A 57,671-nucleotide genomic window follows, 5' to 3' on the forward strand; every position below is an offset into this window, starting at 1 on the left:
GACGCAGCAACACCCCACCGATCAGCAGGCGTAGCAGAAACCGCATCCAACCCATCACGCAACAAAACCCAGAACGCTGCCGGACCAGCCGCGCGTGGCAAACGACACGCCACACCAACAACAGCAATCGCACCATCCTGACCCCGAAAGGCCTCAGACATCGCCGAAAATCTCAGACATCGCCATCCTCAAGCATTCTCATCCACACTGCGGAAACACGAACCAGCGGTCCGGAAATGAGCCAGGCCGGTGACGCCCCGGCTGCGCTCACACAGACATGTAATTTTCGACCAGCGCCACTCGGCTGCGCCTAGCAGCCAGTGGAGCGAAAACCTGGTGCGCGATGCCCTGATCGTGGTAGATCCCGTCGCCATTGCCGCGATCGGATTCGGACGCATTCGGCAGGCGACAGAGCCGCCGCAGTGCTCGCGCTATTGGGACGGAATTGATTAGCGGCGTGAACCGGAGACGTCGAGGCGGTTGCCGACGGTCAGGCTGACAGCGAGCGGGACACTCGCGCCTTCGGTGGTGACATGAGGTTGGCAGCCGGCTTGGGCGCTGCCGGCCTCTCCTGGATCGCCCTGATCCAGCACGGACGAATTGTCGAACAACGCCTACAGCCAGCCGAGTATGTCCGCAGCGTGCGGATCGGCCGGCGGTACCTCGTGCAGGCCCAGCCGGGCTCCCGCATCGCGCCACTCGGCCTCGTGTCACCATTTTGATCCCAGCGGGCGGTGCCACTGCGCGTGCCGGGCGACAGCGGCCCGATCCAGTCCCAGAACCTGTCCAGAATCGTCCATAGCTACTGGTGGCCCTTTCACATGGAAAATCCACTATGGGCCGCCGTCTACGCAAGACTGGTGATCCCAGATTGTCTTGTGAGCGATCCATGAGGTGCGGCGGACCCGCCGATTGCCTGGGCCAGTCGTTCACACGAACCGCTTACCTCCCCAGGAAGCGTCCGCCTAGGGCCCGGCCTGCCTTGGCGCAGCCGACTGTCCGACCTGGGCGGAATACGGTGAAACTGATGCTTCGCCACGAGGGCAATCACGATTTTGTGCGAGTCATGACCGAGCTAAGTCGCTGGGCCTGGGAGCCGATGCCCGAGCGACGGCGATCGAGGCAGCGTGACGAGCCGCCCGGCGATCAACGCCGACCCGACGACCGAACGGACAAACGTGGACGAGGCATCAATGATCCTTCCCCCGTAGAAGTTTTCTTCGACGGAACGACTTGTCCATACACGATTCTCAATATCTGCGCACCCTGTCAAGCGTCCGGCGCAACGACCGCAATCACGAAGAAGGAGCGTCTCGCACGGACCGGACCGACAACACTGCGACCGCCCCCGACCAACCCGGTCTGGGATCCAGGTCAACGATCTGCGCGTCTCGACGAGGCGCGGCGGTCGACGAAGCCGTCGGCCGGGCCGGGCCTGCGACGTCCACACTGACCGGTTCGACGTCGGGATCCGCAGCCCGTCGCCGGTCGTCTTCAGCACCGACTCCTTTGCGGCCAACAGGGGAGGAGCGCCCGGGGCCGGGCCGACCGTGAACAGCCGGAGAGCGTCGCTGAGCACCGGCCCCAGCATGCTGTCGACGCCGGCGCTCACCTGCTCGACGTCTACTCCGGCGGCCTCGTCCGCGCCCAGCCGACCGCCATCCGGTCGCCGGCATGCGTGCGAGAGACGTTGGGCGTGCTTCCGACGGCCTCAGGACGACCCGTGCGGCCCTCGGCAGTCCGGGCACCCGCGGCGTAGCTTGCCCTTCCGCGGGTCGTCACCGGCCGGCTCGGTAACCGCGGCCGTGAGGAGCGCGGTTGCCGGCGTGCGTCGCCGTCGCGCCGCGACCCGGCGGAGGGAACACCGGGCGCGGACCCACTTCGATCCGCTGAGCAGGTCCTCGCACCAGTCGGGGTGTCCGCCGGGTCGATGCACCACACCTGGCAGTCGGTCGGGGCGACTGCCACGCCGGCGAGGTGGGCCATCAGGCGGCACCGAGGAACTGGCCGTTGAGGAACGCCGGCACGCGGGCCGATCAGTACCCCCACTACCGGGGCCGACGGGCCGCGTTCAATCGGGTGCAGGACCGCCGGTGGCGAGCGTCGTCCCCGTGCGGGAACGCCTGGAACTGATTCGTACGGTGCTCGGCCTCGAAGCCGGCGTCAGCAAAGGACATGCGTAGTCACGTTCTGCCCACAGCGGCCTGAACCGTGTCCGGGAGGCGCGCGACATGGCCTGGCTCACGCGTGCCGCCCGCGCGTCCGTCCCTGGCGCCATGGGTCCGGCGCCTTACCGGTTCGTCGCAGCTCCTTGATCCAGCCGTTGGCGATCTGCCGGGGAACCGAGTAGTGCTCGGCGACCCTCGCCGCACTCCCCATCTTCCAGTACCTGACGGGGAAGTCGGGCGGCATGTCGCTGACGTGCTTACCGACGCGTCCGGGTGGCACCTTGTCCGCAGGCGCCGACGTCCGCCCTCCGTCGATTCGCTGCGCGGGTTCGTCTCGGTCCATGTCGTCTCGGTCAACGATGTCCGGCACCGAGCCAGGGGCTTCCGCCTCTCCGGACAGCCGAGACGCAATCTCGACAATCTGTCGGAAGTCCAGCGCAGCCAGCTTCTGCGGCACGGTGGAGCCACCGTCGTCAGGGCGTACCGAAATCTCCCGGACGGTGGGGCCGGCGGAGGCCAGGTCCACAACGGCCTTTATCTGGCCGCTGCCGCCAACCTGCTCAACTGTGATGAGGTACTCGCTCATCAAAGCTCTCCTCTATCCGGTGGGCCCGACCATGGGCGGCAGACTGTTACGATGATTCACCGTTCAGCTTCCGCAGGCGGCCTATCCAACCCTTCGCGGTGTGCCGCGGGACCCCGTAGTGTTCGGCGACGCCGGTGACCGTACCAATGGCCTCGTACACGGCTCTGACCTCTTCCGCGTCAGGCATGCGCCGGTAGGCGCGGCCCGACCCCGCCCCCTGATGGCGCGCCGCCTCTGCGGGTTGCACTGCGGCAAGTCGGCCATGATCCGCCGAATCGTCTACCGACTGCTGAGTGTCAGACCGCCCGCGAGTCGAGACCCGACCACCAGCGGGCGCGCTGGAATCGACGACTCCAGTCGCCGCGCCGGTCCCCACCGCCGAACTACCGGCGCGCGAGGCTCCCGCACCCGCAATGAGTGCCTGTCCGATCGCCTCAAGATCTATCTCAGGCAGCGAGCTGACGGTCAGACCGGCCGGACCATTGCTGCGCATCGTTATCTCAGCGATCCGGTGCACGTCGCCGCTGGCTTCGACCCTGATCAGGAGTTGAATCGCACCAGCAGTTTCATCGTCATCCGTTGATATAGCGACACGAAAAGCAGTCATCCCGACATGCTAGTCCTTCGCCTTACGGGTGCCGGCGGTGACGTCCGCCCTGGTCATGGCGGGTTTGCCGGCAAGGAGGGGAATATGTGCTCCTCGACCTGTCCAGGCTGCTCGTACCGGTGGCCACCACTGGGGCGTGGATGCCTGGTTGGGCTCCTGCGCTTGGCGTACCTCGGCATGACCGACGCCGTGGCGATGCTGCGGCTGCTGCACCGACTCCCCCGCGACGTGCTGCGCCCGCTCCGGCTTGTCGGTGCGTCCCGGGATCGTGCTTCGCTGGCACCGTGACCCGATCGCTGCCCGGGTCACCCCAGCGGTCCGCAACCTCGGCATGGACCTCCACGACGCGCCGCCGGCGTCCGAGTCGGGCACCGCGACGGCGCGGCCGCCGCGATGGCCGCCGCAATCCGGCAGACGGACGTCACCGCGCTGGCGACGCGCACCGACGTGGCGGCGTGAAGTACGAGGTCGTGGCGCTGATCGACGCCATCCAGCGGCAGCCGGGCCGACCGGGCCGTTCTGCGCCCACGCGGGTGTCGCGTCCGGCACGGGCTGGACCGCCCCGACCCGGGCTGCGGCCCTCACCGGGCAGGTGAACGTCCTGGCCCACGTCCAGCCCGCACGTGCCCGGTGCCCTGATGTCGGCCCGCGGGGGCGGTTACCTGCCGCTCGGCGGCCGGTCTGCTGGCGCCCCGGGCGACGCGCCGTGCACCGCGACGACGCACGCCGCGGTGACGCACGCCGCGACGACGCACGCCGCGGTGACGTACGCCGCGGTGACGTACGCCGAATGGCTGGCGATGGCCCACGGCGGTGGCGGCCCTGCGGGTCAGCGCCAGGTGCCCGCAGGGCGTGCGTACGCCCTCGTTGGTGGCCGGCTTCGGGGCCGGGCCGGCCGCGGCGAAGGCCGTCACCGCGGCCGGGCCGGGCCGGGCCGGCCGCGGCGAAGGCCGTCACCGCGGCCGGCGAGCCGCTTGGGCCGGACGCCGTCGCGGCGTGGTGGCCGAGGTTCGGCGGCCGAACGGTTCCTCGTCGTGCCGCGCCCCGGGGTGTCCCGGTACGTGCGGCACAAGGCCGCCGACCGGGACCCGCTGGATCGCCGGCGCCCGCCGCCGGACGGGCTGAACCGCCGGACGGGCTGAACCGCCGGACGGACGGCCGGAGGGTGGGCGGCCGGAGGGTGGGCGGCCGGGTCAGGGGCGGGCGGTCAGCTTGACCCGCAGCGTGTTCAGGTGATGCTGGAACGGCGAGTCGGCATGCCAGTCCGGTGTCGCGTCGACCGGGCGGACGTCCGGGAAACGATCAAGCAGGATGCGGAAACACTCGTCCGTTTCCATCCGGGCCAGCGCGGCACCCAGGCAGTAGGACGCGCCCATGCCGAACGCGGTGTGTCGGTTGGGGGTACGGGTGATGTCGAAGCGGTCGGGTTCGTCGAACACCTCGGGGTCACGGTTGCCGGCCACCATGGCGAGGTAGATGGTCTGGTGCGCCGCAATGGGCACGTCGCCGATCACCACCGGTTCGGTGGTCATCCGCACGACGCCGCCGCCCGGGCCGTCGCAGCGCAGCATCTCTTCCACGGCTGACGGGGTCAGCTCTGGCTTCTCCTTGAGCAGGTCGAGCTGCTCGGGATTCTGGAACAGCAGGAACAACCCGTTCGCGATGAGGTGGGCCGTCGTCTCGTGGCCGGCGAACAGCAGCAGCACGCAGTTGGCGACGATCTCGTCCTCGGTGACCAGGCCGTCCTTCTCGGCGGTCGCGAACGTGCTCAGCACGTCCTCGCGCGGCCGTTGCCGGCGCTCCGCGAGCAGTGGCCGCAGGTAGTCCTGCATCTCCAGGATGCTGCGCTGGCACCGGCGCAACTGGGGCAGGTTGGCGATCTTGAATACCGTGAGGATGTCCCGCGACCAGGCCTGGAGCAGCTCGCGGTCGCGGCTCGGCATGCCGAGCATCTCGGCGATGACGTTCGCCGGCAGCGGGAACGCCAGGTCCTTGACCACGTCCATCCGGCCCTGCGGCGCCACGGCGTCGAGCAGCTCGTGGGTCAACTCCCGTACCCGCGGGCGCAGCGCGTCCACTGTGGGGCGTGTGAAGTATCGCTTCAGCAGCTGCTGGAAGCGGACGTGGTCAGCGGTGTTGGTGTGCCCCATCCACATGTCGATCGAGGCGCGCAGCGGCAGCAGTTCGTCCTGCTCGGCGGGACTCAACCGCCGGAGCCCCTGGGACATGTTCGCGTTGGCCAGGCGGCGGTCCTTCAGCCCGGCGACGATGTCCGCGTGCCGGGTGACGAGGTACGCGTTGAGTTCCGGAACCCAGGTCACCGGGGTTTCCGCCCGAATTCGGTGGAACAGGCGGGTCGGATTTTCCAGCGCCTTGAGGGTGAACAATCTGTCCTGCCGAATCGGCCCGTTCATGTCCTCCATCCGGTGATTATGACGTGGGACGTACGCCGGCGCCATGCCCGCCAGCCACGGACGCCTATCGCTCGACCGGCTGGAAAAGTTCCCAGCGAAGCGCGAGAAATGTGGCGGGAACCAGGCCGGGCGGGTTTCGACCAGGGACCCGTTCCTCGATCATGGAGTCGAGCCGCGCCCATCCTTCTGCAACGTAAAGTAACCGGATCGTCTTGTCGTTACCTGCCTGAGATGGTCATTGAACTGCAATTGAGCCGCTCAGCCGCGTCATCGAAGCCCGTCACTCTTCGCAAAGATTTGGTTCGGGTTTTGCGGGCCGCCGGGACCCGGGTCGGCCATCCGCCGTGCCTGGCCGTGGTGTTCAACAAGATCGGCCAGGCGGCGGCGTAGACCGTGGGCGTCGGCACGGTCGAGGGCGGTGGGGATCCACCGGGCGGTGACCGCCGCCGAACCGACCGGCCACCCCGTACCGCACCGCTCTCAGTCCGGCCCGCGCGAGCGTCACCCCGGCGGCCGGTCCGTCGGGGCCGGCGCCGACGATGACGACCTCAACCTGGCCACCGGCCGACGGGTCGAGCTTCCGCGCCGTCCTCATCCGGAGGCCGGACCGGTGGCGGGCACGGCCAGCGTGTCGAGTATCCATGCGGTGATGAACGCCTCCGCTCGCCACGACCGCTCCCGTCCGCTCGGTCCGCTGTGCCCGCCGTGCATCTCGGTGCGCAGCAGCACCGCCGTGGCCGGTGACAACGACCGGATGCGGGCCACCCACTTCGCCGGTTCGTGACACGCAACCCGAGTGTCGTGCAGGCCGGCCGTCGCGAGGATCGGGGGGTACCGGTGCTCGCCGACGTTGTCGTAAGGCGCGTACGACTTGAGGTACGCATAGACGTCCGGGTCGGCGATCGGGTCGCCCCACTCCTCCCGGTCCGGCACGGTCAGCGGCCGGCGCGGGTCCAACATCGTGGTGAGCGGATCCACGAACGGCACCTCCGCCACGATCCCGGCGAACCGGTCCGGCGCGAGGTTGGCGACCGCGCCGACGAGCAGTCCGCCGGCCGACGCACCCCGCGCCACGAGCCGGCCGGGGGCGACCCACCCCGCCTCCGTCAGGTGCTCGGCTGCCGCCAGGAAATCGGTGAAGGTGTTCTTCTTCGCCAGCAGTCGGCCGCCGTCCCACCAGGAACGGCCGAGTTCCCCGCCGCCACGCGGATGGGCGACGGCGAACACCACCCCCCGGTCCACCAGGGACAGTAGTGTCGGCGAGAACCACGGGTCGGCCGGCGCCTGGTAGGCGCCGTAGGCGTAGAGGACGCCGCTGATACGGGGTGTGTCACGCCGGGCCAGGATGGACACCGGCACCCGGACGCCGTCGGGAGCCGTTGCCCACTCCCGGTGCTGCTCGTAGTGTTCGGGCCGGAATCCGCCCCCCACCCTGGTCCGCCGGCGCAGCAGCAGCTCGCCCGAGCCGAGGTCGCAGTCGTAGACCGATTCGGGCGTGACGAGCGACGCGTATCGCAGTCGGAACAGCGTGGTGCGGTACTCCAGGTTCCGATCGGGCCGGACGGTGTGGATCGGCTCGGGGAACACGACGTCACGGCTCCCGGTGCCGTCCGGGGACAGGACGCGCAGCCCGGTCAGGCCGTTGCGGCGCAGCGCCAGCACCGTGTGCCGGGCGAACGCGTACACCTGGGTGAGTCGGACCCCGGGGACGTGCTCCACCAGCGGATGCCAGTCGCCCGGAGCGGCGGCCGGGGTCCAGGCGAGCGCGAAGTCGGGGGCGTCCGCGTTGTGCAGGACCAAAAACCGGTCTCCTTGGTGGTCGACCGTGTAGTCGACGCCGGGACGTCGGGGCGCGACGACGACCGGTGGGCCGTCGGCTCGGTCCGCGGCGATCACGTGCACCTCGCTGGTGGTTCGGCTGCGCGCGGTGATCACGATGAATCCGCGGGAGCGGCTGAGGGCGACCCCGAGCCGGAACTGGCGGTCGGGCTCCTCGTGGACCAGCCGGTCGCCGACCGAGGAGCCGATCGTGTGCCGCCAGACCCGATACGGGCGGCCGGTGTCGTCGGCGGTGACGTAGAACAGCCTGGTTCCGTCGGCGGACCAGGCCGATCCGTAGCTGACGTCGGGCATCCGGTCGGGCAGCAGGGTGCCGCTGCGCAGATCCTTGATCCGCAGGGCGAACCGCTCATCGCCGGTGTGGTCGACACCGTGCGCCAGCATTCGACCGTCCGGGCTGACGTCGAAGATGCCGAGATTGAAGTACGGCGAGTCAGCCGCGAGGATGTTGCGGTCCAGCAGCAGTTCCTCACCGGGCAAGGGGCCGCCGGCCCCCGCCGCGCCGCCGACCTCGGGCGGGACTGTCACCCCCGCCGACGCCGGTACGCGGCAGTGCAGGATGTAGGGCCGACCCGCCTCGGTGCGGTTGTAGTACCAGTAGCCGTCCTTGAGCACCGGCACGGTCAGCTCCGCCGGCGGTGTCCGGGACCGGAACTCGTCCAGCAGCAGGTCCCGCAGACCGGCCAGGTGCGCCGTCGCCGTCGCCGCGTGGTCGGCCTCCGCGCGGAGATAGGCGATCGTGTCGGGGTTGTCACGCTGCTGTAGCCATGCATACTCGTCGATGACCGTGTCGCCGTGGTAGGTGCGCTGGGTCGCGATCTGCTTGGCTCGTGGGGGCACCGGACGCGTCATGCGACCCACGCTAGGGCGGCGCCGGTCGAGGACGATAAGAATGTCTGGGCACGCCGAGCCTTTTATAGTACGGTTGCCGCATCGGGTTGACGTGGTCCCCGACATTCGTCCAGGTGGGCTCCCATCTTGAGGGCTGATTCTTTCGCACCGCAATCCATTGCGTGACCAGGTCTATTGGCGCATCGGTGGCATTGATTGGAGTGGAGATGGACCAGCCACGCTGGAACGAGGTCTATCTGATCGCGAGCGCGCGTGGGATCTCGGTGTGCGGTGACCTGCTCGCCGCGACGGCGCTGGCCATCGTGCTCCAGGAGCAGGGCGCCGGCGGCTACACCGTAGCCGCGTTGCTGCTCAGTGCGGCCCTTCCGCCGGTGCTACTGGCCCGGTTGACCGGCCGTATCGCCGACCGGCTCGACAGCCGCCGGATCATCATGGCGGTCGCGCCGGTGCAGGCGTTGTGCTGCCTGGCGATGCTCACCACGTCGGTCCCGGGGATACTCATCGCCCTCAACGCGCTGCTGGCATGCGGGGTCGCCGTCACCCAACCGGTGTTCGCCGCGCTCGCGCCCGCGATGGTGGGCGTGGACAACGTCCCCCGGGCAAGCGCGATCACCCAGACGTTCACGTCCGCGGGGATGTTCGCCGGGCCGGTGCTCGCCGGCGTCCTCGTCTCGATCGACGGGCCGAGGTTGCCGCTGGTGCTCGACGCGACCAGCTTCCTGGCCATCGCGCTGGTGGGTCTGGTGATCCGCACCAGCCGTGCCCGCCGGCAGCCGGCGCCGTCGGCGCCGCACAGCCCGCCGGTCGTGGTCTACCGGGTGCGCGACGACCGCGTGCTGCTCGTCGCGCTGGTCATGGTGGCAGCGGTCGTCGCGGCGGCGAACCTGATGGATGTCGCGGTCGTCTTCTTCGTCCGCGGCACGTTGCATGCCTCCGCATCGATGTACGGCATCGTCATGGGTAGCTGGATGCTCGGTCTGGTGTTCGGGGCATGGGCGGCGGCGCGCGGCCGGACCGACGACCATGGCTACCTGATCAGGCTGGTCACCGGTCTTGCGCTGGTCAGCGCCGGCATCCTGGCCGGCGGCACCGTCAGCGAGGCGGGCTGGGTGATACCGGCGTTCGTGATCGGCGGGATCGGCAACGGCATGCTGGGCTCCGCGGCCGGAACGCTCGTCGCGCGCCGTACGCCGGAGGAGGCGCGGGGGATGGGGTTCGCCACCCTCGGCGCGGTGATCAATGGAGCGATGGTGGCCGGATTCCTGATCGCCGGTGGACTCTTGGAGGTCGTCTCGCCGCGTCTGGTGCTCATCTGGTCCGGTGCGACCGCACTGGCCCTGGTGCTCGCGAGTGCGGTGCCGGTCCTGATGATGAGTCGCCGGCAACGGCACGCGGCGGACGATTCCCTCACGCTGGTTGGTGCAGCAGGCCGGAACGGATGATGACGGCGACCAGCGTCGCCCGATCGACCCCCTTGGGAAGGCCGAGTTTTTCGGCGACATACTTGATGTGGGCGTCCACCGCTCCCGCACTGATCGGGTGCCCCCTGCTGGACAGCCGGCGGGCCATCTCGGCCGACGTGGGCAGCACCGCGTCCATCTCGCCACGCAGCCGTTCCACGCACAGTTCCCCGAGCACCGCGAAGTACGTGGACCGTTGGTCGAGCAGCGGCCTACGGGCCGCCACCTGCTGACAAACGGAGCACGGCCGGGGCGACGCGCGAATGTATCGCGGTTCGTGGCCGAACACGGAGACCTTCGGTCCGGAGGACGAAGCGGTCAGGTCGATATGTGCGAGCTCAAACGGCACCGGCACGTCGAGCCGTCCCGGGTCGACGATGACGTACTGGTACCAGTCGTCCATGTTCTGCACGGTGACCGGATGCCGATCGGACAGGTTGCTGAGCAGCCAGAAGCTCTCCCCGGCGGTGATCCGCCAGCTCAGCGGTGGTGCACCCGCAGCCAGCACCCGCAGATCGAAGGGGCATTGACTGCATTGACAGACGCCAATAGTTGCGCTTTGCCCTGAGGTCAAGGTGACCTGACTTGGCTGGACCCCTGGGTACGTGGGGCCCTGAATAATGATCTTTTTCATTGTCCCCGTTCCACTGGCTAGACTCACAGTTCACAGTGATATGTCTCACGAGCTGCCATGGAGTGCGGCCCGAGCGCGGGCCAGCTTCGCCGAACTTACCCCGACCCCGAGTGCACAACAAGGACCCGAGTTCCATAAACACGCATCGTAAACGTCCATGATTTGCGACAAGGACATTGACCAGGAGCATTGCCATTCTGGTCGCCATGCGGCATGACGCTCGGTGAGCCGCAGGCGGCTCTCATATCAGAGACCCCGCCCACTGGCAACTGCTGCCCATCTCGGCTTTCCGCGATATCCGGCACTCTTCTCCTGTGCCAGGCTTGCTCTCGGTTGGCCACTGATGCATTTGGTCAGCCAGCTCGTCGATATCGCGAGGCAAATGTTCCGTCGATCACTGATTGGAGGTGTGGAAAATGGACCTCGAATTCATCGAGACCTCCGCCGACCTGCGGGCCCTCTCGTACTTCAACGCGATCGCGTGATCGAACAGTGGTGCTGGAGAATGGATGAAGATGCGTACTCCGACATTCGAGGAACTCGCCGGCGACGAGGCTGAGTTCTTCGCGAATCACTTCAACCAGACCCCACTGCTGCGGCGGGCCGCGCTGTCCGGAGACTCCCGCGACGTCCTGTCCGTCGCGGACCTCGACGAACTCCTGCATCTGGAGGCCATCCGCCCGCCGTACCTCGCCATCACCAAGGACGGCGACGGTGTCCCGGAACGGGCATACACCACCCTGACCCGCGTCCAGGGCACCACGGTCACCGACACGGTCGTGGCGGAGCGCGTCTACGAGCTTTTCCGCACCGGGGCCACCCTCACCTGGAGTTCCCTCAACCACGTGCTGCCCTCGGTGCGGGCGCTGACCCGGATGCTCGCCACCAAGTTCGCGGCCCGCAGCGACGTGGTGGCCTTCCTGACGCCGGCGGGCCGGCAGGGCTTCTCACCACACCACGACCCGGTCGACCTGTTCATCATCCAGCTCGAAGGCACCAAGCACTGGAAGCTGTGGGAGCCGCCGACGACGCGCCGCGGCGACATCGGACACTACAAGCTCGAAGAGCTCGGCACCCCGGTGATCGAGACGACGCTGCGGGCCGGCGACGTGCTCTACCTGCCCTACAACACGCCGCACGTGGCGGCGGCCGAGGACCAGGTCTCGCTGCACCTGTCGGTGATGGTGCGGCCGAGGATGTGGCGCGACCTGCTCGGGCTGGCCGTCGAACGGCTGCTGGACACCGAGGCGTTCTGGCAGTTCCCGTACCTGCACGAAAGCACCGTCACCGACCTCGTCCCGGACTTCACCGACCACGCGGCGTTGCTGGCCGAGCGGCTACGGGAGATCGACGTCGAGGCCGAGCTGCGCCGGTTGATGACGCTCGGACAACACTCCGAGGGCACCGCCCAGGGCAACGAGTTCCAGACCATCGCGGCACTGGACGCCATCGGCGGAAGCACGCTGCTGCGCCGTACCGACCTCGCCGTGACGTTCCAGGAGAGCCAGGACGGCCGGACCAGGACCAGGGTCAACGGCCACACCATCGCGATTCCCAGCGCGGTCGCGGCGACCCTCGAACGGATGAGCAGCGGCGAGCCGGTCCCGGCCCGGGAGATCAATCCCGACGTCGAGACCGAACGGTCGGTCGGCATCGCCCAGGCGCTCGCGCGACTCGGCGTCCTCACCGTCGCACGCTGATCGGGCGGACTCCGATGTACACCCCGACGTTCGCCGAACTCGCGGGCGACGAGACACAGTTCTTCGCACACCACTTCAACCAGGCACCGCTGCTGCGCCGCGAAGCGCTGTCCGACGATCCCCGGTCCGTCCTCTCGATCGCCGACCTGGACGGCCTGCTGCACCTCGAAGCGCTCCGGCCGCCCTATCTCGGCGTGACCGTCGACGGTCAGGCGACGCCACTGGCGGCGTACACCGCGCCGGTCCGCGTGCAGGGCGCCACGATGACCGACGTCGTCGTGCCGGAGCGGGTGTACGAACTGTTCCGCACCGGCGCGACGGTGACCTGGAGCTCGGCCGAGCAGCTCAACCCGTCGCTCCGGGCGCTCACGACGGTGCTCGCCGAGAGGTTCTCGGCCCGCAGCAGCGTGACCGCCTTCCTCACCCCGGCCGGGCGGCAGGGCTTCTCTCCGCACCACGACCCGATCGACGTGTTCGTCATCCAGGTCGAAGGCACCAAGCACTGGAAGCTGTGGGAGACGCTGGCGCCGCGCAAGGAGACCTTCGGTCACTACCGGACCGAGGAACTGGGCGAGCCGGCGTTCGAGGCGGTGCTGGAGCCGGGCGACGTGTTGTACATGCCGTACAACACGCCCCACGTGGCGATGGCCGAGGACCGGGTGTCGCTGCACCTGTCGGTGAGCGTGCAACCACGGTTGTGGCGCGACGTCCTGGCGGTGAGCGTACGACGGCTCCTCGACAACGGGGAGTACGGCGACGCCGCTCGTCCCGACGAAGCGGCACTGGCCCGCTTCGCTGCCCGGTTGGAGAAGCTCGACGCGGCTGCGGAACTGCGCCGCCTGATCGACCGCAGGGAGCTCCCGTGATCCGCAAGGTCCTGATCGGCGCGCTGGGCGCGCTGGTCGCCGCATGGCTGACCGCCTTCGCGGTACCCGCCCATCCCACGCCGACCATCACGGTGCCCGCCCCCGCCGACGTGCTCGACAGCCGAAACGGCGTGATCTTCGAGTCGCACGACTCGGACGGGGCCAACACCATGCTGCCCGCCGACCAGGCCATCGAGAGTGCGATCGGACAGGTCAATCCACGACGGCAACCCGATTCGGCCAACTCCGACCGCCAGTTCAACTGAAGGGAGCACACGCATGCCGCGGTTGGTGATCCGACCCCCCGGCTGGACGCAGTCCGGACCGGCCCGCGTCGCGCAACGGGCCGCCCGTATCCTGCCCCTGCTCGTCGTCACGGCGTACGCGGTGTCCGTCATCGGGTACAACCTGCCGCCGTCACCGCTGAAGGTGCGGTTGCAGTCGACCCTCGACGCCGTCGTCGACCCCTACCTGACGCAGCGGTGGCGACTCTTCGCGCCCAACCCGCCCAACGGCAACTACGACGGCTGGCTCCAGGTCGAGTACCGCACCGGCGGCACCACGACGACCAGCCCGGTGCTGTCGCTCACGCAGCCGCTGATCGCCGAGGCCAAGGCGCACCGGCTCTTCCCGCCCCGGGTCGACCGCACCGTGCTGAACCTCGGCTATTCGCTCTCCGACATCGCGACCTCGGAGACCAAACTCGAACGGCTCATCGCGAGTCGGCAGAACGGGCAGCCGCTGACCGACCCCGCCGACCCCAGCCACCCGATCAGCGTGCAGGAGGCCAGCATCCTGCCGGCCGGCTGGCAGGAGTTGGAGGGCGCCGGGCAGATGAGTGACGCCGAGTACCTCGCCGCGGCCCGGGAGAGCCTGGCCGGCGCCCGCAAGCAGGTGAGCGGGCAGATCGGCCGGCTCGCCTCGATGATGGTGCCCGGCGTCGAACTCGACGGCGATCCGGTGCGGGTGCGGGTCTTCTACACCTGGACCGCGATCCTGCGCTTCTCCGAGCGGCACGAGGCGGACCCCGAACAGGACCCGCCCATCCGCATCGCCGACACCGGCTGGATGTCCTACCAACCCCCGGAGCGGTGAATGTCCACCTTCCTCGACCGTTTCGCCACCGGCCGCCGGCGACTGATCGGCCTGTCCCTGCTCAGAATCGGGCTCGGCGCCACCACCGCCCTCATCTATCTGGCCAACTTCCCGTACCGCGACGCCCTCTACGGGCCGAACGGGACCACCAGCTTCGCCAGCTTCAGCGCCTCGCAACACTCCTCCGGGAGCGTGTTCTCCCTCTATCGCCTCAGCGACGGTGACACATGGTTCAACCTGGTCTATTTTTCCGGTCTGGTGGCTGCCTTGGTCTGGACCGTCCTGGGCGGAAGGGCACTGACCCTGGTGAACGCGATTTTCATCTGGTCACTTGACCAGCGCAATCCCAACGTGCTTGACGGCGGCGACAACCTGGCCCGGATCCTGCTGCTGCTGCTGGTGTTCGCCACCACCAACGCGTACCTCAGCCCGCTCGCCGCGCGAACCCGCGCCCGGCTGACCGCGACAGGCGACAAGCCGACGCTGCTCAACAGTGTGCACAACGCCGCCGCGATGCTTGTCGTCTTCCAGATCTGCGTCGTCTACGCCATGTCCAGTTTCTGGAAGATCGTCGACACCCGCTGGCGGGAGGGCAACGCGCTCTACTACATCAGCCAACTGCACCAGTTCCAGTACAGCGACACCGCCACCGCGCTCATGCACAACGCGGCAGTGGTGACGCTCGCCTGCTACCTGACCATCACCGTGCAGCTGGCGGTGGTGTTGCTGGTGCCCGGCCGCAACCGGCGGCTCCGTGAGATCGCGCTGCTGCTGGTGATCGGCATGCACCTCGGCATCGGGGTCACCATGGGCCTCGTCAGCTTCGCGCTCTACATGATCGCCGCTGACTGTGCGCTGCTGTCCGACGACGACTACCGCGCGACCCGCGACTGGCTCAGGCGGCGCTTCGCGTCGGTGTACCGCCGCAACGCTCCGGTCTCGCCGGCGGTACCGACACCCGAGCCCGACCTGGTCGGTGGTGCACGATGAGTGACTGGTCGTCCTCCGCGCAGTACCTGCGCAACGAGGCCGGGCACTACGACGACGAGATCGGCGCCGGCTGGCCCACCGGGCCGGCGGTCCGATTCCTCAAGGACGTCGCCGGCGCCGGCACCCGGGTCCTGGAGTTCGGTGTCGGCACCGGCCGTATCGCCCTGCCGCTCGGTTCCGACTCGGGCCTGAAGGTCACCGGTGTGGACAACTCCACGGACATGCTCGCCGTGCTGGGCACCAAGGACCCGGCCGGCGTGATCCAGACGCGCCACGCGGACATGGTCGACGTCCGGCTCGACGAACGCTTCGATCTCGTGTACTGCGTGTTCAACACCATCTACGCGCTGCCCGACCAGGACACGCAGGTCGCCTTCCTGCGCAACGCCGCACGCCATCTCGCCGACGACGGCCGCCTGGTGCTGGAGACCCAGATGATCGGGCTGTCCGACTTCGTCAACAACAAGATCATCGCACCCACGCAGATCCGGCCCGACCGCACCGAGCTTGTCATGATCCTGCACGATCCGGCGGAGCAGACCCTGGTGCGGCAGACGGTGAACTTCCGTGCCGACGGCGTGCACCTCGCGCCGTTGCGGATGCGCTACGTCTGGCCCGCCGAGCTGGACCTGATGGCGCGCCTGGCCGGACTGCGCCGCACCGGCCGATTCGGCGGCTGGTCACGGGAGCCCTTCACCGGAACCGGCGTCTGCATCTCGATCTACCAGCACGGGAGTGATCTACAGTGACGTTCGCCGACATCTTCGGGTCGCCGACCGAGTTCGCCGCCGTGCTGGCCCGCGAGGCCGTCGTGCGCAGGCAGGCCCTGCGGTGCCCACCGGGTGACCTGCTCACCGTGCGCGACCTGGATCGCCTGCTGCGGTCCCGCACCATCCGCGCGGCGGACATCCGGATCGCCGCCGAGAACACCATCATCGTCCCGGTCGAGTACACCGCGGTGGCCGAGTCCTCGGGCGGTGTGCACGCCGAATACGCGGTGGCCGAGCGGGTGTACCGCTACTTCGAGGCCGGCGCCACGTTGATCTGGCCGCACCTACAGCGCTTCGTGCCGGCTCTGTTCGACCTGGCTCGCGACGTGGCGGCGGCCGTGGGAACCCCGACCTGGGTCGACGGCTGCCTCACCCCCGCAGGACGAATGGATCTGGTCGTCCACGACCGGCCGGTGGAGATCGCCATCGTCCAGCTCACCGGTACCCGCCGGTGGCGGGTCTGGCCGACGAAGCCCCAGCACGCCGACACCAGCCGTGTCGGCGCATCGGGTGAGCCGGCCGTGGACGCCACGCTGGAACCCGGCGACGTCCTCTACGTGCCCTCCCACTCGCCGTACGTGGGTGACTACGGCGGCAACCTGTCGCTGCACGTGAGCGTGACGTTCCGCCAGCCCACCTGGCGGAACCTGATGACGGACCTGGTGGCCGACCTGCTCCTGGACGACGCCTTCCTGGAGCGGCCGCTGCCGGTCGAGGCGACCGGGCCGGGCCTGCCGGCCCGGCGCGACGCACTACTGCGCCGACTGTCGGCGCTCGAACTCGACGACCTCGCCGCACGACTGCGCACCGCCCCGGACGCCGCCCCGTCGCTGGGCGTCCCTCCCGACGCGGGACCGTCGGGCGAGCCGGGCCGGTTCGCGCAGTTGGCCGACGCCGACCGGATCGGAATGGACGACGACATCGAGATCGGCCCGTCCTGCACCGTTGCCGACGGCGCGGTGACCGTCGGCGCGACCACGTATCGCCTGGACGCAAAGCTGGTCGACACCCTGCGCCAACTGCGCGACACCGGGGGCCGGTGGCCGGCCGGAAAGGTGGCGGCCGTCGTCTCCGCCGATCCGCACCGCGTGATTCGCGCGCTGGTACGGGCCGGCGTCCTCCGCCAGGCCGCGTGAGTCCGACAAGCTCTTCCCACCCGCAGACCGCCACCCGGGGCGGTGAATGGGGACCGTCGGCTCGGCCGGCTCCACGAGGAGTCCCGACATGCGAGCAGTCGGGGCCGTGACCATGTTCCGCTGGTCACGGCCTCGATTGTCGTGGTGGGGTTGACGTGGCTTTCGACGAGCCGCAGCCCCGCAACCACCGTGCCGCGTTCCTGATGCACCGAATGAGGACGGCCGGGCCCGATGCCGGATACCCGACGAATCAGTCGGACGACGGTCGACGCCTCTTCACCTTTCGCGCCACCTCTGCCACCCTGCATTCGCGACATAACCCAGTGGATGGGCGGGTCGAGGGCGATGACAAAGCGGTGGCTGGTCACGGGATGTTCGAGCGGACTCGGTCAGGCTCTCGCGGCCCGGCTCGCCGCCGAGGGCGACCAGGTGGTGGCGACCGCCCGGCAGCCGGAGACCCTGGACGGGTTGGTCGCCCGGCATCCGGACAACGTGGTGGCCACCGCCCTGGACGTACGGGATCCGGAGCAGTGCGAAGCAGCGGTCGCGCGTGCGGTGGACGCCTTCGGCGGCGTCGACGTGCTGGTCAACAACGCGGCCTACGGCCAGTTCGGCACCTTCGAGGAGATCTCCGACGCGGAACTCGCCGCGCAGTTCGCCACGAACGTCTTCGGGCCGTGGCGGCTCACCCGCGCCGTGCTGCCACTGTGGCGGGCGCAGCGCCGCGGGCACGCCGTCTTCGTCAGCTCGGTCTCCAACGTGGTGCCCATCCCAGGGCTCGCCGCGTACAACGCGAGCAAGCACGCGCTGGAGGGAGCGGCCGAGTCGCTCGCCGCCGAGGCCGGGCACCTCGGGGTCAAGGTGACCATCCTGCAGCCGGGCGGCTTCGCCACCGGTTACAGCGCCAACCTGCGGAGACCGGAGCACGGTATCGCGGACTACACGCCGGTCAGCGAGGGCATGTTCCGCGCGCTGCACGAGATGAACACCTATGCGGAGATCAACTCCCCCGAGCTCTTCGCCGACGTGGTCTGGCGGCTCGGTCAGATGGACTCGCCGCCGCTTCGACTGCCGGTGGGATCCGACGCGGAGGCAGTCCTGACGCGCGCCTACGACGCCCGGCGCCGAGAGTACGACCAGGTGGTCAAGGCGGGCCATCACATCGCCCCGTGAGTAGGCGCGCGAGGTGGCCTTCGCCGGCCCGGTGGTGGCTCCGCCGCGGTCCGGCTGAGCGCCCTCAGCGGGTGACGCCTCCTGTGCTGGAGGAGTCGGAGCAAATCCCAGGCTCTACCGCGACGCCCAGGATCTCGTGACCAGAGATAGGTGGAGCCGAACAAGAGTGTCGGCGCCACCAGGAAGACGCCGGCAAGAGCCAGAAAGTACACCGCCCCACCCCATTTTGTTGATCCGTCATTCCCACCATGGGGTGGGCCAGCCCGTGAAGCCAGCCTTCTGACAGACCCTGACGTACGCGGCCAACTCTTTCCACGTGCCGAGCGCAGGACGCGTCGGGATCGTGGCATGCTGGGTCGCCATGACGACGGATGCGGCGTCGGAGGCCCTTGACCAATTGAGGGCGCGCCTGAACCAGTTGCACCGGGAGAGCGGGGAGCCGAGCAGTCGGGAGGTCTCGCAGCGCACCCGGAGGGCGATCAGTCACACCACCGTGAACCAGGTCCTCCGATGCGCCAAAGCGCCGCGGTGGAACAACCTCGAAGTCGTGGTGGAGGCGCTCGGTGGCAGCATCACGGAGTTTCGCGCCCTGTGGGTCGCCGTCCGCAACGGCGAAAGTCCGGGCCCCGCATCGGTCAGCCGGCAGCAGGAGATATTTGCGAGCATGGCTCGACGCGGCCAGACGTTGATCGACCAGTTCGCCGAGCAACTCTCGTACATGCAACGCGGCGAACTGGATCCCGGCCTGCATGCGGACGCGTTGGCGCTGGAAAGGATCGCGAACAGAATGCGGCGCCACAATGAGAACCTGCTGCTTCTTGCCAACGTCGACCTCGGTGGCGCCCCGAAGGACCCGGTGCCACTGATCGATGTCATACGAGCGGCGCAGACCGAACTCGGAGAGCACCGACGAGTCGAGGTCAACGCGGGCCATCGAGAGGCGGGCGTCACCCCTTCGACAGCCCGGCCCGTCGTTCGTATCGTCGCGGAACTGCTGGACAATGCGTTTGCGTTCTCCGCTCCCGACGGTCCGCCGGTCACGATAGATGTGACGCCCGCCGGTCCGGGAGTCGTGGTTCGTATCGAGGATCACGGGATCGGGATTCCCGCCGCCACGATCGCCGACTTCGAGCGGTGGCTCCGGAAGCCGGGCAGCGTCGGGACCGTGCCATCCCGGACGATAGGCCTGGTCATCGTCGCTCGGCTCGCCGTGCGTCATGCGATCGATGTCAGGTTGCACCGCAAGCCGTCGCGCGGATCCCTGGCCGTGGTCACCATTCCCGGCTCGGCCGTGGCACGGATCCTGCAACCATCGGCGAGACCGCCCGCGCCCTTCCCCGATCGGGGTCACCGGGCCGTGTTCGCGGCAATGCCGAGGAGCGATCGAGCCAAGATCGTCGACCTTCTTCCGCATGAGCAGGTCCGCCTGGTGCTGGCCGGGATCGCAGCGGACCAGGCGCGGTCCGCGCTGGACCGGACACGGTCACCGGACTGGCCGGCCGCGAAGGAGCCCCCTCTTCGTCGCGACCGGCCCGGGCTGCGCCCAGGTTGACGGGGCCACCTCGGTCGCGGCCAATCCTGGGAACCTCAGGCTCATCGACGAACATCGCTCAATAGAGCGTCGGCGGTCGGAACTCCGTCTGTCAATACCGGGGTGCACGGCGCCGCCACGAGGACTCCGTCGGCCGGCCGGCCGGCTCGCTCACGAGCGGGTAGGGCCTTGTCCGGCAGGTTCGCCCGCGACGAGGGCCACGGCCTGGGCGGCGGGCTGCGGACGGTGGGCGGTGGTCAGTCGGGCGGGGCCATCCGGCGACGCAGTTCCCGCTTGAGCACCTTGTGGCTCGGCCCGAGCGGCAGGTCGTCGACGTACCGGACCTGCCGCGGGTACTTGTGCCGGCCCAGATGCTCCCTCGACCAGTCGATCATCTCCTGCTGGTCCGGCAGGCCCGGGCCGGCCGGGTCCGCCACGACCACCGCGCAGACCTCCTCGCCGTGGCGCGGGTCGGGCACGCCGATCACGGCCACCTGGCCGACCGCCGGGTGCCGGGCAAGGACCTCCTCCACCTCGCGCGGGTAGACGTTGAAGCCACCCCGGATGATCATGTCCTTCTTCCGGTCGACGATGGTGATGAACCCGTCGGCGTCCTTGCGGCCCAGGTCGCCGCTGCGGAACCAGCCGTCCACCATTGCCTCCGCGGTCGCCTCGGGCCGCCCCAGGTAACCGGCGAAGACGTTGTGCCCGCGGATGACGATCTCGCCGAGCTCTCCGGTCGGCAGCAGCTCGATCCGCTCGTCCACCTCCGCGCGGGCGATCTCCACCTCCACACCCCAGACCGGGTGCCCGATGGTCCCGGCGCGGGTGCCGAAGTGCGGCTGGTTGGTGGTGGCGGTGGGTGAGGTCTCGGAGAGCCCGTACCCTTCGAAGACCGTCGTCCGGAAGGCGGCGTGGAACCGTTCCAGCACGGCCACCGGCAGCGACGCCCCGCCGGAGACGCAGAGCCGCAGCCGGGGCAGGTCGTCCCGGTCCCGGGCGGCGTCGAGCAGCGCCACGTACATGGTGGGCACGCCGTGGAAGACGTCCACCCCCTCGCGCAGCATCAGGTCGATGGCGGCCGGCCCGGTGAACCGGCTCAGCAGGACCAGCGTCGCGCCGATCCGGAAGGTGCCGTTCATCGCCACCGTCTGGCCGAAGCTGTGGAACAGCGGCAGGCAGCCGAGCACGACGTCCGTGCTGCGCGCGTCGTTGGCGTCGAAGACGTTCACGGTGGCGTTCAGGACCAGGTTGAGGTGGGTGAGCAGGGCGCCCTTGGGCGTCCCGGTGGTGCCGCTGGTGTAGAGCACCACCGCCGGGTCCTCCGCCGACCGGGTGACGTACGACGGCAGCGGTGGCAGCGGGTGGCTCAGTTCCTCCAGGCGGGGCGCGACCGCGCCGGCGACCGCCGGCCCGACGGTCACCAACGGCACGCCGGCCGCCGCCGCGGCGGCGGCGCCCAGGGCGAGCTGGGAGCTGTGGCACACCAGCAGCTTCGTGCCGCTGTCGGTCAGCACGTGCGCCGCCTCGTCCACGGTCAGCAACAGGTGGACCGGGACGAGCACCGCGCCGGCGGCGAGGGCCCCGTAGTAGACGCGGGGGAAGTCCACCACGTTCGGGGCCAGCAGGGCCACCTTGTAGCCGGGGCCGACCCCCAGTTCCCGCAGCCCGGCGGCGTAGCTGCGCGCCTCCAGCCACAGCTCGGCGTACGTCACCCGGGTGTCGCCGTCGACCACGGCGACGGTGTCGGCGTGCCGGCGGGCGGACTCGGCCAGCACCATGGCCAGCGACAGCGCGGTCATCGGGCCACGCCCGGCACCAGGCGGCTGACCGTCTCGGCGACGCAGACCGGCTTGCCGCCGGCGTCGCTCTCCACGGTGACCGCGGTGACCACCTGCACGCCGCCGTCCACCGGTGACACCTCGGCCAGGGTCGCGGTGGCACGGACCGCGCCGCCGACCCGGAGCGGGGCCGGGAAGCGCACCCGGTTGAGGCCGTAGTTGACCCCCATGGCCACCCCCTCGACCCGGTAGAGGCCGCCGGCCAGCGCCGGCAGCAGGGACAACGTGAGGTAGCCGTGCGCGATGGTGCCGCCGAACGGGCCGGCCGCGGCCCGTCGCGGGTCGATGTGGATCCACTGACGGTCGTCGGTGGCGTCGGCGAACCGGTCGACCCGTTGCTGGTCGATCCGGAACCAGGGGCCGGGGCCCAGGGTCTCGCCGGTCGCCTCGGCCAACTCCCCGATGGACGCGAAGACCCTCATGCCAGGTGCCCTCCCAGCTTCGTGTAGCCGCGCAGCAGGTCGCGGGAGATGATCAGTCGCTGCATCTCGTCGGTGCCCTCGAAGATCCGGTACAGCCGGACCTGCCGGTACCAGCGCTCGATCGGCAGCTCGCGGGTGTAGCCCATGCCGCCGTGGATCTGCAGGACGCGGTCGACCACCCGATTGACCATGCCCGCGCCGTAGAGCTTCGCCATCGAGGAGGCGTGCCGCGGGTCCATCCCCTGGTCGACGGTCCAGGCGGCGCGCAGGATGAGCCAGCGGGCCGCCTCCAGCTCGGTCTCCGAGTCGGCGATCATCCACTGGATGGCCTGGTTGGTGCCGATCTTCGCGCCGAAGGTCTCCCGGGTGTTGGCGTAGTCGACGGCCATCGACAACGCCCGCTCGGCGATGCCGACGGCGTGCGACGGGATGGTGTAGCGGCCCTTGCCGATCCACTCCATGCCGAGGCTGAAGCCCTGCCCGGGCTCGCCGAGGATGTTGCGCCCGGGCACCCGGACGTCGTCGAAGACCAGTGCGGCGGGGCCGCCCTCGCCCATCGTCTGGATGAACTCCGAGCGCCAGCCCATCGACCGGTCCACCAGGAACGCGGTGGCCCCGCCGTGGCGGGCGCCCTTCTCCCGGTCGGTCACCGCGATCACGATGGCGAAGTCGGCGTCGTGACCGCCGGTGATGAAGGTCTTCTCGCCGTTGAGGATCCAGTCGTCGCCGTCGCGGCGGGCGCTGAGCTTGATGTTGGCCGCGTCGGAGCCGGCGCCGGGCTCGGTGATCGCGAAGCAGCTGCGCCGCTCCCCCTCGATGGTCGGGACCAGGTACTCGCGCTTCTGCTCGTCGTTGGCGTGGAACAGGATGTTGTCGGCCTCACCGCCGAACCGGAACGGCACGAACGAGCGGCCGAGTTCGGTCCAGATCAGGGACTGGGTGACGGCCGGCAGGTCCATGCCGCCGTACTCCTCCGGGGTGGCCAGCCCCCAGAACCCGAACTTGCGCGCCTTGAGCTGAAGCTCGCGCAGCTCGCCGTGCTCCAGTCCGGGCCGGTGCGCCCGCTCCCGCCGCAGCAGTTCCTGCTCCAGCGGCATGACCTCCCTGGCGATGAAGTCGCGGGCGGTGTCGCGGATCGCCCGCTCGGTGTCGGAAAGCGCGAAGTCCATGTTTCCTCCGGGTGCTGGTCCGCCGGCGCGCCTCAGCGCGCGCCGCCGTTGACGTACAGGGTCTGGCCGCTGACGTACGACGCGTCGTCGCTGGACAGGAAGGCGATCACCGAAGCGATCTCGGTCGGCTGGGCGACCCGGCGCAGCGGGGTGTGCTCGGCGACCATCCGCTGATGCTCCTCCGGGCTGCTGCCGACCCGCTGCGCGGTGGCGGCGGTCATCGCGGTGGCCACGTAGCCCGGGGCGACGGCGTTGACCGTGACGTTGTACGGGCCGAGCTCGATGGCGAGGGTGGCCGTCAGGCCCTGCACCCCGGCCTTGGCCGCCGCATAGTTGACCTGGCCCCGGTTGCCGAGGGCGGAGCGGCTGCTGAGGTTGACGATCCGGCCGTAGCGGGCCGCGACCATGTGCTGTTGGGCTGCCTGGCAGCAGAGGAACATGCTGGTCAGGTTGGTGGTCAGTACCGCCTCCCACTGCGGCAGGGGCATCTTGAACAGCAGGTCGTCGCGGGTGATGCCGGCGTTGTTCACCAGCACGTGCAACCCGCCGTACGTCTGCACCACCCAGTCGGTCATCGCGGCCACCGCCGCGGGGTCGGTCACGTCGCAGCCGATGCCGACGGCCCGGCCGCCGGCCGCGGTGATCTCGTCGGCGACCGCCCGGCCGCGCTCCTCGTCGAGGTCGACCACGGCGACGGCGGCGCCCTCGGCGGCCAGCCGGTGCGCGGTCGCCGCGCCGATGCCCTGCCCGGCGCCGGTGACGACGGCCACCCGGTCGGCGAATCTGGTCACGGTTCTCCCCTTGGCTAGAAGGCGTTGACGCCGGTGAGCGCGCGCCCGATGAGCAGCTGCTGGATCTGGCTGGTGCCCTCGTAGAGGGTGGCGACCCGGGCGTCGCGCAGGTACTTGCCGACCGGGTACTCGTCGATGTAGCCGTACCCGCCGAAGACCTGGACGGCGTTGTTGGCCGCCCGGACCGCGGCCTCGCTGGCGAAGAGCTTGGCCATCGAGGACTCGGTGGCGAACGGCTCGCCCCGGTCGACGAGGTCGGCCACCCGCCACACCAGCAGCCGGGCGGCGGCGGTGTCCACCGCGATGGCGGCGAGCAACTGCTGCACCAGCTGGTGCCCGGCGATCGGCTTGCCGAACTGGGTGCGCTGCCCGGCGTAGCCGACCGCCGCGTCGAGGCAGCCCTGGGCGATGCCGACGCAGCCGGCGGCCACCGACATCCGGCCCTTGGCCAGGGTGGCCAGGGCCAGCCGGAACCCGCCGCCGGCCGGGCCGAGGCGCGCCGAGTCGGGCACCCGGACGGCGTCGAAGCGCAGCTCACCGGTTGCCTGCCCGCGCAGCCCGAGCTTGCCGTGGATCTCTTTCCGGGTGAGCCCGGCGACGGCGGTGGGCACCAGGAACGCGGTGATGCCCCGGTGCCCGGGCCCGCCGGTGCGGGCGAAGAGCAGGACCACATCGGCCACCGTGCCGTTGGTGATGAACGTCTTCGCGCCGGTGATCAGCCAGTCGCCACCGTCGCGGGTCGCCCGGGTGGTCAGCGCAGCCGCGTCCGAGCCGCTGTCCGGTTCGGTCAGGGCGAAGCAGCCGAGCGCGGCGCCGGCGCAGAGCCGGGGCAGCCACTCGGCCCGCTGCGCGGCGGACCCGTGCGCGGCGATGGCCTTGGCGACCAGCCCGAGCGACACCGAGACGATGCCCCGGACGGCGGAGTCGCCCCGGCCGAGCTCCTCCAGCACCAGGCAGTAGGAGAGGTGGTCGCCGCCGGACCCGCCGTTCTCCTCGGGGATGGTCAGCCCGAGGAAGCCCAGCCGGCCGAGCTTGCCCACGATCTCCGGGTCGACCGACTCGCGCCGGTCCCAAGCCGCGGCCTGCGGGACCACCTCCCGGTCGACGAACTCGGCGGCGAGCTGACGAACCGCCGCCTGCTCCGCGGAGAGCTGAAGGTCCATACCGAATAAACTAGCGCTGCAAGTTTAAGTACGTCCAGACCCGGCTGTGGCAGAGTTGCCGCGGACCGACGAGTGAGCGAGGGAGGCGCGGATGCCCCGGCCGAGGCAGGCGCTGCTCAGCCGGCAGCGGATCGTCGACGCCGCCGCCGCGCTGATCGACGCGAACGGGCTGGACGCGTTCTCCACCCGCCGGCTCGCCGCCGAACTCGGTGTGAGCGGGCCCTCGCTCTACAACCACTTCGCCACCAAGGACGAGATTCTCGACGCGGTGGCCGACACCGTCACCGCCCAGGTGGACGTCTCCTTCCTCGGCCGCCTCGACTGGCGCGAGGCGCTACGCCGGTGGGGGCACTCGTACCGGGCGGCACTGGCCGCGCACCCGAACATCGTGCCGTACCTGGCCCGCGGGCCGGGCCGGCGGCCGGCGGCGCTGGCGATGGCCGACGCGGTCTACGGCGGACTCGTCGCCGCCGGCTGGCCGCCCGCACGCGCGACGCACATCGGCGCGCTGATGCGCTACTTCGTGGCGGGCTCCGCGCTCGGATCGTTCGCCCGTGGCTTCGTCGAGGACCCGGGGTTGTACGACGAGCGGTATCCGCACCTGGCCCAGGCGCACCGGCTCGCCGAGCATCAGCAACGGGTGGACGAGGGCGCCTTCGCGCTCGGCCTCGACGCGCTCATCCACGGTCTCTCCCGCACCTACGAGGAGCACATCGGGCCGCTTCCACCCCTCCCCCCGGCCGACCCGGGGCACTAGAGTCAAAACTTGCAGCGCTAGTTTTCGACCACGGTGAGGGGCGCGATGGATCTCGCACGAACCGACATCTATCTCGACGGAGCCTGGGTCGCCCCCTCCTCCGGGCACACCATCCCGGTGCACAACCCGGCGACCGAGGAACTCCTGGCCCGGGTGCCGGCCGGCACGGCCGCCGACGTCGACCGGGCCGTCGCGGCCGCCCGGGCCGCCTTCCCCGGCTGGGCCGCCACCGGCCCGGCGCAGCGGTCCGCCACCCTGGACCGCCTGCACGCGGCGCTGGCCAGCCGGGCCGCGATCGCCGCCGAGACGATCGCGCTGGAGCTGGGCACCCCGCTCAGGGTCGCCACCCGGGTACAGGTCGGCCTGCCGCTGACCGTACTGCGCAGCTACGTCGACCTGGCCGCCCGGCCGCCCGCCGAGGAGACCGTCGGCAACTCGCTCGTGGTCCGCGAACCGGTCGGCGTGGTCGGGGCGATCACCCCGTGGAACTACCCGCTGCACCAGGTGATGGCGAAGGTGGCGCCCGCACTGGCCGCCGGGTGCACGGTGGTGCTCAAGCCCAGCGAGCTGACCCCGCTGACCGCGTACCTGCTCTTCGACGCGATCCACGAGGCCGGCTTCCCGCCGGGGGTGGTCAACCTGGTGCCCGGCACCGGCGTCGAGGTGGGCGAGGCCATCGCCGCCCACCCGGACGTCGACATGGTCTCCTTCACCGGCTCGACCGCCACCGGCCGGCGGATCTCGCACCTGGCCGCCGACCGGATCGCCCGGGTGGCGCTGGAGCTCGGCGGCAAGTCCGCCAACGTGATCCTCGACGACGCCGACCTGGCCACCGCGGTGCGGGTCGGCGTGGGCAACGCCTTCCTCAACTCCGGCCAGACCTGCACCGCCTGGACCCGGATGCTGGTGCACCGGGACCGCTACGACGAGGCGCTGAACCTGGCCGCCAAGGCCGCCGACGGCTACCGGACCGGCGACCCGTTCGCGCCGGACACCCGGCTCGGCCCGCTGGTCTCCGCGGCCCAGCGGGACCGGGTGACCGACCACGTGGCCCGGGCGCTCACCGACGGCGGACGGCTGATCGCCGGCGGCCCGGACGCGGTGCTGCCCGAGCGGGGCTGGTTCGTCGCCCCGACCGTGCTCGCCGACGTCGACCCGGGCAGCGCGCTGGCCCAGGAGGAGGTCTTCGGACCGGTGCTCGCCGTCATCCCGGTCGACGACGAGGAGGCGGCGGTGGCCGTCGCCAACAACTCCCGGTACGGCCTGGCCGGCGCCGTCTGGTCCGCCGACGAGGAGCGGGCGGTGCGGGTGGCCCGGCGGATCCGCACCGGAGCCGTCGACATCAACGGCGCGCCGTTCAACCCGCTCGCCCCGTTCGGCGGCTACAAGCAGTCCGGCCTCGGCCGGGAACTCGGTCGCTACGGGCTCGACGAGTTCCTCCAGACCAAGGCGATCCAGCGGTGAGGGCGCTGCTCGCCCGCGGCGTGGACCAGCCGCTGACGGTGGAGGAGGTGGAGCTGCCGGCGCCCGGGCCGGGCGAGGTACGGGTGCGGGTACGGGCCGCCGGGGTCTGCCACTCGGACCTGTCCATGGTCAACGGCACGGTCGCGCCGCCGTACCCGCTGGTGCTCGGACACGAGGCGGCGGGCGAGGTGGTCGAGGTCGGCCCCGGCGTCGACCGGGTCCGGCCCGGCGCGCACGTGGTGCTGAACTGGGCGCCGCCCTGCCGGAGGTGCTGGTACTGCGGTCGCGGCGAGCCGTGGTTCTGCGAGCGGACGGGCTCCCCCGCGACCGCCCGGGGCCGGACCTCGGCCGGCGCGCCGCTGCACGTCGCCCTCGGCCTCGGCGCGCTGGCCGAGGAGGTGGTGGTGCCGCAGGAGGCGGTGATCGACGTTCCGGCGCGGCTACCGTTCGCCACCGCGGCCCTGCTGGGCTGCGCGGTGCTCACCGGGGTCGGCGCGGTGCGCCGGACCGCCCGGGTGGCGCCCGGCGAGTCGGTAGCGGTGATCGGGCTCGGCGGGGTGGGCCTGTCGGTGGTCTCCGCCGCCCGGGCCGCCGGCGCCGACCCGGTCCTCGCCGTCGACGTGTCGCCCGCCAAGGCCGAACTGGCCGCCGCCGCCGGGGCCACCGACTTTCTCGTCGCCGACGACGCGCTGAGCCGGGCGGTCCGGGAGCGCACCCACGGGCGTGGCGTCGACCACGCCCTGGAGTGTGTCGGCCGCGGCGTGACCATCCGCGCCGCCTGGCGGGCCGCCCGGCGCGGCGGCCGGGTCACCGTGGTGGGGATGGGCGCGCGGGACGACGTGGTCAGCCTGAGCGCGCTGGACATCTTCCACTCCGGACGGACACTGCGTTCCTCGGTGTACGGCTCGTCCGACCCGGACCGGGACGTGCCCGAGCTGGCCCGTGCCGTGCTCGACGGCACCCTGGACCCGGCCGCCCTGATCACCCACCGGACCGACCTGGACGGCGCCGCGGCGGCGTTCGACCGGATGGCCCGCGGCGAGGGCGCCCGTACCGTCGTGCTGCCCTGACCGCCGCCGCGCCGGGTTCAGTGCAGCGCACGGGCGAGCTCGGTGCGGGACCGGATGCCGAGCCGGTGGAAGATGTTGCGCAGGTGGTGGTCGACGGTCCGGGTGGAGAGGAACATCCGGGTGGCGATCTCGCGGTTGGTGGCTCCCTCGGCGACCAGCTGCGCGATCCGTAGCTGCTGCCCGGTGAGCAGCCGGGCGGCCGGCAGCTCCGGTGTGCCGACCGACTCGCCGGCCGCCCGCAGCTCGGTGGTGGCCTGCTCGGCCCAGACGGTCAGCCCGAGCAGGCCGAAGGTTTCCCGGGCGGCGTGCAGGTGCTCCCGGGCGTCCCGCGGGCGGCGGCTGCGGCGCAGTTCCCGGCCGAGCAGCAGCTCGGTGCGGGCCCGTTCGAACGCCCCCGCGTCCGCCGGGTGCAGGCGCAGCGCGGTGCGGAAGCCGCGTTCGGCGTCGGCGCTGCCGCGTACGGCCAGCAGCGCGTGGCAGCGCGCGGAGAGCGCCCGCCGGGACGGGCTGGCGGTGCTGCTGGCCCACCTGTCGAAGACGGCGAGCGCGGCGGTGGCGGCCGGTCGCCGGCCCGCGCCGACGGCGGCCTCGACCAGGTACGGGGTGGCCATCACCTGGATCAGCACCTGCCCTCGGCCGGTGCCGGGGCGGGCCAGCGCGGCCAGTCGGGCGGCGGCTGCCTCGTGCCGCCCGTCGACCAGGTCCAGCACCGCGAGCGCCCACTGGGCGAGCGCGCGCGGGCGGCTGTGCGGGGCGGGCGCCTCGCCGATCTCGCGGATCCGGCACAGACTGGCCTCCCGGTCGGCCCGTACCGCCGCCAGCACCGCCAGCATGCCCAGGTGGACCCCGGCGGAGGTGACCTGGCCGGTGTCCCGGGCGACCCGCAGCCCTTCCCGGGAGGTGTCCGCCGCCGCCTCGTGCCGGCCCAGCCAGTACTCCGCGATCGCGCGCAGCTCCAGCGCCCGGGGCAGCGCGGACACCTCGCCGCGGGCACGCGCCAGCTCGACGGCCCGCTCGGCGAGTCGGTGGGCGGCGCTGTCGACCGCGACCAGCAGGCCCGCGACCGCCGCGCCGGTCAGCGCGGCGGGGGTGAGCGCCGGCCCGGTCAGCCGGTTGCCGAGCACGACCGCCCGGCGCAGGGCCGGGCCGCCCCGCTCGTGGTCACCGCGCAGCGTCGCCGCCACCCCGGCGGCCAGCGAGGTCAGCAACTCCGCGGCGGGCGGGTCCTCGGGCCGGCGCAGGGCCGCCACCCGGCGCGCCACCTCGGCGTAGCGGAACTGGTCGCCGGTGTGGCAGGCCGCCTCACCGGCCCGGACAAGCGCGCCGAGGGCGGCGACGCGGTCGACCCCGGACACCGCCCGGGCGGCGGCGAGCAGGGTGGTCGAGGCCGTCGACGGCGAGCCGCAGCGCAGTTCCAGCTCGCCGCGGAGCAGCTCGGCCCGGCCGGCCGCGACGGGGTCGACCGGGCCGGCCGCGGCGGCCTCGGCGAGCAGCCGCCCGGCACGCCGCGGCTGCCCCGCCGCCCAGGCGCGACCGGCGGCGGCGACCAGCCGGGCGCTGGCCTGCCGCGGCTCACTGCTGAGTTCGGCGGCCCGGTGCAGGGCGGCCACCCCGTCGTCCCCGCCGGCCTCACCGGCCACCGCCTCCAGTTCCGCCGCCAGCACCGGGTCCGGGCCCTCCGCCGCGGCGGCGCGGTGCAGCGTCCGGCGCAGGTGTTGTCCGGGGCCGTCGAGCACGCCGGCGAGCAGCAGGTGGGCGGCGCGCCGCTCGGCCAACGGCGCGTCCGCCGCGACGACGGCCCGGGCCAGCGGTTGCGCCAGGGCCACCCGTTCCGGGCCGACCCGGACCAGCCCGGCGGCCTCGGCCGGGGCGAGCGCCTCGATCGCCGTGCCGTCGGCGCGGGCGGCCCGGACCAGGGTGGCCGGATCGCCGTGCTCGTCGAGCGCGGCGAGCAGCAGCACGCGCCGGGTGGCGGCGGGCAGCCCGGCCAGCCGGCCCCGGTACCCGCGGCCCAGCGCGCCGTCGAGCGGCGGCCCGTCGGGCAGCGGCTCCTCACCGCGGCACTGGCCCGGGGTGAGCACCTCGGCGAGGTCGGCCAGGGCCTGCGGGTTGCCGCCGGCGACCGCGGTCAGCTCCCGGGCCACCCGGGGGGCCAGCCCGGGCAGCCGGTCGGTGAGCAGCGCGGCGGCGGCCCGGTCGTCGAGGGGTCGCAGCCGGTGCCGGGGCACGCCGGCGGCGACCGCGTCGGTGCCGGCGGTGAGCAGCATGGCGACCGGCAGGTGACGCAGCCGGCGGGCCACGAAGCCGAGCACCGCCGCGGTCGGCGGGTCGCCGCGATCGACGTCGTCGACCGTGCAGAGCAGCGGGCGCTCCCGGGCGGCGGCGGCGAGCAGTCCCCGCACGGCCATCGACAGGGCGAGCCGGTGGTCGGCCGGGCAGCCCGCGCCGGCCAGCGTCCGCCGCAGCACCCCGCGCTGCGGCTCGGGCAGGGCGTCGGCCCGGTCGAGCAGCGGGTCGAGCAGGCGTTGCAGGCCCGCGTACGGCAGCGCGGCCTCGTCCGCCAGGCCGGCGCCGGCCAGCCGCTGACAGCGGGTGGCGTACCGGTGGGCGTAGCCGACGAGGACGCTGCGTCCGGCGCCCGGTTCGCCCCACACCAGCAGCGCTCCTCCGGCGTCCGGCAGGCCGTCGACCAGCCGCCGGATGGACGCACACTCGGTGTCCCGACCCGGCAGCCCAGTTATTTGCACTGATGATGCAGCAACCATGCATCGAGTGTTACCTATCGGAAACCGGATGGAAAGAGTTCCGGCCGGTCAGCGGGGAGCGCCGGCCAGCAGGGCGCCCACCGTCCGGGCCATCACCGCCCGCGCCTGGTCCACGCCCAGCCCCAGCCCGTCGCGCAGCATCGACCAGGCCGGCCACATGCTCGCCGCGACCACCGCGTGCAGCACCTGCTCCCGACCGGACCCGGCCTGTGCCAGCTCGGCCGCGAAGAGCTGCTCGACCTCCTCGCGGACCCGCGAGATGTGCACCAGCCGGTTGCGGTGCAGCTGGTCGGAGACCGGCTCGCGCATCTGCGCCGCCCGCGCGGAGGGCGCGATGAGCTGCAACAACCGCGCCCGCTGCCGGCAGTACGCGTCGACCCGCTTGGCCAACGGCAGCGTCTGCGCGATCGGCCGGTACGCGGCGTCCTGCTGGCGGAGCACCTCCGCCCCGCTGGCCTCGAAGAGCGTCTCCATGTCCTTGAAGTTCGTCCAGAGCGTACGCAGCGAGACGCCGGCCCGCTCCGCGATGCGCTCGCCGGTCGGCCGCAGGTCCCCCTCGGAGATGAGCGCGAGGTGCGCCTCGACGATCGCCGCGCGGGTCCGCGCGGCCCGGGCCGTCCGCCCGTCCACCCGGCCGGGCGCCTGCACCCCACCCATCCGCGCTGCCCTCCTCGACGCTGTCACGCCTCACTGCCCGCCGAGTCTAGACGCGCGCCGCCGACGCGTCGGCGCGGCGTCGGCGCAGCTCGCGACGGGCCGGCGACGGCCGGTGCGCCTCGTCCGGGCCGTCGGCCGGACGCAGCGCGCGGGCCCGCACCCGGACCCGGGCCAGCGGGCCGTCCTGGCTGGGGCCCACCGCCCCGTGCGCCTGGTTGGTCCGCACTCGACCGGTTGGCGATGGTGGTGGCGTCGGACGAGGCGACCGCCGGCCCGGTCATCGCGAAGGGCGAGCGGATCCGGCCGTCCCGCGGCGGGACCAGCCGGCGCTCCCGCCGCCAGGCCGATCCCGCGGTTGGCGTCGGCGACGAGGACGACCCGACCTGAACCTGCATTCACGATGCAAACAGTATGAGGCCGCGTGATGGGCGTCAACGACGGATCTCGCGCAACATCTCACATTGCGTTGACACGGGCTCGGCAATAACCGCATCGTCAGTGCAAATAGAATGTGAAGTCCGGAAAGGACACCGTCATGCCGGAAGCCGTCATCGTCGCCGCCGCCCGATCCCCGATCGGCCGCGCGAACAAGGGTTCCCTGCGCGATCTGCGCGCGGACGACCTGGCCGCCACCATCGTCCGGGCCGCTCTCGACCAGGTGCCGCAGCTCGACCCCCGGGAACTCGACGACCTGATGCTCGGCTGCGGCCAGCCCGCCGGCGAGCAGGGCCACAACCTCGCCCGGGTGGTGGCGGTCCTGCTCGGACTGGACCACCTGCCCGGCACCACCGTGAACCGGTACTGCTCGTCGTCTCTGCAGACCACCCGGATGGCGCTGCACGCCATCCGGGCCGGCGAGGGCCACGCCTTCGTCTCCGCCGGGGTGGAGTGCGTCTCCCGGTACGACCGGGGCCGCAGCGAAGGGCACCCGGGCAGCGCCAACCCGCGGTTCGCCGAGGCGGTGACCCGGACCGCCGACCGGGCCGCCGGTGGGGCGCCCCGCTGGCACGACCCCCGCGACGACGGCCAACTGCCGGACGTCTACGTCGCCATGGGACAGACCGCGGAGAACGTGGCCCGGCTGCGCGGGGTCTCCCGCGACAGTCAGGACGAGTTCGCCGTACGGTCGCAGCACCTCGCCGAGAAGGCCATCGCCGACGGCTTCTGGGCCCGGGAGATCACCCCGGTCACCGTGCCCGGCGGCGGGGTGGTCACCGCCGACGACGGGCCACGTCCCGGGGTGACCCTGGCGGCGGTGCGCGCGCTGGCACCGGTGTTCCGGCCGGACGGCACGGTGACCGCGGGAAACTGCTGCCCGCTCAACGACGGGGCCGCCGCGCTGGTGGTGATGTCCGACGTGCGGGCCCGGGAACTCGGGGTCACCCCGCTGGCCCGGATCGTGGCCACCGGGCTGAGCGCGCTCTCCCCCGAGGTGATGGGGCTCGGCCCGGTCGAGGCGTCCCGGCAGGCGCTGCGCCGCGCCGGGATGTCCGTCGCCGACGTCGACCTGGTCGAGATCAACGAGGCGTTCGCCGCGCAGGTGGTGCCCAGCGCGCACGAGCTGGGCGTCGACTGGGACCGGCTCAACGTCAACGGCGGCGCGATCGCGGTCGGGCACCCGTTCGGGATGACCGGCGCCCGGATCACCACGACGTTGCTCAACGCGCTGCGCTGGCACGACCGGCAGGTCGGGCTGGCGAGCATGTGCGTCGGCGGCGGGCAGGGGATGGCGATGATCGTCGAGCGGTTGAGCTGACCGGCCCGCCGGGCCGGCGCGGCCACGGTGCCGGGCGGACGGGGCCGTGGGTGACCCCGCCCGCCCGGCACGGTCGCTCAGGACGCGGTCGGGATCCCGTTGGCCGGCGGGGTCACCGGCTGGGCGGTGTACTCACGCACCGGCCCGTCGCGCTCGTCCGTCTCGTACGTCGGCCCGAAGTACGCCTGCACGCCCCCGCTGACCCGGGTCAGCCGCTCCCCGCCATAGCCGGAGTGGTCGCTGTCGGAGTAGCGCAGCGGCGCGAGCCCCGGCCCCTGGAAGCCGCCCCTGGCGACCGCCTTGAGCAGGGACTCCCGGGTCAGGTCCTGACCAGCGGCCTGGAGCACCTGCACGAAGAGGTAGCCGACCGCCATCCCGTAGACGGTGTTGCCGTCGAACGGCGCGTCCCCGTTGTGCTCCTTGTTCACCTTGGTGAAGAGCTGGATCCACGGGTTGGCCGCGTCGTTCTGCATCGGCAGGTAGTTGGCGCCGACCATGCCCTCCAGCAGGCCGGCCGCCGCGCCGAGCTGCTTGGCCAGCGTGGGGTGGTCGGCGCCGACGTTGGAGACCAGCCACTGCGGCTTGAAGCCGAGCCGGGCGGCGGTGCCGATCGACAGCGCGGTGAAGCCGGGCACGGTGGCCAGGACGACCACCTGGCAGTTGGCGGCCTTGAACGCGCCGATCTGCGGCGCCACGTTCGTGTTGCTGGTGACGTACGTCTGCTTGACCGCCACCGCGCCCGCGCCGAGCACCTGTTCCACCCCGGCCAGGCTGTCCCGGCCGAAGTCGTCGTCCTGGCCGAGGAAGCAGACCTTCTGGCCGGGCAGCGCGGTCTTCACGTGGTTGGCCAGGATCTTGCCCTCCACCGTGTAGTCGGGGTTGAAGCCGAACGAGCCCGGATACTTGGCCGGCTGGTCCCAGCTGCGGCTGCCGGAGGCGATGAAGAGGTCCGGGACGCGGTTGCTCTTGAGAAAGTCGAGCACGCCGGTGTGGGTCGGCGTGCCGAGCCCGTTGAGCACGGCGAAGACCTTGTCCTGCAACACCAGTTGGCGGACCACCTGCTGGGTGTTCGCCGGGTTGTAGCCGTCGTCCATGATCTTGTAGGTGATCTTCCGGCCGTGCACCCCGCCGTTGGCGTTGACGTAGTCGAAGTACGCCTTGGTGGCCGGGGCGATCTTCGAGTAACCGGCCGAGGCCGGTCCGGTCAGCGGCATGTGGGTGCCGACCACGATCTCGGTGTCGGTGACGCCGGGCACCGTCCCCCGCCCGGCGCCGCCCGGGCCCTCGTCGCCACCGCAACCCGCGGCGGCGACGAGCAGGGCGATGGTGCTGACGACCGCGAGACCACGTCGTGTCGTACGGTGCATGTGGAACACCGACCTTTCTTCGGTCCGGTTCTCCTGAATCGGGTGGTGGGTTGGGTGCCGGCGGCCACGCCGCCGGGGCTTGCTAGGAGCGCCGCCCCGGCCACCGGGCCAGTAGCTCCCGGCCGAGCCGGGACAGCAGTCCCTGCACGCCGCCGGGCGCGGCGATCATGACGACGACCAGGGTGATCCCGAAGATCGCCAACGGCAGGTTGCCCTCCAGCCGCTGCGCCACCGCGGGTGAGACGGTGAGCAGGTCGGTCACGGAGTGCGTCAGGTCGGGCAGTGCGACCAGCAGGACGGCTCCCCAGAGCGCCCCGGCGAGGCGGCCGAGACCGCCGATCACCACGGCCATGAGCAGGAAGAGCGACAGGGTCAGCGAGAACCCCCCGGGCGAGACGCTCTGCGCGAGCACCGCGAGCAGCGCGCCGCCGAGCCCGGCGCCGGCCGCGCTGACCACGAAGGCGAGCACCTGGGTACGGGCCACGTGGATGCCGGCGAGGCGGGCCGCCACCTCGTCGTCCCGGACCGCCCGGAAGGTGCGGCCGTACCGGCTGCGGACCAGGTTGGCCAGCAGCACCAGGGCGACCAGGGTGGCCGCCGTGGCGATCCAGAGCTGCCACCGCTCGTAGGGGAAGTAGGCGCCGAGCGCCAGCGGCGGCGGCTCGACCGGCACGGAGAGCCCCTGGTCGCCGTTGAAGACGTCGTCGAAGGTGACCGTGAGGGCGGGCACCACGACCGCGACGGCCAGCGTCACGCCGGCGAGGTACGGACCGCGCAGGCGGGCGGCGACCGCCCCGACCACGGCGCCGACACCCACCGTGACCAGGACCGCCGCGACCAGCGACAGCGGGAGCAGCCAGCCGTCGGTCATCCCGTGGTCGGCGAACGCGCCCTGGCAGAGCGCCACCGTGTAGGCGCCGACCGCCATCAGTGCGCCGTGCCCGAGCGAGAGCTGACCGTTGAGTCCGGTCAGGACGGTCAGTCCGGCGGTCGCGCAGAGGTAGGCGGCCACCGTGGCGAGCTGGAAGTTGCGGAACGGCGCCAGGCCGTAGCTCGCCGCCAGCACCAGCAGTGCCGCGACGGCCGCCACCGCCAGGTGCCGCAGCAGCGTGGACCCGCGGCGGCCGTCGGCGCGCGTGCCGGTGACCGCCCGCTGCGGCGGCGCCGCCGCCCGGGTGGCGCTCACACCCGCCTCGCGGTGGCCGAGGCGAACAGCCCGCCGGGGCGGACCAGCAGCACGGCCAGCAGCAGGACCAGCACCGCGAGCGGGGTGAGGTCGCTGCCGGCGTATCCGCTGACGTAGGAGAGCAGCAGGCCCACCAGCAGTCCGCCGACCACCGCCCCCGGCGGACTGTCCAGTCCGCCGACCACCGCCGCGGTGAACGCCGAGACGAAGACCAGGTCCATGGCGTTCGGGTGCAGACCCAGTTCGGTGGGGATCACCAGCATGGCGGCCAGGGCCCCCACCCCCGAGGCGAGGGCCCAGCCGAGGGCGAGCATGCCGCCCACGTTGACCCCCAGCAGGCGGGAGACCTCCGGGGCGAAGGCCGCCGCGCGCATCCGCAGACCGACCGGGGTACGCGCGAAGATCCAGGCGAGCGCGACCATGGTCACCCCCACCGTGGCGAAGACGAACAGGTCGTACGGCGAGCCGACGGCGAACCCGCCGACGGTGAGCGCGGCGCGGCTGAACGGCGTCCCGACGGGGCGGAACTCGTTGCCGTAGAGCATGCCGAGGACGGCCTGGATCACCAGGACCAGCCCGAGCGCGACGATCACCGGGTTGAGTGGTGAGGCGTGGTCGACGAAGCGCATCACCGCCCGGTCCACGACCGCGCCGAGCAGCAGACCGGCGGCGAGCGCGGCCAGGAAGCCCAGCCAGTAGGAGCCGGTCGCCACGGACACGCTGTAGGCGACGTACGCGGCTGCGACGGCCATCGCGCCCTGGGCGAAGTTGACGATCCGCGCGGCCCGCCAGATGAGCACCAGTGCCAGCGCGAACGCCGCGTAGACGGCGCCCCGGGAGAAGCCGTCGAAGGTGAGGAAGACGAAGCGCTCCACAGTCCTCCTTCGGAGGAGACGAGGGGGTTCAGAATCCGAGATACGCGTGCCGCAGGTCGACGTCGTCGCGCAGCCGCTGCGCCGGGGCGGCGCGGACCACCCGGCCGAGGGACATCACGATCCCCTGGTCGGCGACGGAGAGAGCGCTGCGGACGTTCTGCTCGACCAGCAGCACGGTCAGCCCGGTGCCGTCGCGAAGCTGGCGCAGCAGGGCCATGATCTGGGCGACCACCCGCGGCGCCAGCCCGAGCGACGGCTCGTCGAGCAGCAGCAGGCGGGGCCGGCCGACCAGGGCCCGGCCGAGGGCGAGCATCTGCCGTTCGCCGCCGGAGAGCTGGTGGCCGAGGTGGCCACGACGCCGGGCCAGCGGCTCGAAGAGCTGGTACACCTCGTCCCGGGCGCGGGCGGAGTCGGCCTTGTCGCGGCGCCACAGCCCGCCCAGCCGCAGGTTCTCGTCCACGGTGAGCTCGCCGATCACCCCGCGCCCCTCGGGGACGTGCGCCATCCCCCGGCGCACCAGTTGCTCCACCGGGGTGCCGCGCAGGTCCTCCCCGGCGAGCACGACCTGGCCGGCCAGCGGGCGCAGCATGCCGGACAGGGCGCGCAGCAGGGTGGTCCTGCCGGCGCCGTTCGCCCCGACCACCGCCGCGATGGTGCCGGCGGGGACGGTGAGGTCGACCTCGCGCAGCACCGGCGCGGCGCCGTAGCCGGCTACCAGCCCCCGCACGGTGAGCAGGTCCCCGCCGCTCGCGCCCTCGCGGGGCGGGGCCGGCGCGTCGAGCCGGCCGATTCGCCCGCTCATGCGGCGGCCTCGTCCACGGCCGCGCCCAGGTAGGCGTCGGCGACCGCCGGGTCGTCGCGCACCTCGTCCGGCGGGCCGGCGGCGATCACCCGCCCGAAGTCGAGCACCACGATGTCGTCGCAGACGGACATCACCAGATCCATGTGATGCTCGACGAGCAGCACGGCGCAGGGGTCCGGGTCACGACCGGGCAGCTCGCGGATCAGCTCCGCGAGCTCGGCGATGTCCTCCGCGCCGAGGCCGCCGGCGGGCTCGTCGAGCAGGAGCAGCCGGGGCCGGGCCACCAGGGCGCGGGCCAGGGCGACCCGCTGTCGTACGGCGAAGGGCAGCGTGCCCGGCGCGGCGGCGGCGTGCCCGGCGACGCCCAGCCGGTCGAGCACGTCGAGGGCGTCCCGGCGCAGCCGGCGCTCGTCGCGGTCGCTGGCGGGCAGGCCGAGCAGCGCCGGCAGGAAGCCGGCACGGGTGGTGTGGGTGGCGCCGGTCATCACGTTCTCCAGCACGGTGAGCCCGGCGAACAGCCCGGTCCCCTGCAGCGTCCGGGCGATGCCCAGCCGGGTCAGCCGGTGCGGCCGGGGCCGCAGTGGGCGGCCGTCGAGGGTGAGGGCGCCCGCGTCCGGGGCGACGAAGCCGCAGATGACGTTGAACAGGGTGGTCTTCCCGGCGCCGTTGGGGCCGATCACGCCCACCACCCGGCCGGCGGGCACCCGCAGCGAGACGTCGTCGAGGGCGGTGAGACCACCGAAGCGCACCCCGATGTGGTGCAGCGCGAGCCCTTGCTCCATTGGCCCATCCCTCGGTCCGGCGGGGCGCAATATTTACACTGGGAGTGTACGTTTCTCGCCTCCGGCGTCAATACCTCCGCCCGGTGCCCACGCCGGGGCGCTCCCGGGGCGACCGGGCACAGTGCACCGGGGACCGGACGGCAGCCGGCCCGCCGTCGCGCGGGGCGACGGCGGGCCGGTCAGGCAGTCCGGCAGGCTCAGGCGCTCGGGCAGGTGTTGCGGTACTCCTCGATCGCCAGACCGCTCGGCCCCGGGCAGAGGAACTGCTCGTACCGGGTGTCGTTGTCGACGAACCGCTTCAGCCAGGCCACCATCTGCCGGGCGGTGGGCGTGTTCACCGTCTGCGGGAAGAAGTGGCTGGCCCCGTTCAACTCCAGGTACGCCTTCTCGGCCGAGGCCGGGATGCTGTTGTAGAAGGGCTCGGAGTGCGTCGCGACCGGGGCGACGGTGTCCGCCTCGCCACCGACGATCAGGGTCGGCACCTGGAGCCCGGACCAGGTCTTGTCCAGGTTCCACGGCGCCAGCGGCACGGCGGCCTGCAGCGACGGGCGCGACGCGGCGGCCTCCAGTGCCCCGCCGCCGCCCATCGAGTGGCCGGCGACCGCGAGCCGGGTGGCGTCGATCCGGCCCCGCACCGAGCTGCGCTGGGTCAGGTAGTCCAGTGCCGCCAGCAGCTGCCGGCCCCGGCTGTCCGGCTGGTCCAGCCGGGTGATCGTCTCGATGCCGATCACCACGAAGCCGTGTGAGGCGATTCGGGGCCCGAGCCAGTCGATGCTGGACCAGGCGGCGGTGTAGCCGGGCGAGATGGCGATGGCGCCGAAGGTGCCCGCGCTCGTGCTGGTCGGGTAGTAGATGACTCCCCCGCCGAAGCCGGTGACGCTGAGCGGGGAGACGTTGTCCGTGGCGACGGTGAACGGGCCGCGGCTGGCTTCCAGGATCGCCACGGTGGGGTCGGGGCCGCGCTCGTACGGGTTGTCCGCGGCCTGCGCGGCGCCGGACGACGCGCCGAGCACACCGCCGGCGGCAAGGACGGCGGCCAGCGCCATCCCGACGGCACGAGCAGCGAGGGAACGGGGACGGGTGGTGGTGGGTGATGACATGCCGGGCACTCCCTGCGGGTGGGGTTACATCGACAGATGTCATCCTTTGCCCTGCCCGCCCTCGTCCGCATCGGCAAAATCGCCGGTACCGGCATACCGCGCCCACGGTGCCGAAATGGGTGGCCTCGCCAGTTCGTCCCGACCTAGCGTGTACCTGGATCTTCGCCACCCGCTCACGAGAGGAATTCACCCCGCGTGACGCCGCCTGCTCTCTAGACCTGACACCTTCCCGATGCATCGGTCGCCGACGTCGCCGTCGGCTCTTTGCCATGCCGTCTGTCACGTCCTCAGAGAGATCAGGTCATGTCTACGCGTCCTCATGCCGTGCTGTCCCGGACCCTTCGGCGCTCGCACCCTTTCCTGCTCGGGGGCCGCTGCCATCCCGGCCTCGGCGACGGCACGTTGCCCGTCGGCGCAACCGGCGAACTCCTCGACAACGCGTCCAGCCTCGCCGCCGGAATCCTTCTCGATCCCCTGCTCGTCCGGCGCAGCCGGTCCGCCCTGGTACGGGGGCCATGGCGCGAACCGCTCGTCCCGCCCGCGGAGCCGCAGCACGCACGGGGGTATCTCGTGCGTCAGGCGGTGGGCCGCCGTGGACCCGAACCGAGGCGGGAGGCGAGGTGGCCCCACCCCGGACCGCATCACCTGGCGCTCCGCGCACGATCGCTCAACCCCAACCGTGGGCAGGGGCCGGGGCCGGCCCGATACCGGCGACGAAGGTGATCGTCCGACCGGATCGCCGGCCGGCGCGAGCGTCCCCACACCTAGTCCTCCGCGGACTCACCGCCGAGGGCGGCACGGATCTCGCGGTGCGCTGAGGTCTACGCCTCCGACCGGGGTGAGGTCGAGGCGATCGGGGATCTCAGTTTCACCATGATGCCCGGCGAACTGCTGTGCGTCGTCGGCCCGTCGGGCTGCGGAAAGACCACCCTCCTGAAATGTCTCCCCGGCCTGCTCCGGCCCACCAGCGGCCTCGTCACGATGGAGGGATCCCCGGTGACGGGCCCGAGCCCGGCGATGGCGTTGGTGTTCCAGGAGTACGGCCGTAGCCTCTATCCCTGGCTGACGGTCCAGGGCGATGTGGAGCTTCCGCTTCGACACAAGAAGCTCTCCCGCGCCGAACGCGACCGGAGGGTCGCCGACGCCCTGGACGCGGTCGGACTGCCGCAGTCGGCACGCAGCCATCCGTGGCAGCTCTCCGGCGGGATGCAGCAACGGGTGGCCATCGCGCGCGCCATCGCGTACCGGCCCGAAGTGCTGATCATGGACGAGCCGTTCGCGGCGGTGGACGCGCAGACCCGCGCGGACCTGGAGGACCTCGTACGCGACCTGCACCTGAACCGCGGTATCTCCACCGTCTTCGTGACGCACGACATCGACGAGTCCGTGTACCTGGGCGAGCGCGTGCTCGTCCTGTCCCACTCGCCGACCCGGGTGCGGGAAGACCTCCCGCGGGAACGCGATCAGCTCACCACCCGGGCGCTGCCCCGGTTCACCGAGCTGGGGACCCACGTCTACCCGCAGATCCAGCGGGCCGGGCGTGCGCCGGCCCCGGCGCCCCACCCGGCATCGTGACGCGCCTCGCCGACCCCGGCGACGCCCTCGCACGCGGCGTTTCGGGCGTCGCAACAGCGGTGGGGATGCCGTGGTGTCGGCATCAAGACTGACCCGCCGGAGCCGGCAGTCGTTACGATCGTGGTCCGAGGTGACCGACCGGTCAGGTCGCCGATCCGCGCAGCGTTTGCCGGATCACTGGAGCATGCCGTGGACCGGCGGGGTGCGGAGGCCGCGTGCGGCGGGACCCGACGCTGAGCTACCGCGGTGCGTTGCAGATCCTGGGCAAGGACGACCATCCCGCGCTCGACGCGCTGAACGCCGTACTCGGGGGGATGGTCCTGGCCGCACCAGCGGTGGGCGGCCTCGGGATCGGGTCCGTGGCCGGTGTCCTGGGCTGGCTCGACCGGCGCAACGAGGCGTTGGGGCTGGCCCGCCGCCTCATCGACGGCGGGGTCCACCGGGTACGGCGGCTCTCCGGCTATCAGCGACACCAGCTCGTCCGGGCGGCCCACAGCGTCATTGTCGTCACGGCCCTCTTCGAGGCCGTCGAGGCGACGGTCGGTCCGCCGTACCGGGACATGAAGATCACCGACGCCGAGAAGGCGGCGCTGGTCGCCGGCCGAGCCGACCCCGGTCTGCCGCTGGTGGATCGGCTGTACCGCGGCGACCTGCCGGTCCCGTCGGCGACGGTCGGATTCGACGAGCTCGCCGTCCGGGTCCTGCCCGGGTTCTACGCCGAGGCCGTGGAGACGGTGCTGCGATTCCTGGAAGGGCTGGCGGGCTGGTCCCGGGCCCGTCGGCGGATCAGCGAACCGGCGACGCTGCGGCAGCGGCTCGTCTCGGATGCCGTCGCCCGCTACCGTGACCGATATCTCCAGCTCGCCGTGGATGTTCCGGAGTTCCTCATCTGGGCCGGGTTCACCGAGCACGCGGCGACGCAGCGGGCGGTGGCGGGGACCCGCTCCGAGTTGGTGGAGATCCTGGGATCGCACTCCCGCCAACTGGCCCAGTTGGAGCAGTTGCTGGTGCAGGTGAGCCCGGGGCCGACGCCGCCGCGGCGGTCGTCGGTGGCCACGGTGGCGATGGCCAACCGGGCGGTGCTGTCCGCGCCGCTGGTCCCGGCCGAGGCGGTCCGTCACGTGGACGGGGTCAGCTTTCCCAGCGTGGAGGAGGGGTTCGTGACCCCTCGGTACCGCAGCGGTGTCCACGCGGCGAGCGGTCGCCCCGCCGAGGAGAGCTGGTGGGCGGGGCAGCCGGTCCGGACGGACCTCGACCGGTTCCTGGCCGCACACTTCTCGTCGCCGGACAGCACCCGGCTGCCGCTGGTGCTGTTGGGGCACCCCGGCGCCGGCAAGTCGCTGCTGACCCGCCTCCTGGCCGCCCGACTACCGGCCGAGGGCTACACCGTGGTACGTGTGCCGCTTCGGTCGGTCGACGCGGACGCGCCGGTGTACGAGCAGATCGAGCAGGCGTTGGAGGCGGCCACGCACGGCCGGGTGAACTGGGCGGACCTGACCGAGGAGAGCGGTGCGTCCGTCCGGGTCGTCCTGCTCGACGGCTTCGACGAGCTGCTCCTCGCCTCCGACCGGGCGGCCCGGACCGGCTACCTGGAGCAGGTCGTCACGTTTCAGGAGCGGGAGCTGAGCCTGGAACGGCCGGTCGCCGTCCTGGTGACCTCGCGGACGGTGGTGCTCGATCGGACCCGCATCCCAGTCGGCTGCCCGCTGCTGCAACTCGTCGAGTTCGACGACGCGGCCGTACGCGCCTGGTTGGACGTGTGGAACGACGTGAACCGCGCCGGCATCTACGGGGGGCGGGTGCGCCAGGTCGAGCCCGAGACGGTGCTGCGGCACGAGACGCTGAGCCGGCAACCGTTGCTGCTGCTGATGCTGACGCTGTACCTGAGTGATCCCGCCAGCGCGCTGTCCGAGCGGGATGTCCGTTCGGTGGCAGACCTGTACCGCAGCCTGCTGCACAACTTCCTCCGTCGGGAACTGAGCAAGGACCCGGCCGGGCTGTCGGAGACGATGATCGACGAGATCATCGCGTCGCGGCTGTGGCACCTGGCCATCGCCGCGTTCGGGATGCTGAACCGTGGCCGCCAACGGGTCGCCGATCACGAACTGGTCGATGACCTGGTGGTGCTGCTGGGTGGTTCGGCCGCCGCCCGGCAGGGGCCCGAGACCGCCGAGCGGATGGTGGGCCAGTTCTTCTTCGTGCAGGCCTCCGAGGCCACCACGCGGGCCACCACCAGCAGGTCGTACGAGTTCCTGCACGCCACCTTCGGCGAGTATCTCGTGGCGCAGCATCTGGTGGAGTCCCTCACCGAACTGGCCGACGGTTGGCGGGCGACCAGACGCACGAGTCCCGACGCAGACTCGACCCTGCTGCGCGCGGTGCTGTGCTGCCAACCGCTGACCGCCCGGCGGTCGGTGGTGACCTTCGTCAGTGAGGTGTTCGCGGCGTTGCCGGCCGAGCGCCGACGCGGGCTGGCCGACCTGCTGACCAACCTGCTGACCCACGCCCGGGACCGGGCTGGGTGGGAACGTCCGCTGACGTACCGGCCGGTGCCCGAGGACGCGGTGCGGGCGCTCGCGGTGTACACCGCGAACATCGTGGTGTTGCTGGCTGGCATGCTGGCCTCGGACGGCGTGGACCTGGGCTTGCCGACCTCCGACGGCGGTACGCCGCTCGCCTGGTGGCGGTCCATGGTACGACTCTGGCGGGCCGGCCTGAGCGACGAGGAGTGGGACGGCCTTGTGGGCACCCTCGGGGTCGACCCGCGCGGCGACCTCGTGCTGCGGGACCTGGAGGGCCAGGACGGCATCGACGCCCTCGAGGCCCTCCTGTGAGCGTGGGTGTCGGCGGCGCCGAGCGCGGGAGCCACATCCTGGTCTGCGGGGACGGGCCGCTGCTGGTGCGGGTTGTCGAGGTGCTGACCGTGCACTTCCGGACCCCGGTGGTGGTGCTGGTCCCGCCGGACCGGTCCGGCTGGGCGGACGACCTCGCCCGTCTTCCGGCCCGCGTCATCACGGTGGAGCGTCCTACCACCGAGGCGCTGCACGCCGCCGACGCCGGGACGGCCTCGGCGGTGGGCCTGCTCTACCGGGACGGCATCGCCAATGTGCGGGCGGCGCTGACCGTCCGGCGGGCTCATCCGGGGCTCAGGCTCGTGGTGCGGGCACCGAGCGCGCAGTACCGTGAGCTCCGGAGCCTTCTGGAGCCGGTGAGCTTCCTCTCCGAGTCGGCGATCACGGCGCCGGCGTTCGTCGCGGCGGCGCTGGGCGAGGTGCCGCCGACACACTTCCGCCTGGCCGGCCGGACGCTGTTGGCGGCCCGGCGAACGGACGTACCGGCGGAGGCCGTGCTCTGTGGGCTGGCCGACGAGTCGGGCGGGCGCGCGTTGCCGGCGGACGACGGTCACAGCGAGGTCGTGCTCGCCGCACTCGAACCCATCCCGGTACCGGGAATCTCATCCCGGGTCGACGCGGACAAGGTCCGGCCCCGCTGGCCGTGGCGCTGGTCACGGATTCTCCGGCGTTCGCTTGCGGCGGTCGGCCGCATCGGGTGGCTGAGTCTGATCTCGGCCGTCGCCGTACTCGCGGTTGACGGCCTGGTGCTGGCGCGTTCCACCGGTAGCGCCTGGAGTGCGGGCATCTGGCAGGCCGTCCTGTTCGTCGCCGGCAACACGGCATGGACGGCCGGCCATGCCTGGCCGGCGAACCTGGCGCTGATCAGCCTGACCGTCGTCCCCCTCGCTCTCGTGGCGGCCGTGACCGCCGCTGTCGTCAACGCCGTCATCAACCGGCGCCTGGCCCCGGCCGGGCCGGGGCTGGTCGAGTCGGTGGCCGGGCACGTGGTGGTGGTGGGTCTGGGTGAGCTGGGCCGCCGGGTGCTGGCCCAGCTCAATGACCTGGGGCTGTCGGTCGTCGCCGTCGACCGCACCGGTTCGGCCGCCGGCGTCGAACTGGCCCGCGCCCGGGGGGTGCCCCTCGTGGTGGGCGATGCGAACCGGGAGGAGACCCTGCACCTGGCATCGGTCCGCACCGCCCGGGCGCTGCTCACTCTCACCGGCGACGACGCCACCAACCTGCTCTGCTGTCTGGCCGGGCGAAGGCTGCGCGACGGCCTGCGGGTGGTGCTGTCGACGCAGGACGCCGAGCTGGCGGCCAGCCTGACCGGCACTCTCGGCGAGGTCGCCCGGAATCCGGCGGCGGCTGCCGCGCCGGCGTTCGCGATGGCGCTGACCGGCCACGACCAGATCGCGGCCGTCCAGCTCGGCGCGACGACGCTGCAGGTGATCGAGATGAGCGTCGAGGACCGGTCCCGGCTGCACGGTGCGCCGCTCTCCTCCTGTTCAGAAGAGGGATCGACGCGGGTGGTCGGGGTGCGGGCCAGGTCCGATGCCGCCGTCGACTGGTCGCCGGCCGACCACCGGCTCGAACCTGGCGAGATCCTGACCGTGGTGGGCACCACGGCGGCGCTGGCGCGGCTCATCCAGCGCGGCGCGGGGCGCTGAGCTGGTGGGACCGCCGCACCACAGGAGGTCGAGAGCCGGCGGCCCGCCGCCCGATCAACTCGGCGTGATGACCGGTTCCCCGGCGCCTCCCTCCTGGCCTGCGCCGACCGGCGCGGCGGCCACCTGCCGGTCGGCCAGGTGCCGGCGCAGTGACCAGCCCACCGCTGCGGCCCAGAGCAACGCGACGAGCAGGTAGCAGGCGTACTGGACGCCGTCCGGGGCGGCGATCCAGTCGCTGCGCAGCAGGGTTCGGGCGTTGGTCAGGACGATGACCCCGCCGACGGCGGAGCCGAGGACCCGGGGCGGGACCAGCCGTACCAGCCAGGCGGCGATCGGCGCGGCGACCATGCCGCCGAGCAGCAGCGCGGCCACCCAGCCGAAGTTGATGTTCGCCGATCCGATGCCGATCAGGAATCCCGCGCTGGCGGCCACCGCCACCAGGAACTCGCTGGTGTCGATCGACCCGATCACCCGGCGCGGCTCCAACCGACCGCTCGCCAGGATGGCGGGGGTGCCGACGGGCCCCCAACCGCCACCGCCGGTGGCGTCCACGAAGCCCGCGACGAGTCCCAGCGGGGCGAGGAAGCGCTTGCGCAGGGGCAGCCCGACGCGTTCCCGGGGCAGGCCGGAGACGGTGAACCGGATCAGGACGTACAGGCCGAGGGCGAACAGGATCAGCGACATGATCGGGGCCGCGCTCTCGGTGGAGAGGCGGGAGAGGAAGGTCGCGCCGGCGAACGCGCCGAGGGCGCCCGGGACGCCGACCCGGCGGACCACGGTCCAGTCGACGTTGCCGAACCGCCAGTGTGCGGCACCGGAGACCAGGGTGGTGCCGATCTCGGCCAGGTGAACGGTCGCCGACGCGCTCGCGGCCCCGGTGTTGATGGCCAGCAACAACGTTGTGGACGTCACGCCGTACGCCATCCCGAGGCTGCCGTCGACGAGTTGGGCGCCGAGGCCGACGAGGGCGAGGAGAAGCAGGCTGCGCACAATTACCGCCGATCCGATAGTTGACTGAGAGTGGACGGCCCGGCCAGGGCGGACCACCGGAGCGGTCTCGACCGTCTCGCCTGGTCGGAATCCGTGTGGCGCTGCGTACGGCCGGGGAATCATGGGGCGGCGTGTCCGACGTCGAAACGACTGAACGCCCGGCGCGAACAGCGCATGAAACGTTCGTTAAGTGACTTCCTTGACCGTGCCCAAAGGCCGGAGTGCGACCAGCCCCGCACCGCAGGCGGCGATGCTTCCGGAGCACTCTCAGCTCGACGGGTGACCGCCAGCCAGGTCAGCGGTGACGGTCGACGCGAGGGCAGAGGGAGCTGAAGGCCCCTCACTACCAGGGATTTTGATGATCGAAACCAATCCCACCTCGTCTCACGAATGCCATAGCTAATCCATGGATAATGACGGCAGGAATTCCGGTACGGATCTTTAATGGTCGATGCCGTCCGTGGCAAGGATCGTTCCATATAGTGGGACGAGCGGCGATTTGATCTCTGTCACCAGGCGCTTCCCGCTCGGCGGAAAACAACTTGGAAATAAACCGGAAAATGAAAAGGTAAGCCGCTGCGACACGACCCGGCGACACCATCGGCTCATCGGCGAGCATTTTGCCTGCTTACCCCGACGGCATATCCGACAACGCGGGTAGGAAATCTTCATGTCGATGGCCGGGGAGGTTGGATTTAACCGGGCTGTAACTGAACGACACTACGTTGTGACTCAGCGCGACATTGACCGCCGCAAATCAGACCCACCCTCGCCGGTGCTCGGCCGGCAATCCCCTGTCACCACGCGATCCTTCGCGACCGAAGTGGGAGCCCGATGAGTAGCGCACCGTACACGCGTGACCTGATCCTGGTCGTCAGTCCGGTCGGGAGCCTGGAACCCGGCCCACGGATCACCGCCGCCGCCACCGCCGGTGGCGGGCAGGGCATCATCGACCTCGCCGCCGGCGACGACTGGTCGCTGCGGGCGCTCGCCCGCGCCGCGGGTTGGTCCGCGACGCCGATCGGCGTCCGGGTGCCGGCGGGCTGCCGGGCCACCCCCGCTCAACTGGCCCGGGCCGCGAACGATCGGGTGGACCTGGTCGTGGTCGAGCCGGCGAGCCCCTGGCCGCTAGCCGAGATCACCCCACACCACCGGGTGCTCGTGGAGGTGACCAGCCGGGCCGAGGCGCGCGCCGCGGCGGCGGCCGGGGCACACGGACTGATCGCCCGGGGCATGGAAGCCGGCGGTCGGATCGGCGAACTCAGCTCGTTCGTCCTGCTGCAGCAGCTCGTCGCCGACGACACCGTCGACCTGCCGATCTGGGTGGCCGGCGGGATCGGCCCGCGCACCGCGGGCGCCTGCCTGATCGGCGGCGCGGCCGGCGTGGTCCTGGACACCCAGCTCGCCCTGATGCCCGAGTCGGACCTGCCGGCCGACGTCCAGGCCGTAATCCGGCGGATGGACGGCTCGGAGACCGTCCTGCGCGACGGGGTACGGGGCATCCGCCGAGGTGGCCCGCACGGGGCCGACACCGAACTGCTGCCCGTCGGGCAGGACGGTTGGCTGGCGGCAACCTTCGCCGATCGCTGGCCGGACACCGCCGCCGCCGTCCGGGGCATGCGCGCGGCGATGCTCGACGCCGTCGACGGCCCCGACGCCGCCGACCTGCTCCAGCCCGGCGCTCCCCTCGCCGCGACCCTCGGGGTGCGGCTGCCCGTCGCCCAGGGCCCGATGACCCGGGTCAGCGACGAGGCGTCCTTCGCCGCGGCGGTCGCCGACGGCGGCGCGCTGCCGTTCATCGCGCTCGCCCTGAACTCGGCCGACCAGTGCCGCCGGATGCTCACCGAGGCCGCCGCCCAGCTCGGTGGCCGACCCTGGGGCGTCGGGGTGCTCGGCTTCGCACCCGAGGAACTGCGCGCCGCGCAGCTTGACGTCATCCGCGCGATCCGGCCCGCCTGCGCCATCATCGCCGGGGGCCGGCCGCCGCAGGCCCGTGCCCTGGAGGAGCAGGGAATCAGCACCTTCCTGCACGTGCCCTCCCCCGGCCTGCTGCGCCAGTTCCTGCGCTCCGGCGCCCGCAAGTTCATCTTCGAGGGCGCCGAGTGCGGCGGGCACGTGGGCCCCCGGGCGAGCTTCCCGCTGTGGGAGGCCCAACTGGCGGTGCTCGACGACCACCTGGACACCGACCCCGCTGCCGGTGCGCAGCTCCAGATCTTCTTCGCCGGTGGGGTGCACGACGCCCGCTCGGCGGCCATGGTGGCCACGATGGCCGCGCCACTGGCCCGCCGGGGCGCCCGGGTCGGCGTGCTGATGGGCACCGCGTACCTGTTCACCGCCGAGGCCGTGACCCACGGCGCGGTCCAGCCGCTGTTCCAACGCGAGGCGCTCACCGCCACGCACACCGCGCTGCTGGAGACCGCCCCCGGGCACGCCACCCGCTGCCTGCACACCCCGTTCGTCGACGACTTCCACCAGCTGCGTACCCAGCTCAAGGGCGCCGGGGTGGAGAACCGCGAGGTGTGGGAGCAGTTGGAGCTGCTCAACGTCGGCCGGCTGCGCATCGCCAGCAAGGGCCTGCGCCGCTCCGGCGACGTCGTCGAGGCCGTCGACGAGAGCGTCCAGCACAGCGACGGGCTGTTCATGGCCGGCCAGGTCGCCGTGCTGCGCGACCGCGCCACCACCGTCGCCGCGCTGCACGACGCCGTCACCACCGAGGTACGGGGTCTGCACGCCGACCGGCTCGACGCGCTGCGGGCCCGGCTCGCGCCGCCGGCCGCCGAACCCGACCAGCCGCCCGCCCCGCTGGACATCGCCATCGTCGGGATGGCCTGCATGCTGCCCGGCTCACCCGACCTGGACAGCTTCTGGCGTACCGTGCTCAGCGGCGCCGACACCGTCACCGAGGTCCCGGCCGACCGCTGGGACACCGACCACTACTACGCCCCCGAGGTCGGGCCGGGGCAGACCGGCCGGATCAGCGTCTCCAAGTGGGGCGGGTTCATCGAGCCGGTGCCCTTCGACGCCATCGGCTACGGCATCCCGCCGGCCGCGCTGAGCAGCATCGACCCGACCCAGTTGCTCGCCCTGGAGGTCTCCCACCGGGCCCTGGTCGACGCCGGTTACCCGTACGACGCCCCGGGGGCGGACCACGCCCGCACCGGCGTGGTGTTCGGTGCGGAGGCCGGCAGCGACATGGGGCACGCGCAGACCCTGCGCACCATGCTGCCGGCGTACCTGGGTGAGGTGCCCGAGCAGATGCAGGAGCTGCTGCCCACGGTCACCGAGGACAGCTTCCCCGGCGTGCTGGCCAACGTGATCGCCGGTCGGGTCGCCAACCGGCTCGACCTGGGCGGCCCGAACTACACCATCGACGCGGCCTGCGCGTCGTCGCTGGCCGCGCTGGACGCCGCCTGCAAGGAACTGGTCAGCGGGGACAGCGACCTGATGATCTGCGGCGGCGCCGACCTGCACAACGGCGTCAACGACTACCTGATGTTCACCTCGGCCCACGCGCTGTCCCCCACCGGCCGGTCCCGTCCCTTCGACAGCACCGGCGACGGGATCGCCCTCGGCGAGGGCGTCGCGTGCGTCGTCCTCAAGCGGCTGGCCGACGCCGAACGCGACGGTGACCGGGTCTACGGCGTGATCAAGGGGCTCGGCGGGGCCAGCGACGGCCGGGCCCTCGGCCTGACCGCGCCGCGCCCCGACGGGCAGCGGCGGGCCCTGGACCGGGCCTACCACCGCACCGGCATCTCCCCCCGACAGGTCGGGTTGGTGGAGGCGCACGGCACCGGCACCGTGGTCGGCGACCGGACCGAGCTGGAGACGTTGACCCGGATGTTCGTCGAGGCCGGGGCCACTCCGGGCGGCTGCGCGCTCGGCTCGGTGAAGTCCCAGATCGGCCACACCAAGTGCGCCGCCGGGCTGGCCGGCCTGATCAAGGCGACGCTCGCCCTCCACCACGGCATCCGGCCCCCCACCATCCATCTGGAACGACCCAACCCGGCCTGGCACCCGCAGCAGAGTCCGTTCGCGTTCTTCACCGAGGCCCGCCCGTGGCCGGCGCCGGCCGCCGAACGGATCGCCGGGGTCAGCGCGTTCGGCTTCGGCGGCACCAACTTCCACGTGGTGCTCAGCGCCTACCCGAACGCGCCGGAACCCCGGCACGCGCAACGGATCTGGCCGGCGGAACTGTTCTGCTTCCGGGGCACCGACCGCGCCGCCGCCCACCAACCGATCCGGCAACTGCTGGAGAGCCTGGCCGGCGACGGAGGACGGGACCGGCCGGGGCGGCTCGCCGAGCTGGCCGCGTCGGTCGCCACCAGGGTGGCCAACCGGTCCGGTACGACCCAGGTCGCGGTGGTCGCCCGGAACCTGACCGAACTGGAGGCCCTGCTGCACCGGGCCCTGGCCGGCGAGCACGACCCGGCCCGGGGCCTGGTCCAGCCGACCGGGACCGACCCGGTCGGGCCCGGTCAGGTGGCGTTCCTCTTTCCCGGGCAGGGCAGCCAGCGCCCCGGCGCCCTCGGTGAACTCTTCGTCGCCTTCCCCGAGCTGCGGCACTACCTCGAACTCGACCGGCCGGCGGCGGAGCTGCTCTTCCCACCGACCGCGTTCGACCAGGAGTCCCGACGTGCCCAGGAGAACCGGGTGCGCGACACCCGGGTCGCCCAACCGGTGCTGGGCATCGGCGGCCTCGCCATGGACCACCTGCTGCGCCGGCTCGGGGTCCGGCCGGACATGACCGCCGGGCACAGCTACGGCGAACTCGTCGGACTCTGCGTCGCCGGCGCGTTCGACGCGGCCACCCTGCTCGACCTGAGCCGGGAACGGGCGGCGGCCATCCTCGGGGCCTGCGGTGAGGACCCGGGCACCATGGCCGCGGTCACCGCCACCGCCGACCAGGTCGCCCAGGCGCTCGCCGGAGCCGGCCTGGCCAGCGAGGTGGTGCTGGCCAACCGGAACGCCCCGCAACAGGTGGTGGTCTCCGGCCCGACGGCGAAGGTACGGGCAGCGGTGGCCGCGTTCAAGGAGGTCGGCCTGTCCGCCCGGACCATCCCGGTGGCCTGCGCCTTCCACAGCCCGGTGGTGGCCGGTGCGGTGGAGACCTTCGCCGAGGTGCTCGCCGCCCGACCGATCGCCGAGCCGCGCATCCCGGTCTGGTCGAACCTGACCGCCGCACCGTACTCCGGCGACGCCGACCAGGTCCGCCACCACCTCGCCGAACAGGTCGGCGCACCGGTCCGCTTCGTCGAGCAGATCGAGGCGATGTACGCCGCCGGCGCCCGCCTCTTCGTCGAGGTCGGCCCCGGCCAGGTGCTCACCCGGCTGGTGCAGGCGGTGCTCGGCGACCGGCCGCACCAGACGGTCGCCTGCGAGCGCGGTCCCGCCGACGGGCTGCGCGGATTCCTCATCTCGGTCGCCGAACTCGCCTGTGCCGGCGCCCCGGTCCGCCCCGACTGGCTCTTCCACGGGCGGGTCGCCGACGGCAGCACCACCGCACCGCACCGTCGTCCGCTCTGGACGGTCGACGGCCAACTCGTCCGGGACCAGCACGGCAACTGTCTTCCCGGTGGCATGACCCCTCCCCGAAGGATCAAGGAGTTGTCGATGACCCCTGCCAACGGCACCGCCACCACCCCCGGCGCCGCCAGCGGCCCCGCACCGTCGACCGTTCGGGACCTCCGGACCGTCGACGACCCCGCGCCGGCCACCGTCCGGGACATCCGCGGCGAGCTGCTCAGCGAGTATCTGCGCACCACGCGGGAGATGATCGCCACCCAGCGGGACGTGATGCTCGCCTTCCTCGGTGACCCCGGTGACGGGGGCAGCCGGCCGGCCGGGCACCCCACCGGGACGTACCGGGTCGAGGGTTACGCCGGGCCGGTAGCCGCCCCGGTCCCCCGGTCCATTCCCGCCCCCGCGCCGGCTCCGGCTCCGGCTCCGGCTCCGGCTCCGACGCCCACCGTCGCCCCACGGCCCGCGCCGGCCCCCACCGGACCGGAGTCGAACGGCGGCACGGCGCTCGCCATCGCCCCGGCGCCGACGGTCACCCGGGCCCGACCGGTCACCCCGGACGTCGTGCCGGTCTCACCCGCGGTCGGCGGCTCCGTCGCGGTCCCCGCCCCGGTCGCCGCCCCGGCCGGGCCGGGCCTCGCCGAGTTCCAGCAGGCGATCCTGGCGGTGATCAGTGAGCGCACCGGCTACCCGGTCGACCTCATCGAACTCGACCTCGACCTCGAAGCCGACCTCTCCATCGACTCCATCAAACGCGCCGAGGTCGCCGGCGAGGTCGCCCAACGCCTCTCCCTCAGCGTCGAAGGCGACGAGAGCGAACTCGAAGACCTCGTCAAGGCCCGCACCGTCCACGCCATGGTCACCTGGCTCGACCAGAAGATGAATGGCGCCATCGGTGTCTCGGCCAGCACGACCGGCCCGCTGGCGCTCGCCCCGGCCCCGGCGCAGGCACCGGCCGCACCGCCCGCCGCGGTGGCCGCACCGACCGCCGTGGCCGCACCGACCGCCGTGGCCGCGCCCGCCGGGGCCAGCCTCGCGGAGTTCCAGCAGGCGATCCTCACCGTCATCAGTGAGCGCACCGGCTACCCGGTCGACCTCATCGAACTCGACCTCGACCTCGAAGCCGACCTCTCCATCGACTCCATCAAACGCGCCGAAGTCGCCGGCGAGGTCGCCCAACGCCTCTCCCTCAGCGTCGAAGGCGACGAGAGCGAACTCGAAGAGCTCGTCAAGGCCCGCACCGTCCACGCCATGGTCACCTGGCTCGACCAGAAGATGAACGCCGCCGTCACCACGACGGCGACCGCCACCACGACGGCGACCGTCACCGCGCCGGCCGCCGTGCCCGCCGTGTCGCCCGCGCCGACCGGGGCCGGGACGGGGATCGCGCCGAAGCGCCTGGTCGCCCAGGAGAGCGTCCAGCCCGGGCAGCGCGTCGACCCGACCGGGCTGGCCGGGACGCGGTTCCTGATCACCGGGGGCGGTCCGGTCGGGGCATACGTGGCGGAACTGCTCGGCGCGTACGGCGCCGGTGGCCAGCTGGGCGTGCTCGACAGCGCGCAGGCCGGTCAGGGTTTCGACGGGGTGCTGGTGCTCGACGGGCTGACCAACCTCGACGAGCCGCTACTGCCCGACGTGTTCCCGCTGCTGCAACGGGCCCTGGCCGCCGGGCCGCGCTGGCTGCTCGCCGCCGGGGCGCGGGACGTCACCGGCGCGGCCGACGGCATGCCCGGACTGTTCCGCACGATCGCCCGCGAGTACCCCGGGCTGACCGCCCGCTTCGTGGCGGTGGATCCGGCGGCGACGCCGGAGACCCTCGCCCGGCAGCTCGTCGACGAGCTGCTCACCGTCCCCGACGCCCCGGTGGTCGCCCGGCGCGGCGCCGACCGGTACGTCGCCGACCTGGTCCCGGTCGAGCTGGGCGCGCTGGCCGCCGGGGGTGCCGGGCCGGCCGGCGACGGGGTGTCCGAGGCCGCCGCGATCGGCCTGGAACGCGACTCGGTGGTGGTGCTGGTCGGTGGGGCGCGGGGCATCACCCCGTGGTTCGCCCGGGCGCTCGCCTCGGCCACCGGCTGCCGCATCGAGCTGGTCGGTCGGACCCCGCTGCCGGCCGGCCCGGAGGACCCGGAGCTGGCCAGCGCCCGGGACCGGGCCGCGCTGGTCGGGGTGCTGGCCCGGCGCGGGGCGTCCACGCCGGCCGAGATCGCCCGGACCGCGCAGGGCATTCTGGCGGCCCGGGAGGTGACCGCGACCATCGCGGAGCTGACCGAGCTGGGCGGGGAGGTCCGCTACCACGCCCTGGACGTACGGGACGCGACCGCCACCGGGCGGCTACTGGCCGAGATCCACGCCGAGCACGGCCGCCTCGACGGGGTGGTCTACGCCGCCGGGATCATCGAGGACAAGCTGATCGCGGAGAAGGACCCGGCGTCGTTCACCCGCGTCTTCGACACCAAGGTCGACGGGGCGCGCGGGCTGCTGGCCGGCCTCGACGCGCTGCCCACCGCGCCGCGCTTCGTGGTCTTCTTCGGCAGCATCGCCGCCGCCTACGGCAACCGGGGCCAGGCCGACTACGCGGCGGCCAACGACGCCCTGGACACCATCGGCACCCGGTACGCCGCCCGGACCGGGGTGCGCTGCCTGACCGTGCACTGGGGACCGTGGGCCCCCGGCGTCGGTCACGGCGGGATGGTCACCGCCGAGCTGAGCCGGGAGTACGCGCGGCGGGGCATCGCCCTGATCGACCCGGAGGAGGGCGCGCTGGCCCTGCTTCGCGAGCTGGCCTGGGCCGACGCGTCGGTCACCTCGGTCGTCTACACCGCCTCCGGATGGTGAGGGCGTCGATGTGCCGTTCCGCCCCCGCCCGCCCCACCAGTCGTCGGAGGAACCGATGAACAACGGCGCCCCTGCGCCCGGTCAGATCGCGATCGTCGGGATGGCCGCCCTGATGCCCTCGGCCGGTGACCTGGAAAGCTACTGGCGCAACCTGACCACCGGGGTCGACGCGATCACCGACGTCCCCGTCCACCGCTGGGACGAGGAGTTCTACGACCCGGAGCAGGCCCATCGGGCCGACCGGATGTACTGCCGGCGGGGCGGCTTCGTCGACGAGTACGCCACCTTCGAGCCGCTGCGTTTCGGGGTGATGCCCGCCTCCGTCGGGGACATCGAGCCGGACCAGCTCATCACGCTGGAGGTGGCCGCCGCGGCCATCGACGACGCGGGGGGCGCCGACCGGCTCCCGGCCCGCGACCGGATCGGGGTGATCCTCGGCCGGGGCGGCATCCTCAGTCCCGCCCAGGCCCGCTACGCCCAGCGGGTGCGGATGTCCAGCCAGGTCGTCAGCATCCTGCGGGAGCTGATCCCGGACGTCGACCCGGCCCGGTTGGAGCTGCTGCGCAAGAAGTTCGACGAGCGGCTCGGGCCGTACCAGCCGGAGGGGACCATCGGTCTGGTGCCGAACCTGGCCGCCTCCCGGGTGGCCAACCGGCTCGACCTGCGCGGCCCGGCGTACACCATCGACGCGGCCTGCGCGTCGTCGCTGATCGCCGTGGACCAGGGCATCACCGAGCTGGTCAACGGCCGGTTGGACGCGGTACTCGCCGGTGGCGTGCACCACGTGCACGACATCAGCTTCTGGTCGGTGTTCAACCAGCTCCGGGCGCTGTCGCGGCGGGGCGAGATCCGGCCGTTCGACGCCGCCGCCGACGGGTTGCTGATCGGCGAGGGCACCGGCGTGGTGGTGCTCAAGCGGTACGCCGACGCGGTGCGTGACGGCGACCGGGTCTACGCGGTGATCCGGGGCAGCGGGGTGTCCAGCGACGGCAGGTCGGCGAGCATGTTCAACCCGGCGGTCTCCGGTCAGGTGCTGGCGATCACCCGGGCCTGGGAGTCGGCCGGGCTCGACCCGACCGCCCCGGACGCGCTGGGGCTGCTGGAGGCGCACGGCACCGGCACCCCGACCGGGGACGCCGCCGAGCTGACCACGGTGGCCCAGGTGTTCGGCCCGTACACCGGTGGTCCCCGGCCGGTGATCGGCTCGGTGAAGTCGATGATCGGGCACACCATGCCGGCCGCCGGGGTGGCCGGTCTGATCAAGGCCGCGCTCGCGGTGCACCGGGGGGTGCTGCCGCCCACCCTGCACTGCGAGACGCCCCGCAAGGAGATGGCCGCGACCCGGTTCGCGCCGATCGACACCGCCCGGCCGTGGGAGAGCGACGGGCCGCGCCGGGCCGGGGTCAACGCGTTCGGCTTCGGCGGGATCAACGCCCACCTGATCATCGAGCAGCCGCCCGTGTCGGTGGGCGAGCCGGTGGTCGCGCCGACCGCCCCGGCCACCGGCCGCGCCGTGGTCGACGAGCCGGACCAGGTGCTCTGGCTGGCCGCGCCGGACCCGGCCGGGCTCGCCGAGCTGCTGGCCCGCGACGACCACGAGGTACGCCGGCTCGGCGTCGAGCTGGCCGCCCGCTCCGGCGCGGACGCCCCGCCGCAGACCCGGCTGGGCGTCGTCAACCCGAGCGACAAGCTGCTCGCGGTGGCCCGCAGGACGGTGGCCCGGGGGCAGGCGTGGCGGGGCGGAAGGGACATCTGGTTCAGCCCCCGACCGCTGCTCGGCGCGGGGGCGGGCAAGCTCGCCTTCGTCTTCCCCGGCCTGGAGGCGGAGTTCTCCCCACGGACCGCCGACCTGGCCGCCCACTTCGGCCTGCCGGACCGCGAATGGTCCGCCGCCGACCTGGGCCGGCACGGCGCCGGGCTGATCGAGGTGGGCAAGCTGCTCGACGAGGCCCTGGCCCGGATCCGGGTACGACCCGACGCGGTCGCCGGGCACAGCATCGGCGAGTGGACCGCCGCCGCGGTCAGCGGGCAGATCAGCACCGCCGCGATGGACGAGTTCCTCGACCTTTTCAACGCCGACTCGGTGGAGGTCTCCGGCTACGTCTTCGCCGCCGTCGGGGCCGGCGCGGATCAGGTCACCCCGCTGCTCGGCGACTACCCCGGGGTGGTCCTGTCGCATGACAACGCCCCGGCGCAGTCGGTGGTCAACGGCCCCGAGCCTCAGGTCGACCGGCTCGTCGAGGCGCTGCGTACCCGTAACGTCTTGTGTCAGAAGCTGCCGTTCCGGTCGGCGTTCCACACTCCCGCCTTCGCCGACGGGCTCACCTCGATCGGGGCCGCCCTGGGCCGCTGGGAGGTGCACCCGACCCGGATGCCGGTGTGGTCGGCGACCCTGCACGCCCCGTTTCCCGCCGACGAGGACGCGGTCAACCGGATCTTCGTCCGGCACATGATGGAGCCGGTCT

42 protein-coding genes (1 of these 42 running past the window's edge) are annotated in these 57,671 nt (G+C 72.2%); 21 read left to right on the forward strand and 21 right to left on the reverse strand.

Annotation, left to right across the window (positions count from 1 at the left end; translation table 11 throughout):
• The 4 genes from ACIA6B_RS27135 to ACIA6B_RS27150 form a co-directional block, all read right to left on the reverse strand.
• Positions 1-161 (reverse strand): beta-ketoacyl synthase N-terminal-like domain-containing protein (locus tag ACIA6B_RS27135; protein ID WP_396777769.1); only part of this gene is annotated, 161 nt, incomplete at its 3' end.
• Positions 162-2,241: 2,080 nt separating this feature from the next.
• Positions 2,242-2,754, reverse strand: a complete 513-nt coding sequence (locus ACIA6B_RS27140) for a hypothetical protein (RefSeq protein WP_396777532.1) — start codon at positions 2,752-2,754, stop codon at positions 2,242-2,244.
• 46 nt (positions 2,755-2,800) lie between these two features.
• Positions 2,801-3,361, reverse strand: coding sequence for a hypothetical protein (locus tag ACIA6B_RS27145; protein ID WP_396777533.1), 561 nt, complete (start codon positions 3,359-3,361; stop codon positions 2,801-2,803).
• Positions 3,362-4,554: 1,193 nt separating this feature from the next.
• On the reverse strand, positions 4,555-5,784 hold the full coding sequence (locus tag ACIA6B_RS27150) for a cytochrome P450 (protein ID WP_396777535.1): 1,230 nt from the start codon (positions 5,782-5,784) through the stop codon (positions 4,555-4,557).
• 222 nt (positions 5,785-6,006) lie between these two features.
• Here ACIA6B_RS27150 and ACIA6B_RS27155 point away from each other — a divergent pair, with 222 nt between their 5' ends.
• The gene (locus tag ACIA6B_RS27155) at positions 6,007-6,165 is read left to right on the forward strand and encodes a hypothetical protein (RefSeq protein WP_396777537.1); all 159 of its coding nucleotides are present in this window, start codon (positions 6,007-6,009) and stop codon (positions 6,163-6,165) included.
• A gap of 201 nt (positions 6,166-6,366) precedes the next feature.
• On the opposite strand, the gene ACIA6B_RS27160 is transcribed toward ACIA6B_RS27155, so the two are convergent.
• The gene (locus tag ACIA6B_RS27160) at positions 6,367-8,466 is read right to left on the reverse strand and encodes a S9 family peptidase (RefSeq protein WP_396777539.1); all 2,100 of its coding nucleotides are present in this window, start codon (positions 8,464-8,466) and stop codon (positions 6,367-6,369) included.
• Positions 8,467-8,672: 206 nt separating this feature from the next.
• Between ACIA6B_RS27160 and ACIA6B_RS27165 the strand changes: the two genes are divergently transcribed.
• A complete protein-coding gene (locus ACIA6B_RS27165; protein ID WP_396777541.1) occupies positions 8,673-9,908 on the forward strand; it encodes an MFS transporter in 1,236 nt (411 codons plus the stop codon).
• Here ACIA6B_RS27165 and ACIA6B_RS27170 read toward each other — a convergent pair.
• Entirely contained in the window at positions 9,874-10,560 is a 687-nt protein-coding gene (locus ACIA6B_RS27170) for a hypothetical protein (RefSeq protein ID WP_396777543.1), read from the reverse strand. The genes ACIA6B_RS27165 and ACIA6B_RS27170 overlap by 35 nt on opposite strands.
• 515 nt (positions 10,561-11,075) lie before the next feature.
• Between ACIA6B_RS27170 and ACIA6B_RS27175 the strand changes: the two genes are divergently transcribed.
• From ACIA6B_RS27175 to ACIA6B_RS27215, 9 genes are all read left to right on the forward strand, one after another.
• Positions 11,076-12,260 (forward strand): cupin domain-containing protein, encoded by a 1,185-nt coding sequence (locus ACIA6B_RS27175; protein WP_396777545.1) that lies wholly within the window; start codon positions 11,076-11,078, stop codon positions 12,258-12,260.
• Positions 12,261-12,274: 14 nt separating this feature from the next.
• Positions 12,275-13,126: a JmjC domain-containing protein gene (locus ACIA6B_RS27180; RefSeq protein ID WP_396777547.1), complete on the forward strand. Its 852-nt coding sequence runs from the start codon at positions 12,275-12,277 to the stop codon at positions 13,124-13,126.
• The gene (locus tag ACIA6B_RS27185; RefSeq protein ID WP_396777549.1) at positions 13,123-13,392 is read left to right on the forward strand and encodes a hypothetical protein; all 270 of its coding nucleotides are present in this window, start codon (positions 13,123-13,125) and stop codon (positions 13,390-13,392) included. Before ACIA6B_RS27180 ends, ACIA6B_RS27185 begins: the two co-directional genes overlap by 4 nt.
• 13 nt (positions 13,393-13,405) lie before the next feature.
• The gene (locus ACIA6B_RS27190) at positions 13,406-14,221 is read left to right on the forward strand and encodes a DUF5819 family protein (RefSeq protein WP_396777551.1); all 816 of its coding nucleotides are present in this window, start codon (positions 13,406-13,408) and stop codon (positions 14,219-14,221) included.
• The gene (locus tag ACIA6B_RS27195) at positions 14,222-15,211 is read left to right on the forward strand and encodes a hypothetical protein (protein ID WP_396777552.1); all 990 of its coding nucleotides are present in this window, start codon (positions 14,222-14,224) and stop codon (positions 15,209-15,211) included.
• Positions 15,208-15,960, forward strand: coding sequence for a class I SAM-dependent methyltransferase (locus ACIA6B_RS27200; RefSeq protein ID WP_396777554.1), 753 nt, complete (start codon positions 15,208-15,210; stop codon positions 15,958-15,960). Before ACIA6B_RS27195 ends, ACIA6B_RS27200 begins: the two co-directional genes overlap by 4 nt.
• Positions 15,957-17,117: a JmjC domain-containing protein gene (locus tag ACIA6B_RS27205; RefSeq protein WP_396777556.1), complete on the forward strand. Its 1,161-nt coding sequence runs from the start codon at positions 15,957-15,959 to the stop codon at positions 17,115-17,117. The genes ACIA6B_RS27200 and ACIA6B_RS27205 overlap by 4 nt, the downstream gene beginning before the upstream one ends.
• A 345-nt stretch (positions 17,118-17,462) precedes the next feature.
• Positions 17,463-18,290 carry an SDR family oxidoreductase gene (locus ACIA6B_RS27210; protein WP_396777558.1) on the forward strand — a complete coding sequence of 276 codons (828 nt, stop codon included), beginning with the start codon at positions 17,463-17,465 and terminating at the stop codon, positions 18,288-18,290.
• A 361-nt stretch (positions 18,291-18,651) separates the two neighbouring features.
• Entirely contained in the window at positions 18,652-19,842 is a 1,191-nt protein-coding gene (locus ACIA6B_RS27215; protein WP_396777560.1) for a sensor histidine kinase, read from the forward strand.
• 236 nt (positions 19,843-20,078) lie between these two features.
• Here the strand turns inward: ACIA6B_RS27215 and ACIA6B_RS27220 are convergent, their stop codons facing one another.
• From ACIA6B_RS27220 to ACIA6B_RS27240, 5 genes are read right to left on the reverse strand one after another with little or no spacing between them, the layout of a single operon-like run.
• Positions 20,079-21,623, reverse strand: a complete 1,545-nt coding sequence (locus ACIA6B_RS27220; protein WP_396777562.1) for a long-chain fatty acid--CoA ligase — start codon at positions 21,621-21,623, stop codon at positions 20,079-20,081.
• Entirely contained in the window at positions 21,620-22,084 is a 465-nt protein-coding gene (locus ACIA6B_RS27225) for a MaoC family dehydratase (RefSeq protein WP_396777564.1), read from the reverse strand. The genes ACIA6B_RS27220 and ACIA6B_RS27225 overlap by 4 nt, the downstream gene beginning before the upstream one ends.
• The gene (locus ACIA6B_RS27230; RefSeq protein ID WP_396777565.1) at positions 22,081-23,253 is read right to left on the reverse strand and encodes an acyl-CoA dehydrogenase family protein; all 1,173 of its coding nucleotides are present in this window, start codon (positions 23,251-23,253) and stop codon (positions 22,081-22,083) included. The genes ACIA6B_RS27225 and ACIA6B_RS27230 overlap by 4 nt, the downstream gene beginning before the upstream one ends.
• A gap of 32 nt (positions 23,254-23,285) precedes the next feature.
• Positions 23,286-24,044 carry an SDR family NAD(P)-dependent oxidoreductase gene (locus ACIA6B_RS27235; RefSeq protein WP_396777567.1) on the reverse strand — a complete coding sequence of 253 codons (759 nt, stop codon included), beginning with the start codon at positions 24,042-24,044 and terminating at the stop codon, positions 23,286-23,288.
• Between the two features lie 14 nt (positions 24,045-24,058).
• Positions 24,059-25,207 (reverse strand): acyl-CoA dehydrogenase family protein, encoded by a 1,149-nt coding sequence (locus tag ACIA6B_RS27240; protein WP_396777568.1) that lies wholly within the window; start codon positions 25,205-25,207, stop codon positions 24,059-24,061.
• Positions 25,208-25,298: 91 nt separating this feature from the next.
• On the opposite strand from ACIA6B_RS27240, the gene ACIA6B_RS27245 reads away from it, so the two are divergent.
• Genes ACIA6B_RS27245 through ACIA6B_RS27255 form a run of 3 tightly spaced genes read left to right on the forward strand, consistent with a single transcriptional unit; the run spans position 25,299 to position 28,498 of the window.
• Positions 25,299-25,964 (forward strand): TetR/AcrR family transcriptional regulator, encoded by a 666-nt coding sequence (locus ACIA6B_RS27245; RefSeq protein ID WP_396777570.1) that lies wholly within the window; start codon positions 25,299-25,301, stop codon positions 25,962-25,964.
• A gap of 45 nt (positions 25,965-26,009) precedes the next feature.
• Positions 26,010-27,428 (forward strand): aldehyde dehydrogenase family protein, encoded by a 1,419-nt coding sequence (locus ACIA6B_RS27250; RefSeq protein WP_396777572.1) that lies wholly within the window; start codon positions 26,010-26,012, stop codon positions 27,426-27,428.
• Complete coding sequence (locus tag ACIA6B_RS27255; protein ID WP_396777574.1) at positions 27,425-28,498, forward strand: alcohol dehydrogenase catalytic domain-containing protein; 1,074 nt, start codon at positions 27,425-27,427, stop codon at positions 28,496-28,498. Before ACIA6B_RS27250 ends, ACIA6B_RS27255 begins: the two co-directional genes overlap by 4 nt.
• Before the next feature lie 17 nt (positions 28,499-28,515).
• Here the strand turns inward: ACIA6B_RS27255 and ACIA6B_RS27260 are convergent, their stop codons facing one another.
• From ACIA6B_RS27260 to ACIA6B_RS27270, 3 genes are read right to left on the reverse strand one after another with little or no spacing between them, the layout of a single operon-like run.
• A complete protein-coding gene (locus ACIA6B_RS27260) occupies positions 28,516-31,263 on the reverse strand; it encodes an AAA family ATPase (protein ID WP_396777576.1) in 2,748 nt (915 codons plus the stop codon).
• Positions 31,264-31,311: 48 nt separating this feature from the next.
• Positions 31,312-31,920 carry a TetR/AcrR family transcriptional regulator gene (locus ACIA6B_RS27265; RefSeq protein WP_396777578.1) on the reverse strand — a complete coding sequence of 203 codons (609 nt, stop codon included), beginning with the start codon at positions 31,918-31,920 and terminating at the stop codon, positions 31,312-31,314.
• A 46-nt stretch (positions 31,921-31,966) separates the two neighbouring features.
• Positions 31,967-32,146 carry a hypothetical protein gene (locus tag ACIA6B_RS27270; protein ID WP_396777581.1) on the reverse strand — a complete coding sequence of 60 codons (180 nt, stop codon included), beginning with the start codon at positions 32,144-32,146 and terminating at the stop codon, positions 31,967-31,969.
• A gap of 14 nt (positions 32,147-32,160) precedes the next feature.
• On the opposite strand from ACIA6B_RS27270, the gene ACIA6B_RS27275 reads away from it, so the two are divergent.
• Complete coding sequence (locus tag ACIA6B_RS27275; protein ID WP_396777582.1) at positions 32,161-32,307, forward strand: hypothetical protein; 147 nt, start codon at positions 32,161-32,163, stop codon at positions 32,305-32,307.
• A gap of 148 nt (positions 32,308-32,455) precedes the next feature.
• Positions 32,456-33,676, forward strand: coding sequence for an acetyl-CoA C-acetyltransferase (locus ACIA6B_RS27280; RefSeq protein WP_396777584.1), 1,221 nt, complete (start codon positions 32,456-32,458; stop codon positions 33,674-33,676).
• 77 nt (positions 33,677-33,753) lie between these two features.
• Here the strand turns inward: ACIA6B_RS27280 and ACIA6B_RS27285 are convergent, their stop codons facing one another.
• The 6 genes from ACIA6B_RS27285 to ACIA6B_RS27310 form a co-directional block, all read right to left on the reverse strand.
• The gene (locus tag ACIA6B_RS27285; RefSeq protein ID WP_396777586.1) at positions 33,754-35,043 is read right to left on the reverse strand and encodes an ABC transporter substrate-binding protein; all 1,290 of its coding nucleotides are present in this window, start codon (positions 35,041-35,043) and stop codon (positions 33,754-33,756) included.
• Between the two features lie 82 nt (positions 35,044-35,125).
• Entirely contained in the window at positions 35,126-36,229 is a 1,104-nt protein-coding gene (locus ACIA6B_RS27290) for a branched-chain amino acid ABC transporter permease (RefSeq protein WP_396777588.1), read from the reverse strand.
• Positions 36,226-37,104, reverse strand: a complete 879-nt coding sequence (locus tag ACIA6B_RS27295) for a branched-chain amino acid ABC transporter permease (RefSeq protein ID WP_396777589.1) — start codon at positions 37,102-37,104, stop codon at positions 36,226-36,228. The genes ACIA6B_RS27290 and ACIA6B_RS27295 overlap by 4 nt, the downstream gene beginning before the upstream one ends.
• Positions 37,105-37,132: 28 nt before the next feature.
• Complete coding sequence (locus ACIA6B_RS27300) at positions 37,133-37,906, reverse strand: ABC transporter ATP-binding protein (RefSeq protein ID WP_396777591.1); 774 nt, start codon at positions 37,904-37,906, stop codon at positions 37,133-37,135.
• Complete coding sequence (locus tag ACIA6B_RS27305) at positions 37,903-38,688, reverse strand: ABC transporter ATP-binding protein (protein ID WP_396777593.1); 786 nt, start codon at positions 38,686-38,688, stop codon at positions 37,903-37,905. The genes ACIA6B_RS27300 and ACIA6B_RS27305 overlap by 4 nt, the downstream gene beginning before the upstream one ends.
• A 197-nt stretch (positions 38,689-38,885) precedes the next feature.
• A complete protein-coding gene (locus ACIA6B_RS27310; RefSeq protein WP_396777595.1) occupies positions 38,886-39,788 on the reverse strand; it encodes an alpha/beta hydrolase family protein in 903 nt (300 codons plus the stop codon).
• 852 nt (positions 39,789-40,640) lie between these two features.
• Here ACIA6B_RS27310 and ACIA6B_RS27315 point away from each other — a divergent pair.
• From ACIA6B_RS27315 to ACIA6B_RS27325, 3 genes are all read left to right on the forward strand, one after another.
• Positions 40,641-41,363 carry an ABC transporter ATP-binding protein gene (locus ACIA6B_RS27315; RefSeq protein WP_396777771.1) on the forward strand — a complete coding sequence of 241 codons (723 nt, stop codon included), beginning with the start codon at positions 40,641-40,643 and terminating at the stop codon, positions 41,361-41,363.
• Positions 41,364-41,578: 215 nt separating this feature from the next.
• Positions 41,579-44,197 (forward strand): NACHT domain-containing protein, encoded by a 2,619-nt coding sequence (locus ACIA6B_RS27320; protein WP_396777597.1) that lies wholly within the window; start codon positions 41,579-41,581, stop codon positions 44,195-44,197.
• Positions 44,194-45,864: an NAD(P)-binding protein gene (locus ACIA6B_RS27325; RefSeq protein ID WP_396777599.1), complete on the forward strand. Its 1,671-nt coding sequence runs from the start codon at positions 44,194-44,196 to the stop codon at positions 45,862-45,864. Before ACIA6B_RS27320 ends, ACIA6B_RS27325 begins: the two co-directional genes overlap by 4 nt.
• Before the next feature lie 54 nt (positions 45,865-45,918).
• Here ACIA6B_RS27325 and ACIA6B_RS27330 read toward each other — a convergent pair whose 3' ends face one another.
• Entirely contained in the window at positions 45,919-46,854 is a 936-nt protein-coding gene (locus tag ACIA6B_RS27330) for a sulfite exporter TauE/SafE family protein (RefSeq protein ID WP_396777601.1), read from the reverse strand.
• An 834-nt stretch (positions 46,855-47,688) separates the two neighbouring features.
• On the opposite strand from ACIA6B_RS27330, the gene ACIA6B_RS27335 reads away from it, so the two are divergent.
• Both ACIA6B_RS27335 and ACIA6B_RS27340 read left to right on the forward strand, forming a co-directional pair.
• Entirely contained in the window at positions 47,689-55,206 is a 7,518-nt protein-coding gene (locus ACIA6B_RS27335; RefSeq protein ID WP_396777603.1) for an SDR family NAD(P)-dependent oxidoreductase, read from the forward strand.
• Positions 55,207-55,261: 55 nt separating this feature from the next.
• On the forward strand, positions 55,262-57,671 hold the 5' portion of the coding sequence (locus ACIA6B_RS27340) for a beta-ketoacyl synthase N-terminal-like domain-containing protein (protein ID WP_396777605.1). It continues 2,411 nt past the right edge of the window; the window shows 2,410 of its 4,821 coding nt (coding positions 1-2,410); the start codon lies at positions 55,262-55,264; the stop codon falls past the right edge of the window.

It is taken from the genome of Micromonospora sp. NPDC051141, assembly GCF_044455765.1.
Taxonomy (GTDB): domain Bacteria; phylum Actinomycetota; class Actinomycetes; order Mycobacteriales; family Micromonosporaceae; genus Micromonospora.

Coding starts and splice junctions, on each gene's coding strand:
- ACIA6B_RS27140 (WP_396777532.1), bottom strand. CDS start 2,754: ATGAGCGAGTACCTCATCACAGTTGAGCAGGTTGGCGGCAGCGGCCAG.
- ACIA6B_RS27165 (WP_396777541.1), top strand. CDS start 8,673: ATGGACCAGCCACGCTGGAACGAGGTCTATCTGATCGCGAGCGCGCGT.
- ACIA6B_RS27160 (WP_396777539.1), bottom strand. CDS start 8,466: ATGACGCGTCCGGTGCCCCCACGAGCCAAGCAGATCGCGACCCAGCGC.
- ACIA6B_RS27215 (WP_396777560.1), top strand. CDS start 18,652: ATGACGACGGATGCGGCGTCGGAGGCCCTTGACCAATTGAGGGCGCGC.
- ACIA6B_RS27195 (WP_396777552.1), top strand. CDS start 14,222: ATGTCCACCTTCCTCGACCGTTTCGCCACCGGCCGCCGGCGACTGATC.
- ACIA6B_RS27190 (WP_396777551.1), top strand. CDS start 13,406: ATGCCGCGGTTGGTGATCCGACCCCCCGGCTGGACGCAGTCCGGACCG.
- ACIA6B_RS27230 (WP_396777565.1), bottom strand. CDS start 23,253: ATGGACTTCGCGCTTTCCGACACCGAGCGGGCGATCCGCGACACCGCC.
- ACIA6B_RS27335 (WP_396777603.1), top strand. CDS start 47,689: ATGAGTAGCGCACCGTACACGCGTGACCTGATCCTGGTCGTCAGTCCG.
- ACIA6B_RS27180 (WP_396777547.1), top strand. CDS start 12,275: ATGTACACCCCGACGTTCGCCGAACTCGCGGGCGACGAGACACAGTTC.
- ACIA6B_RS27260 (WP_396777576.1), bottom strand. CDS start 31,263: ATGGTTGCTGCATCATCAGTGCAAATAACTGGGCTGCCGGGTCGGGAC.
- ACIA6B_RS27220 (WP_396777562.1), bottom strand. CDS start 21,623: ATGACCGCGCTGTCGCTGGCCATGGTGCTGGCCGAGTCCGCCCGCCGG.
- ACIA6B_RS27305 (WP_396777593.1), bottom strand. CDS start 38,688: ATGGAGCAAGGGCTCGCGCTGCACCACATCGGGGTGCGCTTCGGTGGT.
- ACIA6B_RS27225 (WP_396777564.1), bottom strand. CDS start 22,084: ATGAGGGTCTTCGCGTCCATCGGGGAGTTGGCCGAGGCGACCGGCGAG.
- ACIA6B_RS27310 (WP_396777595.1), bottom strand. CDS start 39,788: ATGTCATCACCCACCACCACCCGTCCCCGTTCCCTCGCTGCTCGTGCC.
- ACIA6B_RS27145 (WP_396777533.1), bottom strand. CDS start 3,361: ATGACTGCTTTTCGTGTCGCTATATCAACGGATGACGATGAAACTGCT.
- ACIA6B_RS27155 (WP_396777537.1), top strand. CDS start 6,007: ATGGTCATTGAACTGCAATTGAGCCGCTCAGCCGCGTCATCGAAGCCC.
- ACIA6B_RS27250 (WP_396777572.1), top strand. CDS start 26,010: ATGGATCTCGCACGAACCGACATCTATCTCGACGGAGCCTGGGTCGCC.
- ACIA6B_RS27210 (WP_396777558.1), top strand. CDS start 17,463: ATGACAAAGCGGTGGCTGGTCACGGGATGTTCGAGCGGACTCGGTCAG.
- ACIA6B_RS27200 (WP_396777554.1), top strand. CDS start 15,208: ATGAGTGACTGGTCGTCCTCCGCGCAGTACCTGCGCAACGAGGCCGGG.
- ACIA6B_RS27150 (WP_396777535.1), bottom strand. CDS start 5,784: ATGGAGGACATGAACGGGCCGATTCGGCAGGACAGATTGTTCACCCTC.
- ACIA6B_RS27280 (WP_396777584.1), top strand. CDS start 32,456: ATGCCGGAAGCCGTCATCGTCGCCGCCGCCCGATCCCCGATCGGCCGC.
- ACIA6B_RS27175 (WP_396777545.1), top strand. CDS start 11,076: ATGCGTACTCCGACATTCGAGGAACTCGCCGGCGACGAGGCTGAGTTC.
- ACIA6B_RS27285 (WP_396777586.1), bottom strand. CDS start 35,043: ATGCACCGTACGACACGACGTGGTCTCGCGGTCGTCAGCACCATCGCC.
- ACIA6B_RS27245 (WP_396777570.1), top strand. CDS start 25,299: ATGCCCCGGCCGAGGCAGGCGCTGCTCAGCCGGCAGCGGATCGTCGAC.
- ACIA6B_RS27265 (WP_396777578.1), bottom strand. CDS start 31,920: ATGGGTGGGGTGCAGGCGCCCGGCCGGGTGGACGGGCGGACGGCCCGG.
- ACIA6B_RS27170 (WP_396777543.1), bottom strand. CDS start 10,560: ATGAAAAAGATCATTATTCAGGGCCCCACGTACCCAGGGGTCCAGCCA.
- ACIA6B_RS27240 (WP_396777568.1), bottom strand. CDS start 25,207: ATGGACCTTCAGCTCTCCGCGGAGCAGGCGGCGGTTCGTCAGCTCGCC.
- ACIA6B_RS27300 (WP_396777591.1), bottom strand. CDS start 37,906: ATGAGCGGGCGAATCGGCCGGCTCGACGCGCCGGCCCCGCCCCGCGAG.
- ACIA6B_RS27275 (WP_396777582.1), top strand. CDS start 32,161: ATGGTGGTGGCGTCGGACGAGGCGACCGCCGGCCCGGTCATCGCGAAG.